Consider the following 55992-nt stretch of genomic DNA (forward strand, 5'->3'; position numbering starts at 1 on the left):
TGTGCTCCTTTATTAACCGCCGGGGGTTAATAAAGGCCCACAGCAGGGGATCACATATGCGTGCCGCCGTCGATGCGGATTTCCGTTCCGGTGACAAACGAGCCGTCCTCGGAAGCGAGCATCGCGATCACACCGGCGACCGCGGACGGGGGCGCGAAACCCTCACCGATTGCCGGGGCCAGCTTGCCGAGCAGCGTGAAGTCGATGTCGGCCGGGAAGCCGGGATCGGACGTCATGCCCGACGCGATGCTGCCGGGTGCGACGGCCACGGCGCGAAGACCCTGCTTGCTGTACTCGAGAGCAAGTGCGTGCGTGAAGGATTGGATTCCACCCTTCGACGCCGCATATGCCGTCATGTACGGGTGGGCGAAGGTCGCCGAAGTGGAACTGAAGTTGACCACGACGCCTGCTCCACTTTCGAGCAGTGCCGGCAGGGACTCCCTCGTCATGAGGAACGTTCCGGTGAGGTTGACCCCGATGACGGTGTTCCAGAAATCGAGTGTCATCTCGTGGGTGTGCGCGGAGCGCAGAATGCCCGCCGCATTGACCAGCACGTCGAGCCCGCCCAGAGCCTTGATCGCAGCGCCGACCTGTTCGCGAACAGACTCTTCGCTGGAGATGTCGACCTTCACCGTGGTGAGGCGATCGGAGTGGCCGGCGTCTTTCGCGGCGTTCAGCGTCTGTTCGAGGCCGGTCTCGGAAATGTCGGCGGCGACGACGGTGCCTCCTTCTGCCAGGATGCGGGCAACGGTGGCCTGGCCGATTCCGGACCCTGCGCCGCTGATGAGGACGCGCTTGTCGTCGAATCGATTCACGAGAAAACTCCGGTCTGTGAGATGGACAGCTGTCTGGTGACCGATTCTGCGTGATCCAGCCGCATAAATCTGCGGTTCATTCCACTGACTGGGCAGCATCGGTGCTTGTTCGCCCGGGATTGCGAGCGAACAAGCACCGATGTGTCTTAGAGACCCGCGGCCTGAGCGAGGCTCGGCAGGTAGGTGCTCGGCTGTCCGAAGAGCTGAGCGCTGCCGTGTGCACGCTTGAAGTACAGCTGAGCGTCGTGCTCCCAGGTGATTGCGATTCCGCCGTGCAACTGAACTGCTTCGGAGGTGATCTGCTGCAAGGCTTCCGAGCAGTAGACCTTCGCCACTGCCGCGTCGTCCGCCGACTGCGTCGCCACGGCGGCGTACGTCATCGACCGCGCCGTCTCGACCAACGTGTACATGTCGGCCATCCGGTGCTTGAGGGCTTGGAAAGAACCGATCGCCCGACCGAACTGCTTGCGCGACTTGGTGTATTCCACGGTCTGTTCGACGATCGCTGCGGCCGCTCCGACCTGTTCAGCAGACAACGCGATCAGAACGACGGTTCGGATGCGATCGACCAGATCTTCGGACCACTCCAGTGGCCGACCACGAACACCGGAGAACGTGACCTCCGCCAGCGTTCGCGTCGGATCCATGGTGGGGACGCGTCGGCGGGAGACGCCCTCGGCCGCGGGATCCACTTCGTAGAAGCCGTCGGCCGTGAGAACGAGCAGGGTGTCCGCAATGTGTCCGTCGAGGACGTACGACGCCGTGCCGGTCAACGCATCCTCGGTTGCCTCGACGCCGAAGGTGCTCCAACCCGCAGCCCCTGCCCAGCACAGGGCGAGCGTGCTCTCGCCGGACGCGACACCGGGCAGCAGTCGTGAGCATGCGTCGTTGTCACCGGAAAGCAGCAGTGCCTGTGCGGCAAGAATCACCGAACCCAGCATCGGTGACGGGGCCAGCGTGCGGCCCAGTTCCTCCTGGACCACATGTACCTCGCCCAAACCTGCTCCGACGCCGTCGAACTCCTCCGGAATCGCCAGCGCGGCGACGCCGATCTGCTCGCACAGCTTGCTCCACAACGCGGCGTCGTAGCCGATCTCTGTGGTGATGGCAGCGCGGACGGCAGCGGAGTCGGAATGCTTGCTCAGGAGATCGCGTACCGACGCACGTAGTGCTGCCTGGTCTTCGGTGTCGATGCTCATGATGCAACCAGCGCTTCGACGACGCGCGCACGATGCTCGGACGGTGTGCCCCAGGCGGTGAGCAATGCTCGTACCTTGGTGAGCCACAGTGAGAGATCGTGTTCCATCGTGTAGCCGATGGCGCCGTGAACCTGGAGTCCGACGCGGGCGGCCTTGTAAGCAGCATCCCCGCACGCGACCTTGGCGGCAGAAATGTCACGCGAGGCGTCGGCCGACTGATCGCGAACCGACAGAGCGGCACCGTGGAGCAGGGGTCGAGCCATTTCGAGCGAAACGGCAACTTCTGCCAGGTGGTGCTTCATTGCCTGGAACTGTCCGATGACCTTGCCGAACTGCTTGCGCTGCTTCGCGTATTCGGTGGTGACCTCGAGCAGTGTCTGGCCGAGACCTTGCAACTGCGCGGCAGTGGCAAGAGCGCCCATGTCGAAGGCTGCGGAGAAGTCGGCGGAGCCCAGCGATTCGCCGGCGGAAACCTCGTAGAGCTTGCGGGAGAGATCCACCGATGCCTTGGCTTCGCCAGGGACGCCGAGTGAGACGGTGCCGTCCTGCGCGAGTAGAACCAGATCGACCGCATTGGCGTCGAGCGCGAACGGTGTGCGCGGGGGAGCGGCGACGGTTGCCAGCGAACCCTCGGCGAGAGCAGAGAGACGTTCCGGTGCAACGGAAGCCAGGAGCGTCGGTGCTACTGCGATGGTCTCGACGACCGGTCCGGGTACTGCGTGCCGACCGAGCTGTTCGAGTGCAACGACCAGGTCCACGGCGTCGGCGCCGAGTCCGTCGTGTTCTTCGGATATGACGAGGCCGTTGACGCCGGTCTCGGCAAGGCGCTGCCAGAGCTTCTTGCCCGGCTCGGTGTCACCGTCGTTCCACGAACGGATGACGGAGGGCATGTCGGACTTGGTCAGCAGTGCATCGATGCTTGCAGCGAAGTCCTGGTGGGAGGAGTCGAGCGCGAATCTCATCGGTCCGCCTTCGGTAGGCCGAGCAGACGCTCAGCGATGACGTTTTTCTGAATCTCGTTGGTGCCTGCGTAGATCGGGCCGGACAGGGAGAACAGGTATCCGTCCATCCAGTTGTCGGCCAGCTCGGCTTCAGGGCCCTGCAGTTCGAGAGCAGTCTCGTGAGTGGCGATATCCCACTCGGACCAGAAGACCTTGTTGATCGAGGACTCGGCGCCGAGTTGTCCACCGTCGGCGAGACGGGTGACGGTACCGAATGTGTTGAGCTGGTAGGCGCGAGCGCCGATCCAGGCGTCGGCAACCTGGTTACGCAGAGCGCTGTCGTCGGTTCGTCCGCTGGACTTGTACAGCTCGAGCAGTCGGTCGACGGTGGCGAGGAAGCGGCCGGGGCTGCGCAGCGAGAGACCACGCTCGTTGCTCGCGGTGCTCATCGCGACGCGCCAACCTTCGTTGACGTTGCCGATCACACCCGACTCACCAGGGTTGGCCGGGTCGTCCGGCACGAAGACGTCTTCGAGGAAGATCTCGGCGAAGCCGGGCTCGCCGTCGAGTTGATCGATCGGGCGAACGGTGACGCCCTTCGAGCGCAGGTCGAACATGAAATACGTGATGCCCTTGTGGCGCTGCGCATCCGGATCGGAGCGGAACAAGCCGAAGCCCCAGTCTGCGTAGCTTGCGCGTGAGCTCCACGTCTTCTGACCGTTGAGCAGCCAGCCCCCGTCGACCTTCTTCGCACTCGAACGCAGGCTAGCGAGGTCGGAACCGGATTCGGGCTCGGACCAGGCTTGGGCCCAGATGTCGTCGGCACGAGCCATGCGCGGCATGATCCGAGCCAACTGCTCGGCATTTGCATGCTCGAACAGTGTGGGAGCCAACAAGAAGATGCCGTTCTGGCTTACGCGCCCGGGCGCGCCCGAGCGGTAGTACTCCTCCTCGAAGATGACCCATTCGAGCAGGGACGCATCGCGTCCGCCGAGTTCCTTGGGCCAGGAGACGACGGCGTAGCCGGCGTCGGCGAGAGTGTGCTCCCACTGACGGTGCTCTTCGAAGCCTTCGGCGGTATCCATCGACTTCAGGGGAGTGGCGGGCACATTCGCCTCCAGGAACGAGCGAACCTCGTCACGGAATGCGGTTGTGGCGTCGTCGAATACGAGATCCACTAGTTTGTTCCTTCCTGCGGTGCGCGAGCACTGGCAGCCATGGCTTTGGCGTCGAGACCACCAAGCGAGTCTTTGCCGACCTCGGCGTTGTGAGCGTGAGCGAAGTGATGCAGACCGAAGACGGAGTCGATGCCGTTGCGCATCCCCATCTGATCCTCGCACTGGTTGACGGCCTTTTTGGTCAAAGCCAGTCCGAAGCGCGGCATCTCGGCGATACGCCCGGCGAGCTCGAACGTCTCCTTCTCGAGATCCTTGCGGGCGACGACGCGATTGACCATGCCGATTTCGTAGGCGCGTTGCGCGGTGAACCGATCGCCGGTGAAGAGCATTTCCTTCGCGAAACGTGAACCGACCATCCACGGGTGCGCGAAGTATTCGACGCCGGGGATGCCCATGCGGACAACGGGATCGGAGAAGAAGGCGTCGTCGGCTGCGACGATCATGTCGCAGACCCAGGCGAGCATGAGCCCACCGGCAATGCAGGCGCCTTGGACCATCGCGATGGTGGGCTTGGGGATCTCCCGCCAACGGCGGCACATGCCCAGGTAGACCTCCATTTCGCGGGCGAAACGCTGGTCACCGCCTGGCTTGTCGACGTGATCCCACCACATGGTGGCCTTGTTCTCGTACTCGACGTGATGGTCGCGTCCCGGAGTTCCCAGGTCGTGTCCGGCGCTGAAGTGAGGTCCGTTGCCTGCCAGGACGATCACCTTCACGTCGTCGTCCTCGACGGCGCGCTGGAATGCCGCGTCGAGGGCGTACGTGACCACCGAGTTCTGGGCGTTGCGGTAGTCGGGTCGATTCAAGGTCACGACGGCGACCGAGTCACGAACCTCGTAGGTCACGACGTCGGCTTCGAAGGGAACGGTCATGATTGTTCCTCGCGCAGAACCGTTTTGAGGACCTTGCCCGAAGGGTTACGGGGCAGGTGATCTACGAAGCGCACCTCGCGGGGCACCTTGAAGCCTGCGATCTTCTCCTTGAGGAAAGCGATCACCGACTCTTCGGTGAGGCCGGCACCGTCGAGCTGGGCGATGTAGACGCGGCCCACCTCTCCCATCCGGTGATCGGGGATGCCGATGGCAGCAGACTCGTGGACGCCGGGCAGGCGAGCCAACATGCCCTCGATCTCGGCGGGGTAGACGTTGAATCCGCCGCTGACGTACATGTCTTTCAGGCGGTCGGTGATGTCGAGATAGCCACGCTCGTCGAGGGTTCCGACGTCTCCGGTGTGCAACCAGCCGTCGGCGTCGATTGCCTTGGCGGTGGATTCGGGGTCGTCGAGGTATCCGAGCATGACGTTCGGTCCACGAAGCAGGATCTCACCCTGGTCGCCGATCTTGACCTCGAAATCGGCTGTCGCGCGGCCGGAACTGGTGGAGACGGTGACCGGGTCGTCGTCGGTGCGGCACATGGTCGCGACCACTGCCTCGGTCAGACCGTATGCCGTGAGGACGGCGTCGAAAAGCTCTGCCTGCATGCGCTCGACGAGAGCAACCGGCACGGGTGCTGCGCCGGTGATCGCGATGCGGAGCGAGGACAGGTCGTATTCGCTGCGGCGGGGGTGATCGAGAATGGTCTGGTAGATCGTCGGGGCACCGGGCAGGATGCTGATCTTTTCGCTGTTGACCAGCGCGAGGGTGTCGTCGATGTTGAAGACGGATACCGGCACGATCGTCGCGCCGTTCAGCAGGCAGACCAGGATTCCGGCCTTGTACCCGAAGGTGTGGAAGAACGGGCTGATGATGAGGAAGTTGTCGTCGGCGGTGACCTCGGCGCATTCACCCCACGACTTGGCGACAGCGATGGACTGACGATGCGCGGTGATCGCACCCTTGCTGCGTCCTGTGGTGCCGGAGGTGAAGAGGATGTCGCTGACGTCGTCTGGCTGCACCTTCGCAGCACGCGCATCGGCTTCGGTGCGGGCGGCGTCGGTGGCGAGCGCGAGGAAGTCCTCGAACTCGATGACGCCGTCACGGTCGTCGTCCCCGTCGATCGGTACCTGGATGACGGTCGGGATCGACAGGTCCGGGTTGGCGTCGAGCAACTGCTGATAGCGATCGGCCTTGAGGAACGTGCCGACGACCACCAAGGCCGCGGCGTCGACGCGCTCGATGATGTCGAGAGCTTCGGTGCCGGTGTATCGAGTGTTGATCGGGATGATGGCCGCGCCGGCATATTGAGCGCCGAGCAGGGCGATCACCCAGTGGTACGTGTTGGGCGACCAGATGACGACGCGATCGCCTGCCTTCACCCCACGGTTGATCAGCGCGCCGGCGAAATCGCGGACACGTTGATGTAGCTGTGCGAAGGTCAGTCGGGTGTCGCCATCGGCGATAGCCGCGCGCTCACCGAACTCCTCGGCGGCCCGGATGAGGGCTGATGGGATGGTTCTCGGTTGTTCGGTCACTGGACTCCTACCTGACACGCTACCTAGCAAGTGCTTGGTAGGTTATCTTACATATGTGGACCAGAGCGAGAGCCCGGACGGGCAGATGACGGACGACGAGTTTGCGGCCACGGTCGCGCAGTGGTTGGCCGAGAACTTGACGGGAAAATTTGCCCAGCTCAAGGGTAAGGGCGGCCCCGGCAGTGAGCACGAGTTCTTCGAGCAACGCCTCGAGTGGGACAAGCACCTCGCAGCCGCAGGGTGGACGTGCCTCGGGTGGCCGAAGGAGTTCGGCGGGCGGGGAGCAAGCATCTCTCAGCAGGTCATCTTCCATCAGGAGTACGCGAAGGCCGGTGCGCCCGCTCGCGTCAGCCACATCGGTGAAGAGCTGCTCGGCCCGACGCTGATCGCGTACGGAACCGACGAGCAGAAGCGCCGATTCCTTCCTGGCATCAACACGGTCAGCGAACTGTGGTCGCAGGGCTACTCCGAGCCCGGCGCCGGTTCAGACCTCGCGAACGTCTCCACGACCGCACGCCTCGAAGACGGCAAGTGGATCATCAACGGCCAGAAGGTGTGGACCTCACTGGCTCACGTCGCGCAGTGGTGCTTCGTGGTCTGCCGCACCGAGGTGGGCTCCAAGCGTCATCAGGGCTTGAGCTTCCTGCTGGTCCCGTTGGATCAGCCTGGTGTGACAGTTCGGCCCATCCAGCAGCTCACCGGTACGTCGGAGTTCAACGAGGTCTTCTTCGACGACGCCGTCACCGACGCCGATCTGGTGGTGGGGGAACCTGGCGAGGGCTGGAAGATCGCGATGGGGCTGCTCACCTTCGAGCGCGGGGTATCGACGCTCGGACAGCAGATCGGATTCGCTCGCGAGCTCCAGGGCGTCGTCGACCTGGCGAAGGCCAATGGCAGTGACCAGGATCCGCACATTCGCGAGAAGATCGCTCGTGCCTGGGTCGGACTGCGTGTGATGCGCGCCCACGCGATGCGTACTCTCGACGCGGTCGACGCCGGAACCGGTGGCGGCGAAGCGTCCGTCGCAAAACTGTTGTGGGCCAACTGGCATCGTGACCTGGGACAGCTGGCGATGGACGTGCAGGGTGCGTCGTCGTTGGTTGCACCGTGGGCGGATTCCGAAGGCAATGCCTCGGACATCACCGATCCCGAGCATCTCGAACTCGACGAGTGGCAGCGCCTCTTCCTCTTCACCCGCGCCGACACGATTTACGGCGGCTCCAACGAAATTCAGCGCAACATCATTTCCGAGCGCGTGCTCGGTCTTCCCCGAGAGGCTCGTTAATGTCTGACACCAAAGCCGCGTCCCCGCTTTCCGTTGCGCCCGAGGAAACCCCGGGCCACGGACTGCTCGCGGGCAAGAAGGCGATCATCACCGCCGCAGCCGGAACCGGCATCGGCTTCTCTACCGCGCGCCGGGTGCTTCTCGAGGGCGGCGACGTTCTCGTCTCCGACTTCCACGAGCGTCGGCTCGGCGAGACGGTGGAGAAGCTGAAGGCCGAGTTTCCCGGCCAGCAGGTCGAGTCCATCATCTGCGACGTCTCCAGCACCGAGCAGGTCGACGCGTTGTTCGTCGGCGCGGCCGAGAAGTTGGGACGCATCGACATCGTCGTCAACAACGCGGGCCTGGGCGGCGAGACACCCGTCGTCGACATGACGGACGATCAGTGGGATCGCGTTCTCGACATCACCCTCAACAGCACCTTCCGTTCGACGCGTGCCGCGCTGCGGTACTTCAAGAGCGTTCCCCACGGCGGTGTTCTGGTGAACAACGCGTCCGTTCTCGGTTGGCGGGCGCAGCATTCCCAGGCTCACTACGCCGCAGCCAAGGCGGGCGTCATGGCACTGACTCGGTGCAGCGCTATCGAAGCCGCGGAGTACGGGGTCCGTATCAACGCGGTCTCGCCCTCCATCGCGCGTCACGCGTTTTTGGCGAAGGTCACCAGTGAGGAACTGCTCGACCAGTTGGCTTCCGGCGAGGCCTACGGCCGCGCCGCGGAGGTCTGGGAGATCGCAACGGTCATCGCGATGCTCGCCAGCGATTACTCCACCTACATGACCGGCGAGATCGTCTCCGTTTCTTCGCAGAGGGCCTAGCGTCCCCGTGCGCGGTTAAGGAGTCCCCGGACTCGCTGACCGCGCACAGGGGAAGGCCCTGGATAGGATTGAATACATGACGCCACCTCGAAATTCCGACGAATCAAACGGCAAGTCCGGGCGCCGCGACGAGCTGCTCGAGATCGCGGCGGGGCTGTTCGCCGATCGCGGAGTGCGCGCGACGACCGTCCGCGACATCGCCGACGCCGCCGGGATACTGTCCGGCAGCTTGTATCACCATTTCGATTCCAAAGAGTCGATGGTCGACGAGATCCTGCACCAGTTCCTCGACGAACTCTTCGGAAAATACCGCGAGATCGTCGCGGCGGGGTTGGACAGTCGCGCGACGCTCGAAGCGCTGGTGGTGACCTCCTACGAGGCCATCGACGCCTCACATTCGGCTGTGGCGATCTACCAGGACGAGGTCAAGCACCTCGTCGGGAACGAGCGCTTCGCTTACCTGGCCGAGCGCAACACCGAATTCCGGGACCTGTGGGTCGGCGTCCTCGAAGCCGGCGTCGCGGACGGGACCTTCCGTTCCGACATCGACGTCGAGTTGGTCTTCCGATTCATGCGAGACACCGTGTGGGTCGCGGTTCGCTGGTACCGCCCGGGTGGATCCCTCTCGGCTCACGCCGTCGCGGCTCAATATCTCGCGATCGTGCTCGACGGGCTCTCCGATCCGGCTACAACTTCAGAAGCTATTGCTGAATCAACTTCAAGAACTATTGCTGCACAACGAAACTAGGAGCTAACGCTATGTCCGAGGTTTACATCGTCGACGCCATTCGCACACCGATCGGCAAGAGGGGTGGCGCGCTGTCCGGCGTGCACCCCATCGATCTCGGTGCGCACGTCGTCAAGGCACTGGTCGAGCGCACCGGTATCGACCCCAGTGACGTCGACGACGTGATCTTCGGTTGCGTCGACGCCATCGGCGGCCAGGCCGGCAACATCGCCCGTATGTCCTGGCTCGCAGCGGGATTCCCGGAGCACGTTCCCGGGGTGACCGTTGACCGTCAGTGTGGTTCGAGCCAGCAGGCAGTGCACTTCGGCGCTCAGGCAATCCTGTCGGGCACCGCGGATCTGATCGTTGCCGGCGGCGTTCAGAACATGAGCCAGATTCCGATCTCGGCAGCGATGATCGTCGGTCAGCAGTACGGATTCGACACGCCGACTTCGGGTTCGGTCGGTTGGACCGAGCGTTACGGTGACCAGGAAGTCTCGCAGTTCAAGGGCGCCGAAATGATCGCCGAGAAGTGGGACATCAGCCGCGAAGAGCTCGAGAAGTGGGCCCTGCAGAGCCATGAGCGCGCCAAGGCTGCAATCGCCGCGGGTCGCTTCGACAACGAGATCGTCGCCATGGGTGACGCGACCGTCGACGAAGGACCCCGCGAGACCAGCCTCGAAAAGATGGCGACGCTCAAGGTTCTCGTCGAAGACGGCCGCATGACCGCAGCGGTGGCCAGCCAGATCTCCGACGGTGCGAGTGCGCTGCTGCTGGCGTCGGCGGAAGCGGTGGAGAAGTACAACCTCAAGCCCCGCGCCCGGATTCATCACCTCAGCGCCCGCGGCGACGACCCGATCTTCATGCTCAGTGCGCCGATCCCGGCCACGAAGCATGCTCTCGCGAAGGCCGGTCTGAGCATCGAGGACATCGACATCGTCGAGATCAACGAAGCTTTTGCCCCGGTCGTCCTGGCCTGGATCAAGGAAATCGGCGCAGATCCGGCCAAGGTCAACGTCAACGGCGGCGCGATCGCACTCGGTCACCCGCTCGGCGCCACCGGCACCAAGCTGATGGCGACCCTGCTCAACGAACTCGAGCGCACCGGCGGTCGTTACGGCCTGCTGACCATCTGTGAAGGTGGCGGCACCGCAAACGCGACGATTATCGAGCGGCTCTGACGCCTTTTTGCCCCCCTTTATTAACCGCCGGCGGTGAAGAAAGGCCCACAGCAGTTAGTTGTTCGGCGCATCCGCAACCTTGATGTCGAAGTTCGCACTTTCACCGTCAACGCTGGTCACGGTAGCTGTGACGTCGTATTCGGTGCCCTGCTCGGTCAGGATGCACGTGATCGATGCGCCGACTTCTGCGTCGAGGTTCTCCGGACACGTCACGTCGTCAGGTGGCTCGCCGATCTTCTCGGCGAGTTGAGTGGAGATCTGACTTGCGACTTCGGACTTGTCCACTTGCGGCGTCCCGACGCTTGCCGAGCACGCTCCCGTGGCCAATGCCGCCGAGAGCAAGACGATTCCAACTGCAGGCCTCTTTGTCATGTGAACTCCCAGGGTTCGCCGGTGCTCGCTGCTGCCACCCCAGGGATTACCGCATTCGGGACTGTTCAACCGACTTACTCGACGCGGTTTGCCGAGCTCAGCGTCGGCGGACCGTCAAGTTGAAGCCTTCGGGCATCAGGGTGAGCCGTTCGGCCACCTTCAACTCGTAGTCCGGATCGGCTTCGATCGTGTATTTCTGCAAGATGGTGCCCAACACGAGGACCGCTTCGTGAATGGCGAATTGTCTTCCGATGCAGGCGCGTTCACCTGTTCCGAACGGCTTGTACACGTGCGCCGGCCTGGCCTTGATGTTGGCAGGCAGGAAGCGATCCGGATCGAAAGCCTCGGGATCGTTGCCCCACACGGGATCGCGATGAAGTGACGGGATGAGCACGAGCATCCAATCGCCCTTCTTCATCGGATACTTGCCGACGAGCGTGGTGTCTTCGAGCGCCGCACGGCCGTAGGCGGGAGCGGTCGGCCACAGACGCAATGATTCGTCGAGGACGCGTCGTACGTATCGAAGTTTCGCGATCTTCTCGAAGGCGGGCTCCTCGCCCTCCCAGACCTTGTCGACCTCGGCTTGCGCCTTGGCCAGCACGTCAGGGTTTCGTGACAGGTAGTACAGCGCGAACGATAATGCGCCGGAGGTGGTTTCGTGTCCCGCGACGAGGAAGGTCACGACCTGATGGCGGATGTTCAATTCGTCGATACGGTTGGGATCGTTTTCGCGTGCCGCCCGCAGCATCAGTTCGAGAAGATCTTCCGGCCCCGGTTCGGTACTTGTCCGCCGGGCACGGATCACCTCGTCCACAACCTCGGCCATGTACGCCTTGCGGACCTCGTCACGTTGATCGGCGCGACGTGCGAGGACTCGTCCCAGGGCAGTCGACTTCAAGAACGTCGTGCGTTGTGAATGGGAGAGAGCGCCGACCATCGCCTTGACGAACGGGTGCTGCTCGTCCCGCTCGAAAGAGTCGAACGAGTAGCTGAATCCAGTGCGTCCGATGGTCTCCAACGTCAGCTTGGTCATGTCTGCGGAGATGTCGACGGGGGAGTCGCTGTCACGACTGTCCCAATGGTCGACCAGCTCGCCGGCCACATCGAGCATGGTGCGGTGGTACGAGCGCATCGCAGTCTGGCTGAACGCCGGGGCCAGAAGATTGTGCGCCTTGCCCCAGTTGGGTTCGTGGTTGTACGCAGTGAACAGTCCGTCGCCGCCGATTCCGCGGAGTGCTTTGACTCCAGGCGCAAGGTGCTTCGCGAACCGGGACTCGTCGGACAGTTCTGCCACCATGTCCGCGCCCGAGGCGAAGACGAAGCGATTTCCCAGGACATTTCTCTCGAAGATCGGGCCGAGTTCGCGCCCGATGCTCACGGAGTTCTGCAGCGGCGTCCGGATATTGATCCCGAGGACGTCCCCGAGGACTGGCAGGCGCCATGCCGGATGCGGGATCCGAGCATCGGTCGTCGCCTCTGGAGTGGTGTCGACGCTCATGGTGTGTCCCCCGGGTGAGATCGCTTACTGAATTGGTGTCTAGTACGCAAAGTACGCCTTACTGAATCGGTGTCAAGTAGTAATCTGACTTGTCTATGGTCGCACCACGAAAACGCCTGGACCGAGAGCAGCGGCGCACGCAGTTGCTCGACATCGGCGCGCAACTTTTTGCCGATCGTTCGTACGAGGACGTCTGGATCGAAGAGGTCGCCGAGATTGCGGGCGTCTCGCGCGGGTTGATGTACCACTACTTTCCAACCAAGCGAGACTTCTTCGCCGCAATCGTCGAGCGCGAATCGCAGCACCTGCTCGAGGTGACCGCACCGGACGCGACGCTACCGGTGCGCGAACAGGTGGCGGCCGGGTTGGACGCCTACTTCGCGTACGTGAAGTCGCACAGCAGGGGAGTACGCGCCATCAACGTGGGGACGCTCTCCGCCGAGGCCGGTATCCGAGCGATCGTCGAACGCGAACTCGAACAGCAGCAGATTCGAATCCTCGACGCACTGGAATTCGAGGGTGAAAGAAGACAGATCGCTGCCGTCGCAGTTCGGGGATGGATCGCATTCGTCCGGGCTGTCTGCCTCGACTGGCTCGATCAACCTTCCATACCGCAGGAAGAGTTGAGAGTGATTTGTCTGCGGACCCTCTCCGGAGCGTTGGGCATCGACCTCGAAACGTGAAATGCCGACCGCGTGGGAGCGGCCGGCATTTCCACGGACAAGTCTGATCAGTCGAGCGTCGAATAGAGATCGTCCCAGCCCTTGGCTACGTACATGGTGGTGTAGATGGATCCGTAGTACGTACTGCCGCGCAGAACGGTGACGTTCCCGGCCTGCACAGCCGGAAGTCGTTGCCACAACTTGTTGTCCGAGAGCTGATCGAAGGTGGTGTCGCTGCTGTCGGTGACGGATACCATGAACGCGTCGCAATCGCGAAGGCGATCCATCTCCTCGATGCTCAGTCGCCCCTGATTGTCGAAACCGGTTGTGTTCAATGTTCTTCCACCGATGTCAGCGAGCGTCATGTCGGTGGGTTGGCGATTCTTCTTACCGGTTTCCTCCGACACGGGCAGGCTGTCGATGTAGATCGTGGCCTTGTCCGGACTGTAGGACAAACTCGCGACGGTCTTTCCCGCGATCGCCGAAGCGTGTCGAGAGCGGATGTCGGTGATCAGAGCGTCATAGTCGGTGATCAGGCGATCCATGGTGGGGGTTCGGCCCAACCAATCGGAGAGTCGGGTGAGATTTTCTCGCCACGTCTGCTTCGATTCGGTCGTCAGGACAGGAGCGATGGTTTGGAGTTTTGCAGCGGGCCAGTACTCGTTGTCGGCGTTGACGCAGATGATGAGATCGGGTGCGAGTCCGAGGATCTGCTCCAGATTGGGCTTGTCGCTGAGGTATTCGGCCGAGCCGTCGACGGGAACCCACTCGGTGGCGGGCGAGATGTTGTATCCGAAGACCGGTAGTTCCAGGGCAATGGCGAGCTCGAGGTCGGTGCGGGCGTCGACGGCCAAGACCCGCTTGGGGTTGGTCGGTATGTCGTAAGTTCCCAACGGTGTGGTGACGGTGCGCATTTGAGTGTCGTCAGATGTACCCGAACCGTCACTGGAACTGCAGGACGACAGAATTGTTGCTACTGCTGCCATCCCGGCTCCGATGCCGAATTGGCGACGGGTCAGTGCGTCGACTAGCTCTTGCCAGGTGCGTTCGTCCAGCACGGTAGGTGTGGTGGTCAGCATTTTTCGATACCCTTCGGTCTGAGTCCGTATCGATCGTAGGGTCGGCGATACCAGATCACCTATATCGAAAACCGCCTGATATTAGTCGATTTCGGCCATTGTCCGTGACTTGCGGGTGATCGTTGCGCCGAAGGCGGCGGCGAGCGGGAACATGAGAACGCCGTACACCGCAGCCGGCACTGCCAATTGCACGTTGCCGAGGAGGCTGACGGCGATGGTGATCGCCAACGTGCTGTTGTGGATGCCGATTTCCATGGAACTGGCGATTGCCTGACGATCCTCGATGCCGAATATCCGGGGAACGACGTAACCGATCGAGAGGCTCAGTAGGCAGAACAAGGCAGCGACGACGCCGATGTCGACGAGATAGTCCGCGATGTTCTCGCGCTCGGAAACAACCGTTCCGACGATCACCAGTGCCAGAACCACCGCGGATCCGATGCGGACGGGCTTGTCCATCCGCTCGGCAAAGGCGCTCGAGCGCAACCGAACCCACATTCCGAGGGCGACAGGAATCAATACGACGGCAAAGACCTGAAGCACCTTCGTGAACTGAAGCCCGAGGGTGCCGTCCGCGTCCTCGGGTTCGAAGTAACCCAACGCGAAGTTGGTGATCAGGGGGAGAGTGACCACCGCTATCACCGAATTGACCGCAGTCAGTGTCACATTGAGAGCAACATCGCCGCGGAACAGATGGCTGAACAGGTTTGCCGTCGTGCCGCCCGGTGATGCGGCGAGGAGCATCATGCCGACCGCGAGCAGTGGGTCGAGGTCGAACAACGTGACCAATCCGAAGGCCGCGGCCGGGAGCAACAACAACTGACAGATCAGGGCGATCGAAACGGCCTTCGGCGCTTTTGCCACGCGGGCGAAATCTCCGACCGTCAGGGAAAGCCCGAGGCCGAACATGATGATGGCGAGTGCGGCGGGTAGGCCGACGGAGGTGAGTGCAGAGTCCATGAGTTAGTGGCTACTTCCAGTCACTGGGGAATTTCACTGAAACTACCGTGATGCCCGGATCTGCGTGGCAGTTTGGATACATTGGTGTATCGAACCGTGACGGCGTCGGTGAGCAGGGTTATCGTCGAATTATGTGCCGAAACATCACTGAACTTCGTGGACTCGAGCCCGCTGCTACGCCCGAGGAGATCGAGGCCGCCTCTCGCCAATACGTACGTAAGGTGAGTGGAATAGCCAAGGTGTCCGACGCGAACCGAGACGCCTTCGAACAGGCGGTGCGTGAGGTGACCGAAACGACGACGCGCCTGCTCAGCGCATTGCCGCCTCGCAGACAGCCACCTCAGACCGTCCCGCCGTTGCGTCGTCCGGAAGTACAGGCGCGGATCGCTGCTCGTTCGTCCTGACCCGAGTGGATCTCACAGATATCGACGTATGGGACGTCGAACCGTTGGATCAGCTGTCAGCTGGGCTGGAGGGCGTTCTGGTCGCTGATCGTGTCCGCGACATCCGGCGACGGCTGGATACGCTGCGCAAAGAGGCCGTCGCCGACGACTTGCATATTCGTCAGGACGGAACCGTTTCTGCCGTTGCGCCCATCGCCGACGGTCACCCGCTCCACGTGCATGCCCAGTTGCTCGAGGTCGCGGTGCGAGAACTGATCGGTGAGGCACTGCTGGTCAGCGCGGATCTTCATCATGCGTTGTCTCTGCGGTCTCAGGTCGGCACCGACCTCCGTGACAAAGCTGTGCGTGTGGGGGAGGAGTGGCTAGCGTTCAGCCCCGATCGGCAGCGTCAGATGTTGCGTCATGCACCCGGCCTGATCGCCAACCTCGACGGAATTCCTTCTGCGGTTCGTAGTCCGGCCAATCTCGATCGAATTCAATCGGAACGAGCACGGCTGCAAGATGATTCAGTCCGAATCTCGCAAGAACTCCACCGTGAGTTCTTCGGCGGCAGGCTGAGTAACACAGGGGCGGGCCAGTGGTACGCCGAACGCAAACTCGAGGATCTGGACGCGCTCGACGAGTTGTTTCGCGCCGAACCTTGTCGACGGTTACTGCTCATGGACATGCGCTCGGGTGAACGCGGCTTCGCGGCAATCGCGATCGGTGATCCGGACACAGCGGATCACATCTCCGTGACGATTCCCGGATTGAACACCAACGTCAAGGACTCGATGCGCGGAATGGTCGGCGAGGCAACACGATTACGAGCCGAGGCGATGCGCCAACTCGAGCTGGCCGGCCGAAAGGAGAGCGTGGCCACCATCGCCTGGATCGGATACGACGCGCCACAGGTGATCGGGCCGGGAAAGTTCGACATCGGTCGGGCCAGCTTCGACGTAAGTCGATCGTCCAAGGCAGGCATAGCCGCCGACGCATTGGGTAGCTTCTTTCACGGTCTTCGTGCTGCGTCGGTCAACGACGGAGTCCATATCACCGCGTTGGGTCACTCCTACGGATCGCTCGCGACTTCTCTTGCGCTGCAACGCGGGGCAAGCGCAGCGGTCGACGACGTGGTGTTCTACGGTTCACCCGGCGTGCGGGCCAAGGTGGAGTCGGACCTCGGTATCGCCGACCGCCACGTCTACGTCATGAAAGCGGAAGGCGACAGTATCGCGGGGTTCGGCCGTTTCGGTGGCGATCCGACACGCACCGAGTTCCACCGATTGTCCACGGCCGAGGGGATCACCCTGGACGGTGTCAAGCACGAGCGGGCTTTCGGTCATGCGGAGTACGCGAGAACCGGGGACAACGGAGAACTGCGGATGTCGGGTTACAACCTCGCGGTTGTGGTTGCCGGACTGCCGGAGTTGGCCGTTGTGGCCTGACCTGCTGACTTACAGTGGCACTCATGCGTCTGAGGCATTCGGCCAGGGGGTTGGTCGTTGACGACCAGTCTCGTCTTCTGCTCTACCGATACATCGCACCCGGGGGCGGGCTGACGGTCTGGTGTCCTCCGGGCGGAGGCTTGGAAGGAGACGAAACCCCGCCCGAGGCGCTCGCGCGCGAATTGGACGAGGAGATCGGCTTGCGTGACTGCGGCGCCGCCACCCATGTGTGGCATGAGGAGATCCATGATCCGACGATATTGCCGGGTTGGGACGGTGCGATCAACGACTACTTCCTCGTGCCGGTGGCGGCCGCATTCGAGCCCTGTGGGTCGTTGGGGCGCGAAGCGCTGGCCGCCGAGCTGGTCGAGCACTTCGAGTGGTGGAGCGTTGACCGCCTTCTGTCACACAATGGTCGAGAAGTGTTCGGGCCACGCGATTTACCCGACCGGTTTGTACGCCTGGTCAAGGATGGGCCGTCGGGTGCGCCGGATCGATTTGTTCGGTCGCCGTGAGGGATGCGAGGTAGTGATTGAAATCGAACATTTCGGCATCGAAACACGGCTACGCTGGGGTTATGGAGCACTACGTGCGCAAGGAGCCCATCCCGTACGCGTCTACGGCTGCGCCGGTCAGTTCTCGCAACCGGTTCAGAAGGATGCTCCAAAGGTTGTCGATAATTCTTCGCGGGATGATGGGGGATCGGAAGGCGAGTCGATATACCTCGCTCGCACCGCGTCATCCCGACGGATCACGCACCGCTGTAACATCTTTCAACAGTAGTGGTGGTGGGAAATAGGTATCGGTGTACAACACTGCCCGGCGGCCGTCGAATTCTCGACGAACACCGGGCAGTGACGCACTACTTGGGCTGGGGTCAGCGGAGGTACTGTCCGCAAACCGGCCACGCGCCGGCACCTTGACCGGCAAGGACGTTTTCCGCGACGCGGACCTGTTCTGCCTGGCTGGCGTTGGCGGCACTGCCGGCTCCGCCGTAGGCTTCCCACGTGCTCTGGCTGAACTGGAGCCCGCCGTAGTAGCCGTTTCCGGTGTTCGCGGCCCAGTTGCCCGAAGATTCGCATTCTGCGACACCCGACCAGTCGTGGGTGGCTGCGGACGCGGTGCCGGCGCTCAGTCCGAGGGCTCCGGCTGCGAGGGCTCCGGCTGCGGCGACAGAGGCAAGGGCACGGGTAACGGTGGTCTTGGTCATTTTTGGTAAATCCTCTCGAGTCCCGCCGACGGAGGACGGTGACCGTCTCAGCTCCGCTCCCACCACTAGGAATGTTGTCGAGTCCGAACCGCGGGGTGGGACGGGCGGTGGCGATTCGGTAATGCCCGGTTGATCGGGCTGTCACCAACCATAAGAGATGATTACGGATTGGTCACGGGTCGGCGTGTCGACGCATGTTTGTGCAACAGAAATGCATCAAAGAGTGTTTTCCCAGGTCGCGTGGCGATATGCCACCTCGCTCGGCGTTACATAATCGAGATAAAGTGTGATGCAAGTCACTGGAAAAGCGTCTTGATGGCGTCGGTATGTGGCGCTCGATCGGCCGGTTTTGTCGATTTTCCGGCCCCAGTTCTGGTCACACAGGAGGCTGTGTCGAACCGCGATTTGTTGTCGACCGACCGCCCCGATTTACCTGTGGGGCAGCAGAATTGAAAACGAATTACGCGCTGCTGGCTCAGACGAGATTCTTGCTCGCCTTGATCCGACGACGGATGTCGCGCATCTGAATGGTGTTGCCGGCCTGACGAACGGAGCGTGGAATGAACCTGTTGACGAACGACACGAAAATGAAGAGGTGTTCGAACCGGCGGCGGTCGTCTTCGGTCCACTCGAGGTCGAGTTGGTCGCGGTAGATCGGTGGAAGGAATCCGACCGTCAGGAACCGCAACAAGTTTCGGAACACCAAGCGTATCGGCCAAGCGATCATCTGTAGATTGACCAGGTCGATCAGATACTGCTTGGTGCGTTCGTCGATGACGACGCGTTCGCAACCGAGGTTCCAGTAGCGCTCGAAATCTGCGCGTGTGGCCGGCCACATCTCTTCGGTGACCTGCAGTGTCGTTCCCAAAGTTGATGCGGACTGATAGAACGACTCCGCCTGTTCTTCCGACATCTTGCCGTGCAACAACTGATGACTGTCTTCGAAACCGATGAACAGGCAAGCAGCAACCCATAATTGGAGTTCGCGATTGAAGGCGTTGTACTTGACCGGGCTGTTCGCATCCGACTTCACATGTCGGTGTACCGAATTCACAGCCTCGCGGTAGGCCTTTCGCTCTTCCTCGTTGCCCAGGATCGCGACCGTCAGGTACTGCGTTGTGGTTCGTGCGCGCTTCCACGGATGCGCTGTCAGAGCACCAGATTCGACCTTGCTCTCCATGACGCCGTACGCCACCTCGGGCCAACCGAGTTGCAGGATGACGTTGGCAGCGGCTCCGGCGAACGACCAGAAATCGAGTGCGTCGGTGATGTGTGCGGGTTTACGTGCCCACCGCCTACGCTCCGCCGTGATGGTGATGCGTGTCTGATCGGTCCGAAGAGACGACTCGGACTTTTCCGAATCCAGGTAGTGAGTGGGCATGGATCTTCCTCCGCGCGTGGTGAGTTACTTGGTCTCGACGTTGCTCACGAGCCACCGGTCGTCCGAGCGGACCAGGGACACGACCATGCGGTACTTCTGTGTGTTTCCCTCTGGCGCTGCGACATTCTTCGCTTGTTGGTCGACGAACACGAGCACCTTGGCCGACGAATTGTCCAGCGATTCGATGCCGACGTCTGTCGCCGTTGCGCTCGCCTGGCCTTGCCCCCCGGCGACGACTTCGCGCAGTGAATCGACCATCGTTCGGTAGGTGCCGGCAAACTCGTCGGTCGACATCGAGGCGATGCTGTCTCTGTTGGCATCGAGGTTCTGATAGTCGAAGGAGGACATGATGGTCGAGTAATCCCGCGCGGTGTCCAAAGCCTCCTGCCGCAGCGTGTCTTCCTGATTCGCCGAGTACATCTGGAATCCGAGCACCACCAATGCTGCGACCAGCGCTACCGCTATGAGTGAGATCAGTGCGTTGCGTGGCTCCTTGAGGCGGCGAAGTAGCGACGGAGAAGTCGGATGTTCGGCCACCTCGGCTTCAGCCTCGTCGAGTAGTGCGTTGTCACCGTGTGCCATTTCCCAGTCCTTCCAACATCAATCTCCAGTAGTTCAGGGCTTCGACTCCGGTCGGGACGAGAATCGGATCTGCGACGATGGGCGGTCCGATCGGCGTACCGGGGACCGTCGAGTTCTGCAATCCGAGGTCGTTCGGGCGGGGAGCATTCTGTGCTCCGCGTTGGACGAGGTCGTCGGCGGGGGGACAGTACATCGCCAGACTTGGACTGGTGGGCGACAGATCGCCGACCTCACGCCGAGGGGTGTCGTAGTTACAGACCGGCCCCTGTGTGGCAACCAATGCAAAGTCGGCGCGATCGCCTTTGACGATGGATGCCAGTTTGGCGAGACCTTCAGGAATCGTGACAAGTCCGGTTTCGAGGGCGTCTGTGCGGTCGGAGATGATCGGTGCGACAGTGACGAGATTGGCCAGGACCGCTCCGAAAGTGTTGTGGTACTTGTCGAACAACTGTTGAGCGCTGTTCAGGGCGGCGGGCGAATGATCGGTGAGGTAGATCAGTACCGGAGCGTTGGATTCGAGTTGTTCGGTGAAGTTCTTGGCAGCTGCCATTCCTCGGACGAACGAATCCGATTGTGTCGCCATGGAGTCCACCAACGTGGAGGTTCGCGACAGCAGCGCGGCGAGTTCGGCCGACTGGTCGTTCAACTGCGCGGACATGGTCCCACCGTTGTCGATCATCGTCGCCAAGCTCGGGCCGAGCCCGTTGAACGAATTTCCCAGTTCGGTCCCGATGTCGCTGATCGCTTGCGGATCAATCCCTTCCAGGACACCGGACGCCTGAAGCATCAACTGGCTCATCTGGACCGGTTGCTGATCCGCGGGCATGGCGATTTCGTCGCCGTCCCGAAGATACGGGCCGTGGTCTGTGTTGGGATAGATGTCGACATTCTGAATTCCGGCTGCGGTCCCCATCGTCACCTTGGCGACGCTGTCGGTAGGTATCTCGGTGTTGTCGTTGAGTGAGAGTTCCACCCGAGCCGAGCGGGTGCCTGCGTCGAGTTCGACTTCACTCACTTTCCCCACCTGTACGCCGCGATACGTGACGACCGTGCCCTTGGTCAGCCCGAAGGCGTCGGACATGTTGGCGTGCAGCCGGATTTGGCCACCGAAACCCTGAGGGCCGACCACGTAGACGATTCCGAAAGGGATTACCACAGCAGCGATCAGAGCGAACAGGACAAGTTGAACAAGCGCAAGGCGACTCAACGCAGACCTCCCTGAAGTAGATCGGTGAGAGTTCCCGCCGGTGCGATCGATTGACCGGCCATCCCGCCGCTCCAGAGCTTGTCGATCGTTCCCGGAATATCCAGGGCGCCGTCGAAAACGAGGTAGTCACCTTGGACTGCACTGGTGAAGTTCTCGAGCAATCCGTTCATATTCGCCAGTGTCTGACCGATCTCTGAGTTGAACGAATCCAGAGTCCCGACAACGGTCGACGCATCGTGCAGCATCGCGTCGAGGCCGTCGGGTGACGAGTCGAGGATGGTGTTTGCGTTGGTGGCGAGCTGAACGGTCGAGTTCAACAGGCTTGCAATCTGATCCTTCTGTCCCACGAGAATCGACACCACCTGTGGAACGGAATCGAGGTAGTTGTCGACAACTACGCGTTGGCCGGCCAGTTGGGAGGAGACCCGGGCAGCGAGGTCGACGGCCTCGTCGAACTCGCTGCGGTGACTGCTTGCCTCTGCCATGAGCGAGGTCAGGGTGTCGGTCAGGGAACGAACTTCACCGGAGCGCCCGGAAAACGCGGTGTTCAGCTCGCGCACCACGGTATCGAGTTGATCGATGCCGCTTCCGGTCAGAACCGTACCGAGCGTGGCAAGCGCACTTTCGACTTGCGGACCGATCTCGGTGCGAGACTCCGGAATTGTGTCGCCGTCGCTGAGCATCGAGCCGGACGGAACCTCCGGCACCAATAGTCTGATGAACGGGTTGCCCAGTGCGGACGGGAGTTCGACGGATGCTTTGACGTTGTCCGGCAACGGCGTCGCGGCGTCCAGACTCAGCGTCACATCGGCTCCGACGACGTCGGCGGACAGCGCGGATACTCGGCCGATGACTTTCTGGCCGCTGCGGACGTCTGCCCCCAACACCAGGCCGTCGGCGCCGGCCAGCTGCAGCGCCACGTTGTACGCATCACCGTCGGCCGAACGACCCAGGGGTAGGTCTTGAATGCCTGCGCTACAGCCGCCGAAGGCGAACACGGCCACAGAACCCACGCCGATGATCACGATACCGGCGACTATTCGAACCGATTGCCGCGTCAATTGCCACCACCGGGGACGGCTCCGCCGGAAATCGCGGAGGCGATTCCGAGCGGATCAGAAGTGCTGAGGGGGAAGGAAATCGGATTCGTGAACCCGGCTCCGGTACAGATCGGCAACTTGTAGGTGTCGCACAGCGGTTTCGCAACCGCGAACTGAGTCAATGCAGTCGAGACGTTGAGCCGAATGCGCCCGCGCTGATCAGGACCGATTGTCTGGGAGAGGTTCTGCATCATCAACGGCACCAGGTCCATGAACTCAGCGAGGCCGGGTTCTTTGGCAGCCAGAGTGTCACCGAGAACTCGCACGTTGTCGGCTATGGCACCGACATCATCGCCGTGAGTTGTCATGAAACTGTTCAACTGGTCGAAGACCACCTGCAGATCCTGCAGAGGCTGTGAGATGTCCATGTTCTGGTTCGCCCACTGATCGCCCAATGTGCCGAGGTCACCGACAAGTTCGTCGAGGCTGACCTGCCGTGCGTCCAGAGCATTCATCAAGGTGTTGAGATTGTCGACAAGGGCACCGATGTCTTCCGACCGAGCGCCGACAACTCCGGTTGCCGTGCTGAGGTTGCGAATTGCGGTGTTGAATTGATCGCCCTGGCCCTGCCATCCGGCAGCGCCGCGGCTCACGAGATCGCCGAGATTGCCCCCATCCCCGGCAAATGCGTCGGCCAAAGTGCTGACGCTTCCCATCAAGCCGTCGAAATCTATGGGGGAGTGGGCACGTTCGATCGGAATCTGGTCGCCGTCTTTCAGCGTCTCTCCGCTGGTGTAAGCCGGGCCGAGTTCGATGTGGCGATCGCTGATCACCGATGGATTGAGGACATAGGCCGAGGCGTCGGCGGGCAGGTCCACGGAGTTGGGCATCGACATCGCTACTCGAACAGAAGTTCCGCGAGGTTCCACCGACGTGACCGTCCCGACGCCGACTCCGAGGACGGTGACCTTGCTTCCCTCGTAGATTCCGCCGACGTAGCTGAAATCGGCGTAGACGGTCTTGGACTGATCCGTTCGTCCGAAGATGTACCAACCGGGGAGTGCAATCGCCAGGGTCACGACCAGCATGGCCGTGACGGCTTTTCGTGTATTCACTTGCAGCCCTCCATGATGCCGAGCGCGCAGAGCAGATTGTCCGGGATCACGGCGGCCGGCGCGTTGACGTCGGTCCAATTGCCGGTGCCGGCGGAATCGGTGACCGAACGCAGCGCGGAAGGAAGACGAGTCAACAGCAGGTCGATCTGATCTGCATTGTTCTTCAGCGTGGTGGTGACCTCGACGAGGTTGTCGGTCATGGCTCCGAACTCGTCCTGACGATCGACGAAAGTGGTGGAGAGCTTCGAGATGATGATTGTCAGGTTGTCGACCAGCTGAGTCAGTGCGTCCTTGCGCATCGCAAGAGTACGAACGATCGTCTGAGCATTGGCCGCAGTACCGACTATCGAATCGGTTTGTGCCGCAGCCATGTCCGACAGCTCGCGGGACATGATGAGAATCTGGTCGATCTGTTCACTGTTCTGCGCGAAAGCCGCCGAGGCGCCGCTGATTCCGGCCAGAGCCCGGCCCACCTGATCGGAATCAGTTGGAATCACCTGCGAAAGGGTGTTCATCATGGACTCCATCGCCTGTAGGTCGATGCCGGTGGCCGCAGTGGTGGCATCACTGCTGACGTCGTCGAGGCTGTACGGCACGGTTGTGCGGGAGAGCGGGATGACCCGTGCATCGGACTCGTCGACCACTCCGGCCGGCACGATCTCCAGGTAGCGCTTGCCAAGGACCGTCTTGAGCCTGACAGTCGCCGTGCTCTGGTTTCCCAAAGGCTGGTCCTTGTCCAAGCGGAAGTTGACGACGACGTGGTCGCCGGCAAGGTCGATCGAATCCACTCGGCCCGCGGGAACCCCGGCCACGTAAACCGGATCGGTGTCGGAAAGCCCGCTGGCATTGGCCAACTCCGCTGTGTATGCCGACGTGCGTACGTTGTACCAGAGCTTCGGAATGCCCAAGGCGGCGCCGAGTCCCACCACCAGAACGAAGATTCCGAGACTACCCAGGGCGAGAGCGGTGCCGCTACCGCTGCGACGGCGATCCCCTTTGAACAGGAAGAGCATGATGCCGACGAACACGTCGATCAGCTTGACCAGGAACATCATGAGCACACCGGCGAATGTGTCGGACCGAAGATGTTGGCTTCCATGTCGCCTGCCTTCAGAGTGAAATTGCACAGATACAGGCTGATGAAACTTCCGTAACTTCCGATCCGGTTGGCGGCGTCGGCGAACTGGGGAAGGTTGGCGAGAAGTCTGTTGAACTCGTCGGTGCTCGCAACCCAACTCCCGGTGACACTTTCGAGTTGTTGCACGGTCTGACCGAATGCGCCGTTCGACCCGGCCATGATCTGAGCCAACGACGAGACAGTTCGGTTTCCCTGATCCAAGAGCGAGACCAGTTGATCGTTCTGCCCGACGACGGAAGTACTCAGATCGTTCAAACCGTCCAGCAGACCGACCAATTCGGGTTGACGTTCGTCGACGGAGGTGAGAAGAGTGTTCATGTTCGTGAGTAGTTGTGCGAAGACGTCCTGACGGTCGACAAGGCCGGAGCTCATGGTCGCGATCTGGTCGAGGAGGGTGGTCATCGCCTGGCCCTGGCCGTTGAAGGTTTCGACAAAACTTCGCGTGAGCGTGTTCACCTGCTCGGGCTGCAGCGCGGCGAACAACGGTTTGAACCCGTTCATCAGTGCCGTCAAGTTGATCGGCGGTGTTGTCTGCGCCAGCGGTATCGTGTCACCTGGTTCGAGCTGTCGTGCGGATACCGTTGTCGCGCTGTCGTCCTGCGTCAGTGCCAGATATCGAGCACCGAGCATGTCGCCGTAGCGCACGGCGGCACGGACATCCGACTCGAGGGAATATTGCGACTCGATTTCGACGTCGACGATCGCCTTGCTCGTGCCGCCGCCGTTGTCGGCAAACGCAACTGAGTCCACGCGGCCGATACGCACACCGGACATCGTGACCGGGTTACCCGGGTTGAGGCCTTCGACATCGGTGAACTCGAACGAATACGAATCGGTGCTTCCGCGAACCGGGACCGACAACGTGTTCGCCACGAACGACGCACAAGCGACGCCGGTGAGACAGAAGAGTGACAACCGAATTACCTGGCCAGGACGGACCTTCACGGGACGGTCACCTCATTGCCTCTGACCATCGGCCCCAACATCAGTGTTGTTGCCGTATTTGGGGTGTCCGAGCGTTCCGGCGATCCGCCCAGTAGCTGATCTTCGAGGTAGCGCAGCGTGGCCGCTTCGGCTTCGCCGCCCACGACCGGGGCACTGACGGGTTGTGCAGGCGTCAGGTTGGAGCCTGAACACTGCGCGCCGCGCGAGTCCCCGTACTGCGGGCAGTCATCGCCCGTGTATGGGAGCGGTTCGGCGAACGTGGCAACTGCTGTGATGTCGAACTTACCGGTGGCGAAGACCCGCGCGCCCGCGGCGCCGAACGTACTGGCATTGGCGAGGGTGGAACGCAGTCCTCCGGGATTGGCCGCGGTGGTTGCGAGTATCTTTCCGGCGGAATCGATCACAGTGATGATGTTTCGGTTGTTCTCCACGACAAAATCGTCGACGGTAGCGGCGAAGACTGCGGCCGCGCCGATCGAGGACTCGAGATTCGCTCTGTTGGCGACCATGTTGTTCGAGACGGTTGTGGCGGCTGCCAAGGTATCGAGAATGTCGGGGGTCGCGCGGTCCAACGCGTCGACGACCGACTTGAATTCGGGTGTCGATTCGAGGAATTGGTGTGCGGCGGGTGTCAGTACGCCGGACGCGGCACTGAGATTGTCTATCGTGGTACCGATCTCGGCTCCGTTTCCGTCGAGTGCCTGGCCCAGCGCAGTCAGGGCTGTCTGCAGCTTCTCGGGCTGCATGGCGGTGAGGACGCCCACCAACTTGGTGTACACGTCGTAGAGCGCAACGGCTTCGGGACCGTCGTCCATGTGGATCTCGTCTCCGTCCGACAGAGTCGTCTGGCCCTGCTCATTCGGACTGTCCACGAGCTGCATGTAGATGTCGCCGAAGAACGTTCGCGGAACGACGCGGGCCACCACGTCGGCGGGAATCTTCGACGCGTCATCGGTCTGAATCTGCAACTGCACAACGGATTCGGCCGTGCCTGATTCGATTTCGCCGATTCGGCCGACGTTGACGCCGTGGTACCGCACCGGAGCTTCACCGCTGATGAGACCGGCTGTGGCTGGAACAGCGACGAAGATGTCGGTGCTCTGCTCGAGGTTTCCAGAACCGCGTAAAACCATTGTCACAGCGGCGGCGACGGCTACCACTATGGCGATTGCGCCGCGAAGGGCGTACACGATCTTTGTGTGTGTAGTGAGTCTGTCCACGGCTCAGACCCCCATTCCCGGGATCTGGGGCACGAGGCCCCACAGCGCGAAAGTCATCAGTACGTCGAGGATTCCGATCGCGAGGATCGCAGTCCGAAGCGCGCGCCCGGCAGCCTGCCCGACGCCGGCCGGACCACCGGAGGCATAGTAGCCGTACGCGCAGTGAACCAGCGCGACAACAGCGGCGAACACCACGGCCTTGAGGCCCGAGTACAGGAGATCCTGCGGCGAGATCGCCAGATGGAAGAAGTAGTCGTAAGTACCTGCCGATGCACCGTTGAAGAACACGACGACCAGTCGGGTCGACAGGTAACTGGCGAGCAGCCCGATCATGTAGATCGGGATGACGCAGATCATGGCAGCGATCACCCGCGTACCCGCGAGGAAGGGGATGGATCTGATCGCCATCGAGTCGAGGGCGTCGATCTCGTCCGAGATGCGCATAGCCCCGATCTGGGCAGTGAAACCCGTTCCGACCTTGGCAGCCAACGCGATAGCGACGACAACAGGGGCAAGCTCACGGGTGTTCGCGACCGCAGACAGCATGCCCGAGAGCGAGGTCATCCCGACGAGTTCGAGGCCCCGGTGAGTCTCGACGCCCAACATCATTGCCGCGGCGAGCGACATCGCGAAGACGATCCCGATGGTGCCGCCGCCGGACAGCAAGGAGCTCGTGCCGAAGCTGACCTCGCTGATCTGACCGAGTACGTGCTTGCGGTACTTGGTGAGCGCAAAAGGGATCGATGCGATGGTGCGGACGTAGAAAGTGACGTGCTGACCGAGGGAGACGAGGCCGTCACCTGCGGTTCGCAGGGGTCTGCTCGCTTGACGGGCTCGAACACGGAGATCGACGAGCGACATCAGAATTCACCGACTGCCGGGACGATTACGGTGTACAACGCGGACAACACTGTGTTCACGATGAAGACGAGCGCGAACGCAATGACGACGGCCTCGTTGACTGCGTCGGCAACGCCGCGGGGGCCGCCTTTTGCATGGAGACCTTTGAAAGTGGCCACCAAAGTCGAAGCGAGGCCGAAGATCGCGGCTTTCACCAAAGCCATGACGAAGTCGGACGATCGACCGTATTGGCTGAACGTTGCCATGAACGTTCCGGCCGGAAGATGCTGCACGTAGATGTGGTACAGATAGCACGCGATCACTCCGCCGAAGGTCACCATCGAGCACAGTGCGAGGGAGACAATCACTGCCGCAACCAATCTCGGAGCTACCAGGCGTTCGATCACATCGATGCCCATCACTTCCATGGCATCGATCTCTTCGCGAATCTTTCGCGAACCAAGATCGGTGCAGATCGCCGACCCGGCAACACCGGCCATCATCAACGCGCACACCAGTGCTGCGGCCTGTCCGACGATGATGAATGCCACGACGGCGCCCGAGTAGCCACCGGCACCGATGCGGCCGGCCAGTTCGCCGACCGACACCGCGATGAAGACACCGATCGGAATCATGAGGAGCAGCGACGGACCAGTGCTGACGCGACCGATGAAGAGCGTCTGAGTGACCGTCTCGTGCAACGAGAGTCGCCTGCGGAGGATTGCCGTGAACAGGCCGAACAGTGCCTGCACCGAGAATCCGATCAGATAGCCCCCCTGCAACGCTACGTCTCGCACCGGGCCTTTCGGGGCTGGTAGCTCGTACGTCATCTAATTGAATTCCTTTGCAGATCAACATGGTTCAGCACGAAAGTCGAACTGTTCGGACGCTGGCGGTCGAGCGAACTGCTTGTGAAGCATCTCACACATATATGTGACGTGGCAAGCATTATGTGAACGAAAATTCTCGGGTGAGTTTTCGGTGTAACTGCGACGGTCAGCGCGTTGACGTGGCAATATGAGTTCTGTCGGGTGGTGTCCTCGGCTTAAGTTCATCGAAATTCCGGAAGCCGTCGTCCGATGTCCCGATCGGGGAGGGAGGGGCCGCTTCGAGCGGTGACCCTACCCCTGGTTTCGACCACAGGGCAAGGCTTTGTTAACGAGAATTCTCTCGAGCTTCAGCATCGATGGTCGGGGCGATGCAGTTGATGGCAACCTAAAGTTAGGGCAGCTAGCAGCGTATATAGAACGTGGATACAGTGGAATCTCGAAAGTTTCCGATGGCGCGCAGCGATTATGATTATGCTCATTCGCAAAAGGATCGGTTTGGTGTCTGGTGGGGCTGAGAGAGGGGGTGCGCGAGTGAGCCCGAGACAGCAGTCTGTCGATGCGCAGACAGTTGACGAACAGACCTCGCGTGTAATCCTTCGAGCGGCGGGATCGGAGTCGGTCAAGCGACGTCCGAAGGACCGCAAGGCGAAGATCGCCGCTGCGGCTGCAATTGCGTTCAGCGAACGGGGATATCCTGCCGTAGGCGTCGAGGATATTGCGTCGTCCGTCGGTATTTCGGGTTCGGCACTCTATCGGCATTTTCCGAACAAGTATGCGATGTTCCGCCACGCGGCACTGGAATTGACCGACGCGCTCGAGAGTGCACTCGATGCGGTCTCCGTCGCCGCCGATGCAACTGACCGGGAGCGCCTACGCGAGGATTTGCTCGCTGTGATCCGAACGACGGTGCGTAATCGGCGCACAGCCGGGATCTACCGGTGGGAGAGTCGGTTTCTCGACGCTGCCGATCGGAAATCGGTCCGAGCTCAGGCAGCTGCTGTCAATCACCGAGTTGCACTGCATCTTTCACGCTCCGAACCGCCGGCGAGTGCTCGTGCCGAAACCATCCTCACCTCAGCGATGTTCAGCGTGATCGGCAGCATCACCGCTCACAATCTGATACTGCCCCAACGTCGGATGGAGCAAGTTCTTCTCGACGCTTGTCTGTCGATCGAACACGGTGGGAGTGCAATTACATCGCGGCGGTCGGAGCAAACTGTGTCGACGCGACCGGTGACGACGAACAAGCGTGAACGTCTGCTACAGGAAGCCGTGCGGCTCTTCGATTCTCGCGGTTACCACGACGTCAGTATCGAAGAGATCGCAGCCGCTGCGGGTTTGAACGCTTCCGGGATGTACCGCTACTTTCCGAGCAAAGCGGAACTTCTCGGGGCGGTGTTCTATCGAGCGGCGGACCGTCTGGACCTTGCGACGGCAGCAGTATTCGAGTCTGCGACGTCGCCGGAGGAAGCGCTGCGCGCACTGTCGGCGATGTACGTGGAGTTGTCGTTTGCACAACATGAATTGATGTCGGTCTATTTTTCCGAGATGAACAACCTTCTGCCGGGACATCGAAGCGATCTGAAGAATCGCCAGAAGCTGTACGTGGTCGAGTGGGCGCGGATACTTCGCGAAATTCGTCCGGACCTTTCGGCGATAGAGGCGAAGTTCCTGGTTCACGCTGCTTTGAACCTCGTCCCCGACATCGGACGCTTGATGAAGTTCGATGTTGCAGCAGAAAACGCCTCCACACTTCAGACGTTCATGTCAGCAGTTCTCTTCGGCCGCCCGGCTCCGGCGCCCTGAACTTCTCGCCGCCCTGAACTTCTCGCCGCCCTGAAACTTGTCGGACGGCGTGCGTAGTGTGGTCGGCTATGAGCGAAGTCGTGTCTCTGGCAGCTGCCCGCCGAATAGCGCTCGCCGCTCAAGGGTTCGGCAAATCACACCCGGCAACGGTGACGCGGCGCAATCTGGTCAGCGTGATGGACCGGCTGCAGGTCTTGCAGATCGACTCGGTCAACGTTTTCGAACGCAGCCACTACCTGCCCGTTTATGCGCGACTGGGCGCCTACGACAAGTCCAGGCTTGATCAGCTGACCTTCTCCCCGGAGTCGGGGTACCTCGAATACTGGGGACACGAAGCGACGTTCCTGCCGGTGGACATGTGGCCACTCTTTCGTTGGCGCATGGACCAGTTTCGTGACAAAGCTTTGAGCGACAAGAACGGATGGGCGTCTGATCGGCGCGACTTCCTCGACTGGTTGCGCAACGAACTGCGTGCAAACGGTCCGATGGCGGCGAGCGAAGTCGAGCATGAAGCGAATACACGCCGCGGCCCGTGGTGGGGGTGGTCGGACGTGAAAGTCGGGCTGGAGACTCTGTTCCGATGGGGCGAAGTGGTATCGGCGGGTCGCGCAGGATTCGAACGTCGATACGGCCTTGCCGAACACATGCTCGCGCCCGAGATCCTCGATGCGAGGATCGATCGATCGGACGCGATCCGTGAGCTGGTGCTGCGTGGTGTGAAGGCCCACGGACTCGGTACGCTCGACGATATCGCCGACTACTTTCGGCTGCCGAGCGCTGAGGCACGAATTGCCTTGCGTGAGCTCGAAGACGCCGGCAATGTACGCAGTGTTTCCGTCGAGGGCTGGGAGCGTCGTGGCAAGCCTCGCGAGGTATGGATTGATCCACAGGCAAAGCGTCCAAGGTCGATCCGAACCGAGGCTCTGTTGTCGCCCTTCGATCCGGTAGTGTGGGCGCGCGATCGAGCGTTGCGGCTCTTCGACTTTCACTACCGGATCGAGATCTATACTCCCGCACACAAGCGGGTTCACGGCTACTATGTGCTCCCCGTGTTGATCGACGACAATATCTGCGCGCGAGTCGATCTCAAGAACGACCGACAGAGCCGTCGGCTACTCGTGCGCGCTGCTTGGGCCGAGCCCACCGCCGATGCCGACACTGCACCGCGTCTGGCTGAGCTCCTTCGTAGAACCGCAATGTGGCAAGGCTGCGACACCGTAGTCGTGGAGAACAATGGAACATTGGCATCAGAGCTGGCCGCTGTGATGGCCGGCGACGAGGTGGATGCGGTGGGCGCGCGCTAGGTCAATCTGGAACGGTGAGTCTCCCGTCGACTGCAGCTCGGTTGATGGAATCTCTTAATGCCGAACAAGTTCCGGTGCGAATTTTCGGCGACGCCTTGTCTTCGCGATACTCCGAACACACGTTGTGCGGATCCGATCGCCATTGAGTCGAGGTATGGTGCCAGCTGTTCTTCTCGACGAGGACATATGTTCCACACCTCTCGCAGTCCACTGGTTCCATGGTCACTGCGCTGCTCCTGCACGGCGTGCGAGGTTGTCTGCAACCTCCTGTTTCCACACCTCGATGGGTTTGCTTGTGTCCATCTCGAATTCGAAGCGATCGATCATCTCGGGCGTGACGTCGGCGACGTCGACGTAGAACTGTTCGTACCACCGCCTCAGTTGGTAGACCGGACCGTCCTCGGTGCAGAGTAGTGGGTTGTCGATGCGGGTCTTGTTCTTCCAGATCTCGATGTCCTGCTCGAATCCGACGCCGATGTAACCGATCATCGCGTCAACGGTTTGGTCCGCTATCCCGGCGGGAAGTTCCTCGGTCTTCTTGACGGTGATGCCGTACATCAGGACAAACTTGTTCGGGCTGACCGGATAGTGGCAGTTGATCAAAACCGAATCCACCTTGAACGTTTCGTACTGGTACACCAGATCGTCGATCATGAACGACGGTCCGTGATAGGCGGCCACCGAGAAGTTCGAGACCAACTTCGGCACGTCGGGATCCGTCCAGGTCACGATGTCGTCGCGGTTGATACCGCTCTGCTCCTGGATGGCGACATGCCCCTCGAAGACGTTCTTGAAGTAAGTGGGAAACGAAAAGTGCACGTAGAAGAAGTGCGCCATGTCCACGACGTTGTCGACGATTTCTCGACAGTTGGTGTCGATGACGATTGACTTCCATACCCAATCGGTCCATTCGTGGTCCGGAGTCTTGATTATCGGTATGGCGACTTCGGCCGGAGGCGGATTGCCTTCGGGGTCGTGCCAGACGAAGAGCAGTCCGTCTTGTTCGAGGGTGGTCCAGGCGCGGGTTTTGGCAAGCGGTGGAACGCGGCGTGCATAGGGGATCGCGGTGCATTTGCCGTTGCCGCCCCAACGCCAGTCGTGGAAGGGGCAGGCGACTGAATCGCCCTTGACCGTGCCCTGACTGAGGTCGCCGCCCATGTGACGGCAGTAGGCATCGAGGACCTTCAATTCGCCCTGGCTGTCGGCAAATACGACAAGCTTGGTGCCGAAGGCCTCGATCGGATGTGGGTTCCCGTCGTGGAAATCCGTTGCAAGTCCGAGGCAGTGCCATCCGCGGGCAAAACGTTCGGGAGCAGCGCCCTCGTCGATCATGCGGATCTCGTCGACTTCGCCGAGGTCCGTTGTGGTCGTCACGTCTGTAGTCAACTCGTCGTCCTTTGTTCAGTGATCTGTGTTGGCCACTGTGGTGAGGAGTTGGTCCAGGTTCAACGGGGGTAACCGGTGATCGGTATAGCTGCAGGTGGAGTGGCCAGGCAGGTTTGTCTCCCGCACGGTGGGAAACACCCTGGCGGTTCGTCCGGTGAAGGCCCAGATTTGCAGTCAGCAGAGCACGCCCAGCGCTGTCCTCTCGACGGGCGGATCACCGAAACGGAGACGCCATGTCGGTCGGACCGATCACAGAAGAGCCCATCCCTATGTCAACCCTCGACAGGTTGGCGATGGTGGTGGATTGCTTTCGTGACACGCCGCGGTTGACGCTGGGCGAGGTGGCCCGTCGAACCGGGATTCCGCGATCGTCCGTGCACAGGATGCTTCTGAAGCTAGTGAGGATGGATTGGCTTCGCAGAGAAGGCCTCGAGTACGAAATCGGCGACAAACTCGGCGATCTTGGGGCAATCTCGTTGTATCGAAACAAGTTCGAGAGGGTGGTGGTGCCGTTGTTGTACAACCTGCACCTCGTCACCAATCAGGCCGTACATCTCGGGGTCCTCGAGGGAAGCAACGTGCGATACCTTCAGAAGATCGGCAGCCAGGCGATACCTGACCTTCAGACAGGCGTTGGCTCTCGCATCCCGGCGCGATCCTCGGCAATCGGCAAGGCACTCTTGGCAGCGGGCCGCCGTTCGACGGTCGCGCAACATTCCGCAATAGCCAACCATCGGTACGGCGTCGTATTCGGTACGTGTACTTCGGGTCTCGGCTGCATCGGTGTGAGGGTGGGTGCGCTGGGCGAAGCGGAAGTCGGTCTGTCGATCAGCGGCCCACTCGTTCGAGGCAAGATCGACGATCGACACGTTGCACCGGTACAGATGGCCGCGGTGGCAATCTCCCAGTATTTCGAGGTGCCGGGTGGTCGTCACCAGCAGACCGGTTAGCTCGGCAATGCGCAGAGTGCGCCTCCTCCGACTCCGCGTAAAGCGCAGTGGGGGAGACGCACTCGGATGAATCTGCGTCAGCGAAGAGCCGCAAGCGCGTCGATACGCTTGGCCGCGTCCTCCATGATGTTCTCGATCAGTTCCTTGCAGCTGGGCAGATCGTTGATCATTCCGACAACCTGACCCGAGGCAAGCACGCCGGCTTCCGTATTGCCCTCGACCAGACCGGCCTTGAGCAACATCGGGGTATTCGCCGCCATGATGATTTGCATCAGCGTGCGGTCACCCGAGCGCTTCATCGCGAGGCCGTCCTTGGCGAGCGTCGACCACTTCATACCTGTCATTGCCTTGAACTTGGTGGCGTTCTTGGCAGCAGCGATCAAACCGGTTGCATAGCTGGAACCTTCGAGGCTGTTGACCAGGTCGGTGTTGAGCACACGATGAGGCATGCCGTCGACCTTGCGTGAGACCGTCGTATCCGTCAGTCCTCGCTTGAGGTATTCCTGCTTGACGGAGTCCGGCACCGAAGAGTCACTGGTGAGCAAGAAACGCGTCCCCATGGCGACACCGGCAGCGCCGTACGCCAACGCTGCGGCCAGCCCGCGGCCGTCGAAGAATCCGCCACCGGCGATGACCGGAATATCGACCGCGTCGAGAACCGAGGGGAGAAGCAATGTCGTTGCCACACCGCCGGTGTGACCACCACCTTCGCCGCCCTGGACGATGACGGCGTCCGCGCCCCAAGATGCAACCTTGACCGCATGCTTCGCGGCACCGATCGACGGTACGACGACGATGCCGTGGTCCTTGAGCTTGGCGATCAGTTCCTTCTTGGGAGCCAAGGCAAACGACGCGACCTTGACGCCCTCACGGATCAGCAGGTCCGCGCGCTGCGGCGCGTCGGTGGCGTCGGCACGCATGTTGACGCCGAACGGCTTGTCCGTGAGCTGCTTCGTCTTCTTGATCGCGTGCTCGAGCTCGTCGTAGGTCATCGTGGCCGAAGCCAGGATGCCGAGACCGCCCGCGTTGGCCGTCGCCGACGTCAGCGCGGGCCCGGAAACCCAGCCCATGCCTGTCTGCACGATCGGGTACTCGACACCGACCAGTTCGGTCAGTGCTGTCTTCAGAGTGGGGGTCATGCCGAGACCTCACGGTCCCGGAGGTTGCGCGGATCGAGGGTCTCGCGAATGAGGTGGAGTTCTTCGGCGGTGGGGTCACGGGTGATACCGGCCTCAGCGAGTCCGGCTACCTCGAACGAGGTGTTCTCGGCTACCTCTTCGGCGGTGACGCCGGGATGGAGGCTCAACGCGCGGAAGGTGTTTCCCGGTCCACCGAAGTCGAAGACGCCGAGGTTGGTGACAACGCGGGGGATGTTCAGGTACTTGTATGCCGGGTTCTCGGGATCGATCTGGTCGTAGCCGACACCGCACACCACGTCGACCTTGTCGACGAACACTCGCTTGGAGTGCTTGGGGACGAAGTAGCTCGTCGCGTGGTTGATGGTGTTACCCGGGGCGCCGCGCACACCGAACATCTGACGCGTCGGCTGCTGAAGCGGGCCGAAGGCGGAGAGGTTCTGGTTGCCGTGGCGATCGAGCTGATTGGCGCCCATGACTACGTGGCGACGGCCCGAAGCGACGACGTCGAACACCTTGCGGAAAGGCATCCATCCTTCGATGGGACCCTTCGTTCCGACGGCCGGAGTGTCCTCGAGGATGAGGGCTTCACCATCGGTGATCAGCAGGTCGGGTTCGGTGGTGAGCCGAGCCAGGCGAGCGCCGATGGTGGACGACGTCGACATCGGGCTGGCCATGATTTCGCCTGCACCGGAGAAGATTTCAGCGCACGCGAGAACAACGTACTCTGCGCGGGTGACGGTGGATTCGCTCATTTTGCCTGCTCCCCTGCCTTTGATGAATCGGCAAACTTCTTTACTGCGGCTTGGTAGTCCTCTTCGCTGCCGGAGAGGAAGGTGTCGACGAACGTCTGCCACGACTCGGGGGTCTTGGCGGCCTCGGCGTAGTGACGCTGGAACTTCTCGTCGCGGCCGTAGCTTTCGCCGGCCAACGTGAAGTGGGCACCGTTCGGGGCCTCGACGACGGCGTCGACCATCATGCGGTTGAGCAGAAGATTCTGCAGTGGAACGGATTTGACCAGTTCCTCGGTCTCGACAATGCGTTCGACGGAGACGTAACGCTTTTCGGCGGCCATGCAGTACAGGTCGTCGAAGTACGGGTCGACACCGTTGTACGCGGCATTGCCGTGCTTGTCACCGAGATTGAGGTGAACGAACGACGCATCGAGGTTGAGTGCAGGCATCGCGATCAAGGTCTCGGAACGGCCGTCGGCCTCGGGGTACGGGGAGGTGACGGTCTTGAGTTCGTCGCCCCAGAAGTTGCGAACGTCCGAACCCAGGCCCGCGCGGATCGGGAGGAAAGGGAGGCGAGCGGCAGCGGCTTCGAGGCCGCACTTGACCATTCCCTCGTCCATCTCGCGGACTTCGATCTCACCGGCGGTGCGCGCCTTGGCAAACCACGGATCGTAGAACGGTGCGGAGTCCAGGGACACGAAACCGTAGTACGCCTTCTTGACCTTGCCGGCCGAGCACAGCAGCCCGAGATCCGGTCCGCCGTAAGTGACCACGGTCAGGTCCTTGATGTCCGAACGCAGAATCGCACGCACGAAGGCCATCGGCTTGCGGCGAGATCCCCAGCCGCCCAAGCCGATCGTCATTCCGCTGCGGAGCTCGCCGACTACCTCGTCGAGCGACTTCGTCTTGTCACGCTTGCTAGCCATGTTTGTCTCAGCCTTCCTTCTGGGTTGCGTTCTCGCGCGGCTTGCCGGTGGCGACGAACTCGTCGCGGTGTTCGTCGGACACACCGAGGAGGTTGAGTTCGAAGGTGTAGCCCTGCTCGAGGCGGTAGCTGCCCTTGACGTCGACCGGGTCGATGCCGTTGATGGCTTCCTTGGCGCACCGGATGATGCGGGTGTCCTTCGCGGCGATCTTCGCGGCGATCTCGCGAGCGCACTCGTCGAGCTTCTCGCGCGGGACCACGTCGTAGACGCTGCCGAACTGTTTGAGTGTGTGGGCGTCGACGCTCTGTGCGGTGTAGTAGAGCGTGCGCATCATGTGTTGCGGCACCAGACGTGAGAGGTGCGTGGCAGCGCCGAGTGCGCCGCGGTCGACCTCGGGGAGGGAGAAGATCGCGTCGTCGGAAGCGACGATCACGTCCGCGTTGCCGACCAGTCCGATGCCACCGCCGACACAGAATCCGTTGACGGCCACGACGACGGGTACAGCGCAGTCGTAGACGGCTGCGAAGGCCGCGGCGCAACCGCGGTTGGCGGCGACCAGTGCGTCGAATCCCTCGGTCGCCTGCATCTCCTTGATGTCGACGCCGGCGTTGAATCCGCGTCCCTCGGCTCGCAGGATCACCACGTGAGTGTTGAGATCCTTGCCCGCGTCGAGGATGGCGTCGGCAAGCTCGAACCATCCCTTGGACGGGATTGCATTGACCGGCGCGTAGTCGATGGTGACCGTGGTGATACCGGTTCCGTCGGAGGAGGTGCTGATGCCCATATCGGGATTCCTTACGTCTGTGTACCAAACCAAGCGATTGCTTGGTAAGTTAGCACACAAGCGGAGCCGACAAGCCCGAGCAGAGTGCATTAGGAGACAAATATGAGTGGATTGGTCGACGGACGCGTAGTCATCATCACCGGGGCTGGTCGCGGGATCGGGCGTGCGCATGCATTGGCGTTTGCTGCCGAGGGCGCCAAGGTCGTCGTCAACGACATCGGTGCGGGTGCCGACGGTTCCGAGACCGGTGAGAGTCCGGCCGAGCAGGTTGTCGCGGAGATCATCGCCGCCGGTGGCCAAGCAGTGGTCAACGGAGACGACGTCGCCGACTGGGCGGGCGCCGAGAATCTGATCAAGACCGCGATCGACACCTTCGGTGGCCTGGACGTACTCGTGAACAACGCGGGCTTCCTGCGGGACCGCATGCTGGTCGGCATGAGCGAAGGCGAATGGGACGCGGTGATTCGCGTGCACCTCAAGGGGCACTTCGCGCCGCTGCGTCACGCTGCTGCCTACTGGCGCGCTGAGGCCAAGGCGGGCAAGACCGTCGACGCACGCATCATCAACACCAGTTCGGGTGCAGGACTGCAAGGTTCGATCGGCCAGGGTAACTACGCTGCCGCGAAGGCCGGTATCGCCGAGATGACCATCCAGGCCGCAGCCGAGCTCAAGAATTACGGCGTCAGTGTCAACGCGATCGCGCCTGCTGCGCGCACGCGCATGACCGTCGGCGCGGGTGGGGCGATGGCCGAGTCGATGGCAGCTCCCGAAGAGGGCTTCGATGCCATGGCGCCCGAGAACATCTCGCCGCTGGTCGTCTGGCTCGGTAGCGCCGAGTCCAAGGACGTCACGGGGCGGGTGTTCGAGGTCGAGGGCGGAAAGATCACCGTCGCGGAGGGCTGGCGTCACGGCCCGAGCGAGGACAAGGGTGACCGTTGGGACCCGAAGGAGATCGGGCCCGTCGTGGCAACGCTGTTGGAGAAGGCGGAGATTCCGACGCCGGTGTACGGGGCGTAGGGCCTCCGGCCCCGTGAGTGGTTAAGGAGTGCAGGGACTCCTTAACCACTCACAGGTGGTGTGCCGCCTACGCAGGCGCCCGAACCACCAACACGGTGCCGGGGAACTCTGCGGCGAGCTCGCGCCGCGAATGCTTCACGCAGGCTGTGCCGTAGCCCTTCTTGCGAGATTCCGGCGCGATCCAGATCGCCACGTTGACCTCTTGGCCGTCGAGTTCGCCGAATACCAGGCCGACGCTCTTCGAGCCGTCACCGGAGACGTCCTCGGCGACGAACCAGGCAGCGGTCTCGTCGTCGATCCGGCCGAGGCCACCGACGCGCTCAGCTTCGATCCGATCCTCGCTCCACGGCTTGCCGTCTTCGCCGAGCTGCTCGCCCGAACGAATCGTGAACAGCGACTTGTCTTCTGCGCTGTCGCTGAACGGACGCAGGGTGAAGTTCTGCCCGCTGCTCGCGGGACGATCGAGCGTCGTCCATTCGAGAGTGGCGTCGAGATTCTCCAGCTCGCCCTGGATGCGATCGCGCGCAGCCTTGGTGAGCGCACTGAACTTGAGGCTCAGAACTGCTTCGGCATTTGCTTCCGACGTGCCGAGCAGTTCCGCGACGGTGGTCAGTGCCTCCTGGTGGTCCTTGCTGTCGACCACTGCGTCCAGCACCTCGTGGCGACGCTCCAGCGCACGCACGAGGGCTGAGGTGATCTCGCGTCGGTCCAGGATTTGATCTTGAATGTGCGTCGTCATATATGCGACTCCTTGCTGTGTTCGAGGCTCTGTCGAAACGCCGTGCGGACCGTACGAGTCAATAGTGCTCCAACTCGCTCGTTATGGCACGTGTTCAGCCTCCGGTGCGGCGAACGAGCCTTTCGTAGCGCTGGCGGGCAGCTTGAGTGCTGCCGAGCCCGAGTCCGAAGGCAATATCTTGCCAGGTCATGCCCCGTTCGCGGGCAATTCCGAGGAACAGCGCTTCCAGCTGTTCCATTTCGGCTCGGGCCTTGGGAATCAGAGTCAACGCAGCCATGACATCGGCGTCGTCGACCTCGGGTTCGTTCGCCTGCGGTGTGTCGGTGCCGCCGGCAAGACGAGCCACGACGCGCACCGCGCCGTAGGGCTCGAGCATCTCCGGATGAGATTGCCGCGCGCGCTGGCTTTGGGTCGCGCCGTGGCGCTCGCTGATCCGAAAGAGTCCGGCGTACTCGCGATGTGCGCGTTCGCGGCCGGAATCGATCGGTCTGAACTGGTCATCGGTCATGAACCCAGGCTGGCACGAACCCGGGCCGATGTAAACGTTTTGTTGTAAACAGTCCGTTTATTTCTTCAGCGGCTCGCACACGATGACGGGAATGACCCGGTCGGTCCAGGCCTGATAGTTGTCGAAATCCGGATACATCGCCGTCAACATCGGCCACAGCCGAGCGCGCTCGTCCTCGGTGGAGACGCGGGCTTTCATCGATCGGATCCGAGACTTGATCTGCACCGTCACCACCGGGTCCGCCTTGATGTTGAGGTACCACATCGGGTTCTTCGGAAGACCTCCTTGCGACGCCACCAGAATCACGTTCTCGCCGTCCTCGAGGAACAGCAACGGACTGATCCGCTCCTCGCCGGATTTGCGACCGGTGGTGGTGAGCAGGCAGATCGGCAGCCCGCGTGGGAACGCGCTGCCGACCCGCCACTTGCTACCCAGCCGCCCGTCGGTGGCGCGATACATGGCGACGTTTGCCTTCGACATCCACTTGATGATCTTGACCGTCGCCGGAGCGTCGAGTCCCTTGGGTTTAGCTGGGGGAGTAGTCATCTCAGATACGCTCGATGATGGTTCCGGTGGCCAGCGCGCCGCCGGCGCACATCGTGATTAGAGCCGTCGAGCCGTTGCGACGCTCCAATTCGTGCAGTGCGGTGGTGATCAGTCGAGAGCCCGTGCTGCCGACCGGATGGCCGAGAGCGAGCGCGCCGCCGTTGACATTGACGTTGTCGAAGTCAGGTTCGTGAACCTGAGCCCAGGACAGTGCGACGGATGCGAATGCTTCGTTGATCTCGAACAGATCGAGGTCGCCGATCTTCATTCCGCTCTTCTCCAGGACACGGCTGGTTGCCTGCACCGGTCCGTCGAGGTGGAATTCCGGTTCCGAGCCGACCAGTGCCTGGGCGATGATGCGGGCTCGCGGCTTCAAGCCGAGTGCGCGGGCCTTGTCCTCGTCCATGAGCAGGACTGCGGCCGCGCCGTCGGATATCTGGGAAGACGTTCCTGCCGTGTGAATCCCGCCTTCGAGGACGGGCTTCAAGCGCGCTAGGGACTCGGCCGTCGTATCGCGCAGGCCCTGATCGCGATTGACGAGCTTGGTCTCGCCCGTGAGGTTTCCTTCCTTGTCGACCTGGGGCGCCGAAAGTTCGAGAACCTCGCGGTCGAAACGCCCTTCCTCCCAGGCCTGCTTGGCCAGCGCCTGCGAGCGGACGCCGAGGGCTTCGATGTCGTCACGGGTCAGTCCGCGTCGACGCGCGATGCGTTCCGCTGCTTCGAACTGGTTGGGCATGTCGATGTCCCACGTCGCAGGCCGACGCGGTCCGGCCTGATCGCCGACGTTTGCGCCGAGGGGAACCTGGCTCATGGCTTCGATGCCGCAGGCGATGCCGGCGTCGATGGCGCCGGTGGCGATCAGACCGGCGATCAGATGGTTCGCCTGCTGGGCCGAACCGCACTGGCAGTCCACGGTGGTTGCGCCGGTCTGCCACGGAAGTCCGGCGTGCAGCCAAGCCGTGCGCGTGATGTTGTTGGATTGAGCGCCGGCCTGGGTGACGCAGCCGCCGATCACCTGCTCGATCAGCAACGGGTCGATTCCCGACCGGTCGAGAACGCCCTTTTGTGCCGCTCCGAGGATCTCGGCGGCGTGCAGACCGGCGAGCCAACCTCCGCGCTTGCCGATCGGTGTACGGACAGCCTCGACGATTACTGGTGTGCCCACAGCGGGCTCCTTTCCTTGTAATGAAAAAGTAGAACAGGTTCTCTGCGGGAAGCAAGACCTGTCGACGTTTCCTTTCCTAGTAAGCAGGCTTGTGTTTCAATGAGAGTAGAACGTGTTACACATCACGGATCCCCATCACCCCTGTGATGAAAAGGCTTAGGGCAGGAGACATCAGTGGCACAGCCCGCATTCCCCGAGGGAATCGACTTCACGGACCCCGACATCTACGCGGAACGCATGCCGTTCGAGGAGTTCGCCGAACTCCGGAAGACGGCCCCCGTGTGGTGGAATCCGCAGCCCCCGGAAATCGGTGGATTCCAGGACGAGGGCTTCTGGGTGGTCACCCGTCATGAAGAGGTCAAGGAGGTCTCGCAGCGAAGCGACATCTTCTCGACCCACGAGAACACTGCGATTCCTCGCTTCGCCGACGACATCCCGCGCGAGAACGTCGAGATGCAGCGATTCATCCTCATCAACAAGGACGCTCCGGAGCACACCAAGCTTCGCAAGCTGGTTTCGCGTGGATTCACCCCGCGAGCCATCAACAGCCTGCGCGAAGAACTGACCGAGCGCGCCGAAAAGATCGTCAAGACTGCGGCTGCCGGTGGTGCCGGAGACTTCGTGGTTCAGGTCGCGTCCGAACTTCCGCTGCAGGCAATCGCCGAGCTTCTCGGTGTGCCGCAGGAAGATCGAATGAAGCTCTTCGACTGGTCCAACCAGATGACGTCCTACGACGACCCCGAGTTCGACATCGATCCGCAGGCAGCGTCGATGGAGATTCTGGGATACGCGTACCAGATGGCGGATCAGCGCAAGAAGTGTCCCGCCGATGACATCGTCACCAAGCTCATCGAAGCTGACATCGACGGAAATGAGCTCTCCCCAGAGGAATTCGGCTTCTTCGTGATTCTGCTTGCGGTCGCGGGTAACGAGACCACTCGCAATGCCATCACACACGGCATGGTTGCCTTCCTCGACAATCCCGACCAGTGGGAGCTGTACAAGAAGGAACGCCCGAAGACTGCGGCCGACGAGATCGTTCGTTGGGCCACCCCGGTGACCTCTTTCCAGCGCACCGCGCTCGAAGACACCGAACTCGGGGGACAGAAGATCAAGAAGGGCGATCGCGTCGTGATGATGTACGCGTCGGCCAACTTCGACGAAGACGTCTTCGAGAATCCCACGAAGTTCGACATCATGCGTGACCCCAATCCGCACCTCGGATTCGGCGGCACGGGTGCGCACTTCTGCATCGGCGCCAACTTGGCTCGTCTCGAAATCGATCTGATCTTCAACGCGATCGCCGATCACCTACCCGACATCACCAGGCTCGGCGATCCCCGTCGCCTGCGCTCGGGCTGGCTCAACGGCATCAAAGAGTTTCAGGTTGATTACAAGACATCGGGCTGCCCGGTCAAACACTGATCCGGACATATACTGACCTGGTAACCGGCGAGTAGGTTCTGTGTAGGTTTTCGGGAGTTGCCTCTGCACTCTCGAACACGCAGAACTACAGTAGACGTTCCGGGGGGCCACTAGTTGGCAACCTGGAACTGCGGCGGCGTCTGCGGGATCCCTCATCTCCCGTAGGCGCCGCCGTTTGTAGTTCAATCTCTAATTCAGCCGCCGTATGGCTTGGTGATCGCTTCCAGGAAATGTCCCGACGGGTCGAGGAAGTAGACCCCACGCCCACCGTCGTTGGTGTTGAAGCCGGTACTCGACTGGCGCGGATCGGCCCAGTGATCAAGTTTCAACGCCTGTATCCGCTGGTAGATGCCGTCGAAGTCATCTTCGGAGACGAGGAAAGCGTAGTGCTGAGACGCAACCTCGGCGCCCTCTTCCACCTGTGCGAAGTCCAGTGTCACCCCGTGCTCGAGTTCGACGCCGAGAAAGTAGCCGGCCTCGACCGGGCCTGGCAGACCGAACATGTGAGTGAAGAACCACGCAGACTCTTGTCGGTCTTTTGCGGCGATGATGGTGTGGTTGAACGAAATGGTCATGAGTGACCCCTTGCAGTACGACGCCTCCATGCCTGACGCAGTCCGTCATCGACACGCGACGTTGGCAACCAGGAAACCATTTCGAGGTTCTCGGTGCAAGTACGACAGGCTGATTCGAATACGACGAGAGCGGCCCCGGTCGATGACCGGGGCCGCTCTCGTACTGTGGGTTCTCAGGCTTTGCGTGCCGTCTTCATCGCACGGTCCACTTCCCAGAATGCTCGAAGTGACGCGATCTTGCCTGCGTCGTTCACGCGATAGACGAACACGCCCTCGGCGTCGATGATCGAGCCGCCGATGGTGGTCCGGATCTTGCCGATGTTGACGTTCTCGTTGCCGCACACCAGTGAATCGTCGATCAGAAACTCGAGCTTGTCCGCGGTCGCGATCGTCATGTCGTAGAACTTGGAGATCGCTTCGCGTCCGTGATGGCCTTTGCCTTCGGGATCGAATCCCGACGGCCCGACCGGATCCTCCACCCAACCGTCCTCGGCGAAGAGGTCCAGCCAGGCTTCCTTGTTCTTGCCACTCGCTGCGGCGCGCGAAGCGTTACCCGCGACGCGGGCGGGGTGTTCGTCAGTCATCGCGACTCCTCAGTTGATGTACTGCTCGGCGAACTTACGCATCGAATCCTGCTTAGCCTCCAGCGGGGCATCGAAGCCGATTCCGTCGAAAACCCAAGGTACGGTGATGATGTCCGTGACGCCGGCATCTTCGAGTTCTGCGTAACCGTCCTTGCCGAAACGGTCGATGCACACCGTCTGGATTTCGAACGGCTCGTTCTCGCGGCCGTACTCGGCGCGCAGTTCGCGTAGTCGTGCGATCACACCCACCAGGTCGTCGAACTTGATCATCGCCGAGGTCCAACCGTCGCCGACTCGCGCAGCACGCTTGAGCGCCACCTCGGTGTGGCCGCCGACGTAGAACGGAACCGGCTTGGTGGGAGCCGGACTCATCTGCAGGCGATCGAAATCGAAGAACTCGCCGTGATACTCGACCATCCCGCCGCCGAGAATAAGTTTGAGAACGTCGATCATCTCGTCCACTCGGGCGCCGCGACGCTTGTACGGAGCGCCGCACCACTCGAACTCTTCAGGAGCCCAACCGATTCCGACACCGAAGCCGAAACGGTTGTTCGTCAATGCCGCTACCGATCCGACCTGCCGCGCGAGCAGGACCGGATTGCGGCTACCCAGCTTGAGCACCTGGGTGTAGAACTCGATCTTCTCGGTCACCGCGCCCATTGCAGCTGCGGCGATCAGCGGATCGACCCAGGGGGTCTCGGCATTCCACATCCGAGACCCGTCCGGGGTGTACGGGTAATCCGCCGCCTGCGTTTCCATGAAGAACAGTGAATCGGGGAGAGCGATCGACGAAAAGCCGCATTCTTCGGCCGTTTTGGCGATACCGGCTAACTGGTCCAAGGGGTTCATGGCAACCCCGACGGTGTACTTCATCTTCGGCCTCTTCCTGATCGGCGTGTGTGCTGCTGTTACGTGGTGGGACGTTCGGAGCCGACGACCCACATCGAGAAGTACTGCGAGCCACCGCCGTAGGCATGGCCGAGAGCCTTGCGCGCGTCGGCCACCTGGTGATCGCCGGCGCGGTGCATGACCTGCATCGCCGACTCGGCAAAACGGATCATGCCCGAGGCGCCGATCGGGTTGGAAGAGAGAACACCGCCCGAGGCATTGACCGGGAGCTTGCCGCCGATCGCGGTTTCGCCGGCCTCGGTCAGCTTCCATCCCTGGCCTTCCTCCGCGAAACCGAGGTTCTCGAGCCACATCGGCTCGAACCACGAGAACGGGACATAGATTTCGGCGCAGTCGATTTCGTTGAGCGGATCGGTGATTCCCGCGGACTTCCACAGCGCGGCCGCGGCGTCACGGCCGGCCTGCGGATTGACCTGATCGCGTCCGGCATAGAAGGTCGGCTCGGTGCGCATGGCGGTTGCGTGGATCCACGCGACCGAACGACCCTCGGCCTCGACCTGTGCGGCCGCTTCCTCGTTGCCGATCACCAGAGCGCACGCGCCGTCCGAGGACGGGCAGGTCTCGTCGTAGCGGATCGGATCCCAGAGCATCTGAGATGCCTGCACCGATTCGAAGGTGATGTCCGGCTGCCGCAGGTGCGCATACGGATTGAGGCTGCCGTTGAGTCGATCTTTCACCGCGACGAGGTAGCCGATGTGCTCCGGTGCGCCCGATCGACGAATGTACGAACGGACGTGCGGGGCGAAGTATCCACCGGCGCCGGCGCCGACAGGCATGTTGAACGGTACCGGTGTGGACAGCGCCCACATGGCGTTCGACTCGGACTGCTTCTCCCAGGAAACCGTCAGAACCCGCTTGTGGACACCGGATTTGACCAGGCTGGAGGCGACGATAGCCGTCGAACCACCCACCGAGCCGGCAGTGTGAACACGCAGCAACGGCTTTCCGTTGGCGCCAAGAGCATCCGACATGGCGAGTTCGGGCATCATCGAACCCTCGAACAGGTCGGGGGCCTTTCCGATGACGACGGCGTCGATGTCGTCCCAGCCGACGTTGGCGTCGAGCATCGCGGCGTCGATGGCTTCACGAACCAAGCCCGCCATCGAGACATCATGACGCTTTGCGACGTAGTGAGTTTGGCCGGTGCCGAGCACGGCCGCGAGTTGAGGCGTTCCGGCCATCAGTTCCGTCCCTCCAAGACTGCTACCAGGTTCTGCTGCAGCACAGGGCCGCTTGTTGCATGGGCCAGAGCGCGATTCGCCTGGCCGTCGAAGATTGCCTTGGCGGCGTGGCCGATTCGTTCCAGACCACCGGCGAACAGTGGGTTGCCGCTGAGCGGACCGCCGGACGGATTGATCGTGGTGGCGTCGGTCAGGCCGATCGCTTCCTTCAAGATCAATTCCTGGTGAGTGAACGGCGCGTGCAGTTCGGCGACGTCGATGTTGCCGATCTCGCCGCCTGTTGCCGCCTTGGCTGCCGACGTAGTGGACGGCGACGTGGTCAGGTCACGTGCACCCAGGTTGGGGGAGTCGATGCGATGCTCGAGTCCGGTGATCCACGCCGGCCGCTCGCAGAGATCGCGGGCGCGGTTACCCGAGGCCAGGACGATTGCTGCCGCACCATCGGTGATGGGCGCACAATCGTGTGCGCGCAACGGATCTGCGAGGAACGGACTGGCGAGTAGTGCCTCGATGTCGACCTCGCCTGCGAGCTGAGCCTTCGGATTACTCAGCGCGTGACGACGGCTACGAGCGGCAACCTCCGCCATGTCCTCTTGCGTCCACTTACCCGCGTCGAGTCCGAGTCGGGCTTGAAGTCCGGCGATCGAGACGGAGTCCGGCCACAGCGGAGTGACGAGGTACGGATCGAGCTGCATGGACAGGATCTTGCGCAGGTGCCCGGCGGAGGATTTGCCGAAGCCGTACACCAGCGCGGTCTCGACCTCGCCGGTCAAGATCTTGATCCACGCTTCGTAGAAGGCCCACGCAGCATCCATCTCGACGTGAGATTCGTTGATCGGCGGGACCGCTCCGATGGAGTCGATGGCCGAGATGAAGGAGAACGCTCGTCCGGCCAGGTAATCGGAAGATCCGGAGCACCAGAAGCCGATGTCGGACTTGGTGATTCCCAGATCGCTGTAGAGCTGCTGGAAGCACGGGACGAGCATCTCGACGCCGTTGGTGGTGCCGTTGGTTTCGCGGACGTGGGGTGCCTGAGCAAAGCCCACGACTGCGATGTCTGCAGAAGTCATTTCAGGAGCCTCACAGGTGGTGTTGGAAGGTGGAGTACTCGGCGTCGGGTTCACCTGTCGGCCGGAAGTATTCGATGTTCTCGAGGGTGTAACCCCACTCTTCGCGAGGCTTCCACTTGGCTTCGACGCGCATGCCCATGCGTACGTCCGCGGCATCACATTCGAGGATCAAGTGCAGGAACGGAATGTCGGCTCCGTCGAGAAGCACGTAGGCGGCCACGTAGGGCGGTTTGATTCGCTGCCCGAGGAACGGGACGTTGACGATGCAGAAGGTGGTGACAATTCCCTTGTCGGGCAGTTCGATCTGCTCGCTCGTCGGCTTCCCGTTGGTGGGATTCGCGCCGCGCGGTGGGATGTAGATCTTGTCTTCGGGTCCGCTGCGACCACCGATCAGTTTGCCTTCTGCGAGACCACGGAGGTAGAAACTCTCCTCGGCCGAAGCGGAATGCATGAAGTGCAGGTCGACAGGCGTCGTGATCATGGTGACAGGATCGGCGGTGGAATCGACTGTCGCGATTCCATTTTCGCTCTCACCTGGTTCGAAGCACTCGATGTCCTTGATCTGCCCGATCCGCTCCGACGCCCAGCGAGCACGAACCCGCAGGCCGGTGCTGATGTCGTCGGGGGAGTCGACGTCGACCGCGTGGAGCATGGACGTGTCCGCGCCGTCGAGCTTGATCAGGGCCCACGCGAAAGGCTTCGTCAGGGGTTGACCCTCGATGGGTTCGGGCATCCACGTCCAACTCACGACCGTTCCGCCGTCGGAGACTCCGACGAAGTCGGTCAGTGGTTCGGCCGTATCCGGATCGAATTCCGGTGGCGGCACGAAGACACGACCGTCCGACCCACGTGCGCCGATCACCTTGCGATCACGCAGGGCAGTCACGAACGCGCCGATGGTCGGTCCCGTCGATCTGGTGTAGTCGAAATGGAGATTCAATGGTGCGCTCAGGGGCTTGTCGGCCACCCCGCTCTTTCCGATGGTCACAAGATCGAGTAGAACAGGTTCTAGAGATTGTGGCAAGAGTCACTTCTGATCACCGGCAATGTGGAGGCCTGCGATGAAGCTTGGGTTGCAACTCGGATACTGGGGCGCACAGCCGCCGGCAAACGCCCCGGAACTGATCGAGGCCGCGGAAGGCGCGGGATTCGACGCGGTCTTCGCGGCGGAGTCGTGGGGCTCGGACGCCTTCACCCCGCTCGCCTGGTGGGGATCTCGGACCGAAAACGTCCGTCTCGGCACCTCCGTCGTACAGATTTCGGCGCGAACACCGACCAGCTGTGCCATGCACGCGCTCACTCTCGATCACCTCAACGGTGGGCGAACGATCCTCGGGCTCGGCGTATCCGGACCGCAGGTCGTCGAAGGTTGGTACGGCCAGCCATTCGAGAAGCCGCTCGCGCGCACCCGCGAATACGTCTCGATCGTGCGCCAGGTCCTCGCCCGTGAAGCGCCCGTCACCAGCCCCGGCCCCCACTACCCTCTGCCGTATGCGGGACCGGGCAGTTCGGGACTTGGCAAGCCGCTCAAGCCCATTACGCACCCGCTGCGTGCGGACATCCCGATCTGGCTCGGCGCCGAAGGGCCGAAGAACGTCGCGCTCGCCGGTGAAATCGCCGACGGGTGGCTGGCGATCTACTACACCCCGCGCCTGGCGCCGATGTACAACAAGTGGCTCGACGAAGGCTTCGCTCGCGCCGGGGCCCGTCGTAGCCGCGAAGACTTCGAGGTGGCCGCCACGTGCCAGGTCATCGTGACCGACGATCGTGCCGCGGCCATCGCCGCTCTCAAGCCGATGACCGCCCTCTACGTCGGCGGAATGGGCGCCCCGGAGTTGAACTTTCACGCACAGGTCTACAAGCGGATGGGCTACGAGAAGGAGGTCGACGAGATCGGTCGCCTCTTCATGTCGGGCCGCAAGGACGAAGCTGCTGCCGTCGTCCCCGACGAGATGGTCACCGAGACCATGATCATCGGCAACGTCGACGAGGTGCGCGCGGACGTGAAGCGTTGGGAGGAAGCCGGAGTCACGATGCTGCTGGTGACCTGCCGCGACGCCGACCATGTGCGAGAGCTCGCGGCCGCGGTGGGTGGTTGAGCGGGGCACCCCCTTTTTTCGAGCGGGACCCCCCTTTTTTCGAGCGAACGGCACGTTCAGCGCATCTGAGGCGCTCAACGCGCCTTTCGCTCGCCGAAAGTTATCCACAGGGCCGCCAAAACCCCAGGTCGCCGCCGGGGCCCGCGGTGCTACTCGAGTCATGCTGCGACCATGCGGCGTGGAATGTGGGGCGATGATCTGGACGCGATCTACCGCGTCAGTCGAAGCGGAGTGATCCGAACGGCCGAGTTGGCGCGATTGGGCGTCTCCAACTCCGCCGTGCACACCCGGTGTCGAGTGGGTGGACCCTGGCAGCGCATATTGCCAGGAGTGATCCTGCTCCGAAATGGTCAACCGACGCCGCGTCAACGATCGATCGCTGCGCTCATGTTGAGCGGTGACGAGTCTCTACTGACCGGTCGATCTGCCATGTCGGAGTTCGGATATCGGATGCATTCTGGGGATGTGCAGGTGCTCATCCCCATCGACCGTCGTGTTCAATCGGTTGGGTTCGTCACGGTAGAGCGCACTGTTCGACTGCCTGAGCCGGAGATTCGCAACGGTCTGCGCTGTGCGCCGCTGCCGAGGGCACTACTCGACGCTGCGAGGCGGTGCAGGGCCCTCGATCCCACACGGGCACTCATTGCCGAGGTCGTTCAGCGTGGCGACGTCTCGGTGCGCGAACTTGCGAAGGAACTCGAGGCGGGTAGCAGTCGGGGTTCCGCGCTACCTCGGGTCGTGTTGCGCGAAGTGAACGCGAACGTCCACTCGGTTCCGGAGGTTCACGCGCGAAAACTGTGGCAGCGGAGCGGGCTGCCGGAAATGTTGTTCAACCATGAGATCCGGGATGCCGACGGAGACTTCATCGCAATTCCGGACGGATGGATCGATTCGGTTGCCTTCGCGTGGGACATCGACTCCTTGGAATGGCATGCCGCGCCGACGGACTACAAGCGCACGGTGGAACGTCGGACGCGTATGCAGAATGCGGGAATCATCGTGTTGCCGACGGTGCCCAGTGCACTGCGAACGGACCCTGATCGTGTGATCGAGGACCTGCGTGCGCACTACAGATTGGCGCAGTCACGTCCCCGGCCACAGGTGTTCGCGAGGTCGAGGTGGGTCAAATTGGACGAAACCGGCTGAGCGAAAGTGCCTTTCGGCGCACTGAAGGCGCCGAAAGGTACGTTCGCTCGAAAAGGGGGGTGGGTGGGACCGAGAGCGGACGGGAAAGGGGGGTGGCTCAGACAGGGGTGGGACAGGCAACCCTGACTCAGATGCCCTTGAACTGGGGCGCCCGCTTCTCACCGAAGGCTCGCGGGCCCTCCTTGGCGTCCGCGCTCATGAACACCTTCATGCCCAGCTGCGCGTCGATCTGGAAGGCCTCTTCCTCGTGCATACCCTCGGTGTCGCGGATGGTCTTGAGAATCGCCTGCACGGCGAGGGGGCCGTTTGCACTGATCAGGTCCGCGAGCTCCAGCGCCTTGTCGAGGGCCTGACCGTCCGGGACGACGTGGCCGATAAGCCCGATCTCCTTGGCCTCCGGAGCCTTGATGTGACGACCGGTGAGCAGGATGTCGGCTGCGATCGTGTACGGAATCTGTCGAACGAGACGCACCGCGGAACCGCCGAGCGGGAAGAGCCCCCACTTGGCTTCGGAGACGCCGAACTTGGCGCTCTCGCCCGCGACGCGGATGTCGGTGCCCTGCAGGATTTCGGTTCCGCCGGCGATGGCTGCACCCTCGACCGCAGCGATCAGCGGCTTGGTCAACCGGCGACCCTTGAGTAGACCTTCGATCTTGGACATGTCGACGCCGCCGCCCGCGAAGGAATCTCCCGGAGGCTTGGCGGACATGTTCTTGAGGTCGGCGCCGGCGCAGAAGTCGCCGCCAGCTCCGGTGAGGATCGCGACGCGGATTTCGGGGTCGTTGTCGACCTGATCCCAGGCGTCGACCATGATCGCCATCATTTCGCCGGTGATGGCGTTCTTACGCTCGGGGCGATTCATGGTCACGATGAGAACGTGGCCGCGCTTCTCCACGAGGCAATGCGGCGCGGTTTCCGAAACGTCTGATTTTTCGGTCGTCGAAGTGGACACTGATGGCTCCTGGCGGGTCTGTGAGCTGGCTCTCAAATTGGGTCTTGCCAGAAACGGTAACACGTTCTACTTTGAACTCGTGGCCCTTAACATCGCAGACTTCGTAGAGCACGCAATCGACCTCGTTCCGGACCGCGTTGCGCTGGTCTCGGACAACCGCGAGATGACTTATGCGCAGTTGGAGGACCGAGCAAACCGCCTCGGTCACTACCTGCGTGAACATGGCGTTCAACCGGGTGACAAGGTCGGCATCTACTGCCGGAACGTCATCGAGGCGATCGAGGCCATGGTCGCCGTTTTCAAAATCCGGGCCGTGATGGTCAACATCAACTACCGGTACGTCGAGAACGAGTTGCAGTACATCTTCGACAACTCCGACATGGTTGCGCTCATTCACGAGCGCCGCTACTCGGACAAGGTCGCGAACGTCCTGCCGAACACCCCCAAGGTCAAGTCCGTCATCGTGGTCGAGGACGGCACCGATCTGGACTTCAGTGCTTTCGGCATCGGCTACGAGGACGCACTCGCGCAGAGTTCGGGTGAGCGTGATTTCGAAGAGCGCAGCAACGACGACATCTTCATGCTCTACACCGGCGGCACCACCGGAAGTCCCAAGGGCGTCATGTGGCGTCACGAGGACTGGTGGCGTGTTCTCGGCGGTGGCATCAACTTCGTGACCGGAGTTCCGGTCGAGGACGAGTACGAGATGGCGAAGGTCGGCGCAGCCAACCCGAGCATGATCCGCTACCCGATCCCCCCGATGATTCACGGTGGTTCGCAGTCTGCGGTGTTCCACAGCCTCTTCGGCGGCGGAACCTGTTTGATGCACCCGGAATTCGACGCCCACGAGGTGTGGCAGAACATCGACAAGCACAAGGTCAACCTGATCTTCATCACGGGTGACGCGATGGGCCGTCCGATGCTCGACGCACTGATCGCCGGCAATCCGAAGACGGGTGAGCCGTACGATCTTTCGACGCTCTACGTGATGGCCAGCAGTGCTGCACTCTTCTCGCCGAGCATCCAGGAGCAGTTCCTCGAACTGTTGCCCAACCGCCTGCTGACCGACTCCATCGGAGCATCCGAGACCGGCTTCGGCGGACTGGCCGTGCTGAGCAAGGGTCAGAAGCACACTGGCGGTCCGACGGTCAAGATCGACGCCTCCACAACGGTTCTCGACGACGACGGCAACGAGGTCGAACCCGGATCGGGCAAGCGCGGCATGCTCGCGCGCAAGGGCAACATCCCGCTCGGCTACTACAAGGACGAGGTCAAGACGGCCGAAACCTTCCGCACCATCAATGGCGTTCGCTACTCGATCCCCGGCGACTATGCGCAGGTCGAAGCCGACGGCACGGTCACGATGCTCGGCCGCGGTTCGGTGTCCATCAACAGCGGCGGCGAGAAGGTTTACCCGGAAGAGGTCGAGGGCGCGTTGAAGGCGCACCCGGACATCTTCGACGTGCTGGTGGTCGGTATCCCCGACGAGCGCTTCGGTCAGCGGGTTGCCGCAGTGGTTCAGGTACGCGAAGGCACGTCGCCGACGTTGCACGACATCGCCACCGCAGCGCGCAAAGAGATTGCCGGATACAAGGTTCCGCGCAGTGTGTGGTTCGTCGACCAGATCAAGCGCAATCCGGCCGGCAAGCCCGACTACCGCTGGGCGAAGGCCGAAACGGAATCGCGCGAGGCTGACGATCACAACGGAAACGGCGCTCCTGTGGCGTCCGCAAACGAAAGCGTGGAAGCCTGATGCGTTCGGATCTCGCCGACAAGTTCGGCATCGAATACCCGATCTTCGGATTCACTCCTTCCGAGCATGTCGCGGCCGCGATCAGCCGCGCGGGCGGTCTGGGCGTGCTCGGTTGTGTCCGGTTCAACGATCCGGAAGAGCTCGAAGCCGCACTGACGTGGATGGACGAGAACACAGACGGTAAGCCGTACGGCGTCGACATCGTCATGCCGGCCAAGGTGCCGACCGAGGGCGGCGCCGTCGATCTCGACAAGCTGATTCCGGAGGAGCACCGCGCCTTCGTCAACCGCACGCTCGACGAACTGGGTGTGCCGCCGCTTTCCGACGACGTCGAGCATGCGACCGGCGTACTGGGATGGCTTCACTCGGTGGCGCGATCTCACGTCGATGTTGCTCTGGGACACCGGATCGCGTTGATTGCGAATGCACTGGGATCACCGCCGAAGGACGTCATCGATCAAGCGCACGAGAAAGGCGTTCCGGTAGCAGCACTGGCCGGCGCCGTCGAGCACGCACGTCGTCACGTCGAGAACGGTGTCGACATCGTGATCGCGCAGGGCTACGAGGCCGGCGGTCACACCGGCGAAATTGCCTCGATGGTTCTCGTTCCGGAAATCGTTGATGCACTGGGCGATTCAGCTGCGGTACTGGCTGCCGGCGGTATCGGCAGCGGCCGTCAGGTGGCTGCTGCACTTGCACTCGGTGCGTCCGGAGTGTGGATGGGCTCGTACTGGCTCACCACATCCGAATACAAACTCGGCAGTGCGTCGGGCGAAGGCCCTTCCGCTATTCAGCGTGCACTGTTGGGCGCGACGTCGGCCGACACCGTACGTTCGCGCATCTACTCGGGTAAGCCCGCTCGGTTGCTCAAGACCAAGTGGACGGAAGCCTGGTCGAACCCGGGAGCACCGGCGCCCTTGCCGATGCCGCTGCAGAACCTACTGGTCAGCGACGCTCATCAGAGAATCGCTGCATCGGAGAACCCGGAAGTTGTGGCAATGCCCGTCGGTCAGATCGTGGGACGGATGAACGAGATCCGACCGGTCGCCGAGGTCATGGCAGAGCTGGTGTCGGGGTTCGAGGACGCGCGAACCCGACTGGATTCGATGAAGTAGTAGATGACACGTACGTATGCCCTCGGCCGAGTTTCGGCCGAGGGCATACGTCGTTTCAGCCGGCGAGGTCGTCCGGTCCGACGCTGTCCGACAACCATTCTCCGCGGCTGAGGGCGCCGTCGTCGCGGCGACGTGCGATCACGAAAATAACCAGGGCGGCAGCGAGGACAACTGCGAGAACGCGCGAAGGCGTCAGATTCGGGTTCTTCATACCCGTAATTTTGCCGGAAGAACGGGCGCGATGGTGAGACAGCGGAGCAAAATCACGCGTTTCGAAACTACTGCGCTTCGGAAGCATGAAGGCCGGCGATCCGCTCGCGCAGGCCACCGAAGTGCACATCGAGAGTGTGCGCCGCCTCGACGGCATCACCCGTACGGATCGCGTCGAGAATCGCACGATGCTTCGACGCGATGTCGATCAGTGGTGTATCCGAATGCCCGATAGCCTGCTGGATCTCGCTGTACACCTGCCAGAAGACGTCCATCAACTGAGCGAGGACCTGGTTGTCGAGCGGGGAGTACAGGCGGGAATGGAAGGTCGCGTCGATGTCGGAGAAGTTCTTCCCGGCGGCGGCACGGACCTCCATGCCGGTGACGAGTTCGTCGAGGTCGGCGTGGTCGGCCGACGTCATCTCGGCCATCGCCGCACCGATCAGTCCGGTCTCGAGTGCCTGACGAATGTCGACCAGTTCCATCGCCTCGTGCCCGGTGCCCTGCAACGACAACCGGCCACGGAAGGTCAGGCCGTCGGCGAGAGCGTCGAAGTTGCTCGGGGCGACGAACATTCCGAAACCGTGACGGATCTCGACGACGCCCAAGGCCTGCAGAACCTTGAGTGCCTCGCGGAGGGTGTTCCGGCCGATTCCCAACTCTTCGGACAGTTCGGCCTCGGTGGGCATCGGGTCGCCAGGGGAGAGTCTGCGTTCGAGGATCAAGTTCATGATGTCCGTCTGAAGTGCGCGCATGCGGTTTTGCGCGCTGAAACGAGCGCCCTGTGTGCCACTCCGGACAGACATCGATTCCCCTTTTCTGATACGAACGTCCTTCATCCTATGTCCGGTCATCCGCTCCATTGGTCAACCCACGTCAACGGTGCGTTGCAGGAGACTGGGCGCCGCGCCCAGCAGTTTGGCCGTGTACGCATCCGACGGGTTGTCGAATACTTCCTGGGCCGTTCCCTGCTCGACGATCCGCCCGGCGTTCATGACGACGATCGTGTCGGAGACATACCGCACCGTCTGGATGTCGTGCGAGATGAACACCATGCCGAGCCCCAACCGAGCCTTGATGTCGCTGAGCAGGTTCAGGATCTGCGCTCGCACCGAGACATCGAGAGCCGACGTCGGTTCGTCGGCCACGATGACGTCAGGCTCGAGCGCGAGCGCACGCGCGATCGCGACACGTTGACGCTGACCGCCGGAGATCTGGCTCGGGATGACTTCGAGCGCAGATTGGGGGAGTCCGACCAAACCGACCAGCTCGCGAACTCGGGCGGTTCGGCCCGCGCGGTTGCCGATGCCGTGGACGTCGAGCGGATCGGTGAGGATGTCGGCCACCGTCATTCGCGGATTGAGCGCGGTAGCCGGGTCCTGGAAGACGATCGAGATCGCCCGCCCGAACTCCTTGCGCACGCCCGCCGACCGGGTCAGAGCGCTTCGGCCGCGAAATACCACGTCGCCCGACGTCGGTTTCTGCAATCCGACCATGACTTTGGCCAGAGTGGA

At 62.0% G+C, this 55992-nt stretch carries 56 protein-coding genes and 1 pseudogene (1 of these 57 cut by a window edge); 17 read left to right on the forward strand and 40 right to left on the reverse strand.

Annotation, left to right across the window (positions count from 1 at the left end):
• Positions 1 to 50 precede the first annotated feature (50 nt).
• The 6 genes from AC3WQS_RS11565 to AC3WQS_RS11590 all read right to left on the reverse strand — a co-directional run bounded on the left by AC3WQS_RS11565 (position 51) and on the right by AC3WQS_RS11590 (position 6543).
• The gene (locus AC3WQS_RS11565; RefSeq protein ID WP_003945543.1) at positions 51 to 815 is read right to left on the reverse strand and encodes an SDR family NAD(P)-dependent oxidoreductase; all 765 of its coding nucleotides are present in this window, start codon (positions 813 to 815) and stop codon (positions 51 to 53) included.
• Between the two features lie 146 nt (positions 816 to 961).
• Positions 962 to 2014 (reverse strand): acyl-CoA dehydrogenase family protein, encoded by a 1053-nt coding sequence (locus tag AC3WQS_RS11570; RefSeq protein ID WP_492712737.1) that lies wholly within the window; start codon positions 2012 to 2014, stop codon positions 962 to 964.
• Positions 2011 to 2976, reverse strand: coding sequence for an acyl-CoA dehydrogenase family protein (locus tag AC3WQS_RS11575; protein ID WP_020906274.1), 966 nt, complete (start codon positions 2974 to 2976; stop codon positions 2011 to 2013). Before AC3WQS_RS11575 ends, AC3WQS_RS11570 begins: the two co-directional genes overlap by 4 nt.
• Complete coding sequence (locus AC3WQS_RS11580; protein WP_007734181.1) at positions 2973 to 4133, reverse strand: acyl-CoA dehydrogenase family protein; 1161 nt, start codon at positions 4131 to 4133, stop codon at positions 2973 to 2975. Before AC3WQS_RS11580 ends, AC3WQS_RS11575 begins: the two co-directional genes overlap by 4 nt.
• Positions 4133 to 5005 carry an enoyl-CoA hydratase gene (locus tag AC3WQS_RS11585; protein WP_019746945.1) on the reverse strand — a complete coding sequence of 291 codons (873 nt, stop codon included), beginning with the start codon at positions 5003 to 5005 and terminating at the stop codon, positions 4133 to 4135. The genes AC3WQS_RS11580 and AC3WQS_RS11585 overlap by 1 nt, the downstream gene beginning before the upstream one ends.
• Positions 5002 to 6543, reverse strand: a complete 1542-nt coding sequence (locus AC3WQS_RS11590) for a FadD3 family acyl-CoA ligase (RefSeq protein WP_019746946.1) — start codon at positions 6541 to 6543, stop codon at positions 5002 to 5004. The genes AC3WQS_RS11585 and AC3WQS_RS11590 overlap by 4 nt, the downstream gene beginning before the upstream one ends.
• A gap of 55 nt (positions 6544 to 6598) precedes the next feature.
• Here AC3WQS_RS11590 and AC3WQS_RS11595 point away from each other — a divergent pair, with 55 nt between their 5' ends.
• The 4 genes from AC3WQS_RS11595 (at position 6599) to AC3WQS_RS11610 (ending at position 10548) form a co-directional block, all read left to right on the forward strand.
• Positions 6599 to 7828, forward strand: coding sequence for an acyl-CoA dehydrogenase family protein (locus tag AC3WQS_RS11595; protein ID WP_019746947.1), 1230 nt, complete (start codon positions 6599 to 6601; stop codon positions 7826 to 7828).
• On the forward strand, positions 7828 to 8640 hold the full coding sequence (locus tag AC3WQS_RS11600) for an SDR family oxidoreductase (protein ID WP_003945582.1): 813 nt from the start codon (positions 7828 to 7830) through the stop codon (positions 8638 to 8640). Before AC3WQS_RS11595 ends, AC3WQS_RS11600 begins: the two co-directional genes overlap by 1 nt.
• Before the next feature lie 76 nt (positions 8641 to 8716).
• A complete protein-coding gene (locus tag AC3WQS_RS11605; RefSeq protein ID WP_020968472.1) occupies positions 8717 to 9388 on the forward strand; it encodes a TetR/AcrR family transcriptional regulator in 672 nt (223 codons plus the stop codon).
• Positions 9389 to 9399: 11 nt separating this feature from the next.
• Positions 9400 to 10548 (forward strand): acetyl-CoA C-acetyltransferase, encoded by a 1149-nt coding sequence (locus AC3WQS_RS11610; RefSeq protein ID WP_003945727.1) that lies wholly within the window; start codon positions 9400 to 9402, stop codon positions 10546 to 10548.
• Between the two features lie 54 nt (positions 10549 to 10602).
• Here the strand turns inward: AC3WQS_RS11610 and AC3WQS_RS11615 are convergent, their stop codons facing one another.
• Both AC3WQS_RS11615 and AC3WQS_RS11620 read right to left on the reverse strand, forming a co-directional pair.
• On the reverse strand, positions 10603 to 10920 hold the full coding sequence (locus tag AC3WQS_RS11615) for a DUF4333 domain-containing protein (RefSeq protein ID WP_073512010.1): 318 nt from the start codon (positions 10918 to 10920) through the stop codon (positions 10603 to 10605).
• A 97-nt stretch (positions 10921 to 11017) separates the two neighbouring features.
• Positions 11018 to 12418: a cytochrome P450 gene (locus AC3WQS_RS11620; protein WP_020968473.1), complete on the reverse strand. Its 1401-nt coding sequence runs from the start codon at positions 12416 to 12418 to the stop codon at positions 11018 to 11020.
• 95 nt (positions 12419 to 12513) lie between these two features.
• On the opposite strand from AC3WQS_RS11620, the gene AC3WQS_RS11625 reads away from it, so the two are divergent.
• On the forward strand, positions 12514 to 13101 hold the full coding sequence (locus AC3WQS_RS11625; protein WP_020906279.1) for a TetR/AcrR family transcriptional regulator: 588 nt from the start codon (positions 12514 to 12516) through the stop codon (positions 13099 to 13101).
• Between the two features lie 47 nt (positions 13102 to 13148).
• Here AC3WQS_RS11625 and AC3WQS_RS11630 read toward each other — a convergent pair whose 3' ends face one another.
• Together AC3WQS_RS11630 and AC3WQS_RS11635 are read right to left on the reverse strand one after the other, a co-directional pair.
• On the reverse strand, positions 13149 to 14159 hold the full coding sequence (locus tag AC3WQS_RS11630) for an ABC transporter substrate-binding protein (RefSeq protein WP_492712738.1): 1011 nt from the start codon (positions 14157 to 14159) through the stop codon (positions 13149 to 13151).
• Between the two features lie 81 nt (positions 14160 to 14240).
• Entirely contained in the window at positions 14241 to 15119 is an 879-nt protein-coding gene (locus AC3WQS_RS11635) for a bile acid:sodium symporter family protein (protein ID WP_029254492.1), read from the reverse strand.
• 131 nt (positions 15120 to 15250) lie between these two features.
• Between AC3WQS_RS11635 and AC3WQS_RS11640 the strand changes: the two genes are divergently transcribed.
• Genes AC3WQS_RS11640 through AC3WQS_RS11650 form a run of 3 tightly spaced genes read left to right on the forward strand, consistent with a single transcriptional unit; the run spans position 15251 to position 17465 of the window.
• Positions 15251 to 15523 (forward strand): DUF2277 domain-containing protein, encoded by a 273-nt coding sequence (locus tag AC3WQS_RS11640; RefSeq protein ID WP_003945457.1) that lies wholly within the window; start codon positions 15251 to 15253, stop codon positions 15521 to 15523.
• A gap of 5 nt (positions 15524 to 15528) precedes the next feature.
• Complete coding sequence (locus tag AC3WQS_RS11645; protein WP_492712739.1) at positions 15529 to 16950, forward strand: alpha/beta hydrolase; 1422 nt, start codon at positions 15529 to 15531, stop codon at positions 16948 to 16950.
• Positions 16951 to 16973: 23 nt separating this feature from the next.
• Complete coding sequence (locus AC3WQS_RS11650; protein ID WP_080712662.1) at positions 16974 to 17465, forward strand: NUDIX domain-containing protein; 492 nt, start codon at positions 16974 to 16976, stop codon at positions 17463 to 17465.
• A 368-nt stretch (positions 17466 to 17833) separates the two neighbouring features.
• Here AC3WQS_RS11650 and AC3WQS_RS11655 read toward each other — a convergent pair.
• From AC3WQS_RS11655 to AC3WQS_RS11705, 11 genes and pseudogenes are all read right to left on the reverse strand, one after another.
• A pseudogene (locus AC3WQS_RS11655) lies at positions 17834 to 18160 on the reverse strand (transglycosylase family protein); the annotation flags it as partial.
• A 475-nt stretch (positions 18161 to 18635) separates the two neighbouring features.
• Complete coding sequence (locus tag AC3WQS_RS11660) at positions 18636 to 19541, reverse strand: oxygenase MpaB family protein (RefSeq protein ID WP_020968478.1); 906 nt, start codon at positions 19539 to 19541, stop codon at positions 18636 to 18638.
• Positions 19542 to 19565: 24 nt separating this feature from the next.
• On the reverse strand, positions 19566 to 20123 hold the full coding sequence (locus AC3WQS_RS11665) for an Rv1363c family protein (RefSeq protein WP_492712740.1): 558 nt from the start codon (positions 20121 to 20123) through the stop codon (positions 19566 to 19568).
• Complete coding sequence (locus tag AC3WQS_RS11670; protein WP_019746958.1) at positions 20110 to 21330, reverse strand: MlaD family protein; 1221 nt, start codon at positions 21328 to 21330, stop codon at positions 20110 to 20112. Before AC3WQS_RS11670 ends, AC3WQS_RS11665 begins: the two co-directional genes overlap by 14 nt.
• Complete coding sequence (locus tag AC3WQS_RS11675) at positions 21327 to 22391, reverse strand: MCE family protein (RefSeq protein WP_492741469.1); 1065 nt, start codon at positions 22389 to 22391, stop codon at positions 21327 to 21329. Before AC3WQS_RS11675 ends, AC3WQS_RS11670 begins: the two co-directional genes overlap by 4 nt.
• Positions 22388 to 23485 carry an MCE family protein gene (locus tag AC3WQS_RS11680; protein ID WP_492712742.1) on the reverse strand — a complete coding sequence of 366 codons (1098 nt, stop codon included), beginning with the start codon at positions 23483 to 23485 and terminating at the stop codon, positions 22388 to 22390. Before AC3WQS_RS11680 ends, AC3WQS_RS11675 begins: the two co-directional genes overlap by 4 nt.
• Entirely contained in the window at positions 23482 to 24537 is a 1056-nt protein-coding gene (locus AC3WQS_RS11685) for an MCE family protein (RefSeq protein ID WP_492712748.1), read from the reverse strand. Before AC3WQS_RS11685 ends, AC3WQS_RS11680 begins: the two co-directional genes overlap by 4 nt.
• Positions 24537 to 25568, reverse strand: coding sequence for an MCE family protein (locus AC3WQS_RS11690; protein ID WP_462374476.1), 1032 nt, complete (start codon positions 25566 to 25568; stop codon positions 24537 to 24539). The genes AC3WQS_RS11685 and AC3WQS_RS11690 overlap by 1 nt, the downstream gene beginning before the upstream one ends.
• The gene (locus AC3WQS_RS11695) at positions 25565 to 26758 is read right to left on the reverse strand and encodes an MCE family protein (protein WP_317831365.1); all 1194 of its coding nucleotides are present in this window, start codon (positions 26756 to 26758) and stop codon (positions 25565 to 25567) included. Before AC3WQS_RS11695 ends, AC3WQS_RS11690 begins: the two co-directional genes overlap by 4 nt.
• 33 nt (positions 26759 to 26791) lie before the next feature.
• A complete protein-coding gene (locus AC3WQS_RS11700; RefSeq protein WP_029254503.1) occupies positions 26792 to 27649 on the reverse strand; it encodes an MlaE family ABC transporter permease in 858 nt (285 codons plus the stop codon).
• Positions 27649 to 28458 (reverse strand): MlaE family ABC transporter permease, encoded by an 810-nt coding sequence (locus tag AC3WQS_RS11705; RefSeq protein ID WP_019746964.1) that lies wholly within the window; start codon positions 28456 to 28458, stop codon positions 27649 to 27651. Before AC3WQS_RS11705 ends, AC3WQS_RS11700 begins: the two co-directional genes overlap by 1 nt.
• A 531-nt stretch (positions 28459 to 28989) precedes the next feature.
• On the opposite strand from AC3WQS_RS11705, the gene AC3WQS_RS11710 reads away from it, so the two are divergent.
• A complete protein-coding gene (locus tag AC3WQS_RS11710) occupies positions 28990 to 30264 on the forward strand; it encodes a TetR/AcrR family transcriptional regulator (RefSeq protein ID WP_020906292.1) in 1275 nt (424 codons plus the stop codon).
• A 68-nt stretch (positions 30265 to 30332) separates the two neighbouring features.
• Positions 30333 to 31568: a winged helix-turn-helix domain-containing protein gene (locus AC3WQS_RS11715; RefSeq protein WP_492712743.1), complete on the forward strand. Its 1236-nt coding sequence runs from the start codon at positions 30333 to 30335 to the stop codon at positions 31566 to 31568.
• Positions 31569 to 31790: 222 nt separating this feature from the next.
• Here the strand turns inward: AC3WQS_RS11715 and AC3WQS_RS11720 are convergent, their stop codons facing one another.
• Complete coding sequence (locus AC3WQS_RS11720; RefSeq protein ID WP_047889546.1) at positions 31791 to 32900, reverse strand: 3-ketosteroid-9-alpha-monooxygenase, oxygenase component; 1110 nt, start codon at positions 32898 to 32900, stop codon at positions 31791 to 31793.
• 323 nt (positions 32901 to 33223) lie between these two features.
• Between AC3WQS_RS11720 and AC3WQS_RS11725 the strand changes: the two genes are divergently transcribed.
• Positions 33224 to 33904 (forward strand): IclR family transcriptional regulator, encoded by a 681-nt coding sequence (locus AC3WQS_RS11725; protein ID WP_223257971.1) that lies wholly within the window; start codon positions 33224 to 33226, stop codon positions 33902 to 33904.
• A gap of 77 nt (positions 33905 to 33981) precedes the next feature.
• Here AC3WQS_RS11725 and AC3WQS_RS11730 read toward each other — a convergent pair whose 3' ends face one another.
• From AC3WQS_RS11730 to echA20, 4 genes are read right to left on the reverse strand one after another with little or no spacing between them, the layout of a single operon-like run.
• Positions 33982 to 35043, reverse strand: coding sequence for an NAD(P)H-dependent flavin oxidoreductase (locus tag AC3WQS_RS11730; RefSeq protein ID WP_019746967.1), 1062 nt, complete (start codon positions 35041 to 35043; stop codon positions 33982 to 33984).
• The gene (locus tag AC3WQS_RS11735) at positions 35040 to 35795 is read right to left on the reverse strand and encodes a CoA-transferase subunit beta (protein WP_019746968.1); all 756 of its coding nucleotides are present in this window, start codon (positions 35793 to 35795) and stop codon (positions 35040 to 35042) included. The genes AC3WQS_RS11730 and AC3WQS_RS11735 overlap by 4 nt, the downstream gene beginning before the upstream one ends.
• A complete protein-coding gene (gene ipdA, locus AC3WQS_RS11740; RefSeq protein WP_019746969.1) occupies positions 35792 to 36700 on the reverse strand; it encodes a cholesterol ring-cleaving hydrolase subunit IpdA in 909 nt (302 codons plus the stop codon). Before ipdA ends, AC3WQS_RS11735 begins: the two co-directional genes overlap by 4 nt.
• 7 nt (positions 36701 to 36707) lie before the next feature.
• Positions 36708 to 37484 (reverse strand): (7aS)-7a-methyl-1,5-dioxo-2,3,5,6,7,7a-hexahydro-1H-indene-carboxyl-CoA hydrolase, encoded by a 777-nt coding sequence (echA20, locus tag AC3WQS_RS11745; RefSeq protein ID WP_003945611.1) that lies wholly within the window; start codon positions 37482 to 37484, stop codon positions 36708 to 36710.
• 102 nt (positions 37485 to 37586) lie between these two features.
• Between echA20 and AC3WQS_RS11750 the strand changes: the two genes are divergently transcribed.
• Positions 37587 to 38501, forward strand: a complete 915-nt coding sequence (locus AC3WQS_RS11750) for an SDR family oxidoreductase (RefSeq protein ID WP_020906294.1) — start codon at positions 37587 to 37589, stop codon at positions 38499 to 38501.
• Positions 38502 to 38568: 67 nt separating this feature from the next.
• On the opposite strand, the gene AC3WQS_RS11755 is transcribed toward AC3WQS_RS11750, so the two are convergent.
• From AC3WQS_RS11755 to AC3WQS_RS11770, 4 genes are all read right to left on the reverse strand, one after another.
• Positions 38569 to 39240: a GNAT family N-acetyltransferase gene (locus AC3WQS_RS11755; RefSeq protein WP_019746972.1), complete on the reverse strand. Its 672-nt coding sequence runs from the start codon at positions 39238 to 39240 to the stop codon at positions 38569 to 38571.
• Between the two features lie 94 nt (positions 39241 to 39334).
• Positions 39335 to 39748, reverse strand: a complete 414-nt coding sequence (locus AC3WQS_RS11760; RefSeq protein ID WP_019746973.1) for a hypothetical protein — start codon at positions 39746 to 39748, stop codon at positions 39335 to 39337.
• Positions 39749 to 39805: 57 nt separating this feature from the next.
• Positions 39806 to 40294 carry a nitroreductase family deazaflavin-dependent oxidoreductase gene (locus AC3WQS_RS11765; protein WP_030534715.1) on the reverse strand — a complete coding sequence of 163 codons (489 nt, stop codon included), beginning with the start codon at positions 40292 to 40294 and terminating at the stop codon, positions 39806 to 39808.
• A gap of 1 nt (position 40295) precedes the next feature.
• A complete protein-coding gene (locus tag AC3WQS_RS11770; RefSeq protein WP_019746975.1) occupies positions 40296 to 41459 on the reverse strand; it encodes a steroid 3-ketoacyl-CoA thiolase in 1164 nt (387 codons plus the stop codon).
• Positions 41460 to 41633: 174 nt separating this feature from the next.
• Here AC3WQS_RS11770 and AC3WQS_RS11775 point away from each other — a divergent pair, with 174 nt between their 5' ends.
• Positions 41634 to 42884, forward strand: coding sequence for a cytochrome P450 (locus tag AC3WQS_RS11775; RefSeq protein ID WP_003945573.1), 1251 nt, complete (start codon positions 41634 to 41636; stop codon positions 42882 to 42884).
• Between the two features lie 194 nt (positions 42885 to 43078).
• On the opposite strand, the gene AC3WQS_RS11780 is transcribed toward AC3WQS_RS11775, so the two are convergent.
• From AC3WQS_RS11780 to AC3WQS_RS11805, 6 genes are all read right to left on the reverse strand, one after another.
• Entirely contained in the window at positions 43079 to 43459 is a 381-nt protein-coding gene (locus AC3WQS_RS11780; RefSeq protein ID WP_020906296.1) for a VOC family protein, read from the reverse strand.
• 173 nt (positions 43460 to 43632) lie between these two features.
• Positions 43633 to 44043 (reverse strand): nuclear transport factor 2 family protein, encoded by a 411-nt coding sequence (locus tag AC3WQS_RS11785; protein WP_019746977.1) that lies wholly within the window; start codon positions 44041 to 44043, stop codon positions 43633 to 43635.
• Positions 44044 to 44052: 9 nt separating this feature from the next.
• Positions 44053 to 44916, reverse strand: coding sequence for a TIGR03619 family F420-dependent LLM class oxidoreductase (locus AC3WQS_RS11790; protein WP_019746978.1), 864 nt, complete (start codon positions 44914 to 44916; stop codon positions 44053 to 44055).
• Positions 44917 to 44951: 35 nt separating this feature from the next.
• On the reverse strand, positions 44952 to 46133 hold the full coding sequence (locus tag AC3WQS_RS11795) for a thiolase family protein (RefSeq protein ID WP_003945946.1): 1182 nt from the start codon (positions 46131 to 46133) through the stop codon (positions 44952 to 44954).
• On the reverse strand, positions 46133 to 47203 hold the full coding sequence (locus AC3WQS_RS11800) for a thiolase family protein (RefSeq protein ID WP_492712744.1): 1071 nt from the start codon (positions 47201 to 47203) through the stop codon (positions 46133 to 46135). The genes AC3WQS_RS11795 and AC3WQS_RS11800 overlap by 1 nt, the downstream gene beginning before the upstream one ends.
• Before the next feature lie 10 nt (positions 47204 to 47213).
• Positions 47214 to 48191, reverse strand: a complete 978-nt coding sequence (locus AC3WQS_RS11805; protein WP_492712745.1) for a Zn-ribbon domain-containing OB-fold protein — start codon at positions 48189 to 48191, stop codon at positions 47214 to 47216.
• Between the two features lie 73 nt (positions 48192 to 48264).
• Between AC3WQS_RS11805 and AC3WQS_RS11810 the strand changes: the two genes are divergently transcribed.
• Complete coding sequence (locus tag AC3WQS_RS11810; RefSeq protein ID WP_019746980.1) at positions 48265 to 49302, forward strand: LLM class F420-dependent oxidoreductase; 1038 nt, start codon at positions 48265 to 48267, stop codon at positions 49300 to 49302.
• 171 nt (positions 49303 to 49473) lie between these two features.
• Complete coding sequence (locus tag AC3WQS_RS11815; protein WP_492712746.1) at positions 49474 to 50448, forward strand: hypothetical protein; 975 nt, start codon at positions 49474 to 49476, stop codon at positions 50446 to 50448.
• Between the two features lie 127 nt (positions 50449 to 50575).
• Here the strand turns inward: AC3WQS_RS11815 and AC3WQS_RS11820 are convergent, their stop codons facing one another.
• Positions 50576 to 51400 carry a crotonase/enoyl-CoA hydratase family protein gene (locus AC3WQS_RS11820; protein ID WP_492713451.1) on the reverse strand — a complete coding sequence of 275 codons (825 nt, stop codon included), beginning with the start codon at positions 51398 to 51400 and terminating at the stop codon, positions 50576 to 50578.
• A 79-nt stretch (positions 51401 to 51479) separates the two neighbouring features.
• Between AC3WQS_RS11820 and AC3WQS_RS11825 the strand changes: the two genes are divergently transcribed.
• Entirely contained in the window at positions 51480 to 53153 is a 1674-nt protein-coding gene (locus tag AC3WQS_RS11825; protein WP_029537562.1) for an acyl-CoA synthetase, read from the forward strand.
• Entirely contained in the window at positions 53153 to 54268 is a 1116-nt protein-coding gene (locus AC3WQS_RS11830) for an NAD(P)H-dependent flavin oxidoreductase (protein WP_003945863.1), read from the forward strand. Before AC3WQS_RS11825 ends, AC3WQS_RS11830 begins: the two co-directional genes overlap by 1 nt.
• Before the next feature lie 55 nt (positions 54269 to 54323).
• On the opposite strand, the gene AC3WQS_RS11835 is transcribed toward AC3WQS_RS11830, so the two are convergent.
• The 3 genes from AC3WQS_RS11835 to AC3WQS_RS11845 all read right to left on the reverse strand — a co-directional run.
• Positions 54324 to 54479 carry a hypothetical protein gene (locus AC3WQS_RS11835; protein ID WP_019746984.1) on the reverse strand — a complete coding sequence of 52 codons (156 nt, stop codon included), beginning with the start codon at positions 54477 to 54479 and terminating at the stop codon, positions 54324 to 54326.
• Between the two features lie 67 nt (positions 54480 to 54546).
• Positions 54547 to 55284: a FadR/GntR family transcriptional regulator gene (locus AC3WQS_RS11840; protein ID WP_024487763.1), complete on the reverse strand. Its 738-nt coding sequence runs from the start codon at positions 55282 to 55284 to the stop codon at positions 54547 to 54549.
• 60 nt (positions 55285 to 55344) lie between these two features.
• Positions 55345 to 55992 carry the 3' portion of an ABC transporter ATP-binding protein gene (locus AC3WQS_RS11845; RefSeq protein ID WP_060938397.1) on the reverse strand. It continues 171 nt past the right edge of the window, so only the last 648 of its 819 coding nucleotides appear in the window; its start codon lies beyond the right edge, outside the window; its stop codon occupies positions 55345 to 55347.

The sequence above is a fragment of the Rhodococcus sp. FW305-130 genome (assembly GCF_058788335.1).

Coding starts and splice junctions, on each gene's coding strand:
- AC3WQS_RS11570 (WP_492712737.1), bottom strand. CDS start 2,014: ATGAGCATCGACACCGAAGACCAGGCAGCACTACGTGCGTCGGTACGC.
- AC3WQS_RS11575 (WP_020906274.1), bottom strand. CDS start 2,976: ATGAGATTCGCGCTCGACTCCTCCCACCAGGACTTCGCTGCAAGCATC.
- AC3WQS_RS11585 (WP_019746945.1), bottom strand. CDS start 5,005: ATGACCGTTCCCTTCGAAGCCGACGTCGTGACCTACGAGGTTCGTGAC.
- AC3WQS_RS11600 (WP_003945582.1), top strand. CDS start 7,828: ATGTCTGACACCAAAGCCGCGTCCCCGCTTTCCGTTGCGCCCGAGGAA.
- AC3WQS_RS11605 (WP_020968472.1), top strand. CDS start 8,717: ATGACGCCACCTCGAAATTCCGACGAATCAAACGGCAAGTCCGGGCGC.
- AC3WQS_RS11610 (WP_003945727.1), top strand. CDS start 9,400: ATGTCCGAGGTTTACATCGTCGACGCCATTCGCACACCGATCGGCAAG.
- AC3WQS_RS11615 (WP_073512010.1), bottom strand. CDS start 10,920: ATGACAAAGAGGCCTGCAGTTGGAATCGTCTTGCTCTCGGCGGCATTG.
- AC3WQS_RS11620 (WP_020968473.1), bottom strand. CDS start 12,418: ATGAGCGTCGACACCACTCCAGAGGCGACGACCGATGCTCGGATCCCG.
- AC3WQS_RS11625 (WP_020906279.1), top strand. CDS start 12,514: ATGGTCGCACCACGAAAACGCCTGGACCGAGAGCAGCGGCGCACGCAG.
- AC3WQS_RS11630 (WP_492712738.1), bottom strand. CDS start 14,159: ATGCTGACCACCACACCTACCGTGCTGGACGAACGCACCTGGCAAGAG.
- AC3WQS_RS11635 (WP_029254492.1), bottom strand. CDS start 15,119: ATGGACTCTGCACTCACCTCCGTCGGCCTACCCGCCGCACTCGCCATC.
- AC3WQS_RS11640 (WP_003945457.1), top strand. CDS start 15,251: ATGTGCCGAAACATCACTGAACTTCGTGGACTCGAGCCCGCTGCTACG.
- AC3WQS_RS11650 (WP_080712662.1), top strand. CDS start 16,974: ATGCGTCTGAGGCATTCGGCCAGGGGGTTGGTCGTTGACGACCAGTCT.
- AC3WQS_RS11660 (WP_020968478.1), bottom strand. CDS start 19,541: ATGCCCACTCACTACCTGGATTCGGAAAAGTCCGAGTCGTCTCTTCGG.
- AC3WQS_RS11665 (WP_492712740.1), bottom strand. CDS start 20,123: ATGGCACACGGTGACAACGCACTACTCGACGAGGCTGAAGCCGAGGTG.
- AC3WQS_RS11685 (WP_492712748.1), bottom strand. CDS start 24,537: ATGTTCCTGGTCAAGCTGATCGACGTGTTCGTCGGCATCATGCTCTTC.
- AC3WQS_RS11700 (WP_029254503.1), bottom strand. CDS start 27,649: ATGTCGCTCGTCGATCTCCGTGTTCGAGCCCGTCAAGCGAGCAGACCC.
- AC3WQS_RS11705 (WP_019746964.1), bottom strand. CDS start 28,458: ATGACGTACGAGCTACCAGCCCCGAAAGGCCCGGTGCGAGACGTAGCG.
- AC3WQS_RS11715 (WP_492712743.1), top strand. CDS start 30,333: ATGAGCGAAGTCGTGTCTCTGGCAGCTGCCCGCCGAATAGCGCTCGCC.
- AC3WQS_RS11720 (WP_047889546.1), bottom strand. CDS start 32,900: ATGATCGACGAGGGCGCTGCTCCCGAACGTTTTGCCCGCGGATGGCAC.
- AC3WQS_RS11725 (WP_223257971.1), top strand. CDS start 33,224: ATGTCAACCCTCGACAGGTTGGCGATGGTGGTGGATTGCTTTCGTGAC.
- AC3WQS_RS11730 (WP_019746967.1), bottom strand. CDS start 35,043: ATGACCCCCACTCTGAAGACAGCACTGACCGAACTGGTCGGTGTCGAG.
- AC3WQS_RS11735 (WP_019746968.1), bottom strand. CDS start 35,795: ATGAGCGAATCCACCGTCACCCGCGCAGAGTACGTTGTTCTCGCGTGC.
- ipdA (WP_019746969.1), bottom strand. CDS start 36,700: ATGGCTAGCAAGCGTGACAAGACGAAGTCGCTCGACGAGGTAGTCGGC.
- echA20 (WP_003945611.1), bottom strand. CDS start 37,484: ATGGGCATCAGCACCTCCTCCGACGGAACCGGTATCACCACGGTCACC.
- AC3WQS_RS11750 (WP_020906294.1), top strand. CDS start 37,587: ATGAGTGGATTGGTCGACGGACGCGTAGTCATCATCACCGGGGCTGGT.
- AC3WQS_RS11755 (WP_019746972.1), bottom strand. CDS start 39,240: ATGACGACGCACATTCAAGATCAAATCCTGGACCGACGCGAGATCACC.
- AC3WQS_RS11760 (WP_019746973.1), bottom strand. CDS start 39,748: ATGACCGATGACCAGTTCAGACCGATCGATTCCGGCCGCGAACGCGCA.
- AC3WQS_RS11765 (WP_030534715.1), bottom strand. CDS start 40,294: ATGACTACTCCCCCAGCTAAACCCAAGGGACTCGACGCTCCGGCGACG.
- AC3WQS_RS11780 (WP_020906296.1), bottom strand. CDS start 43,459: ATGACCATTTCGTTCAACCACACCATCATCGCCGCAAAAGACCGACAA.
- AC3WQS_RS11785 (WP_019746977.1), bottom strand. CDS start 44,043: ATGACTGACGAACACCCCGCCCGCGTCGCGGGTAACGCTTCGCGCGCC.
- AC3WQS_RS11790 (WP_019746978.1), bottom strand. CDS start 44,916: ATGAAGTACACCGTCGGGGTTGCCATGAACCCCTTGGACCAGTTAGCC.
- AC3WQS_RS11795 (WP_003945946.1), bottom strand. CDS start 46,133: ATGGCCGGAACGCCTCAACTCGCGGCCGTGCTCGGCACCGGCCAAACT.
- AC3WQS_RS11800 (WP_492712744.1), bottom strand. CDS start 47,203: ATGACTTCTGCAGACATCGCAGTCGTGGGCTTTGCTCAGGCACCCCAC.
- AC3WQS_RS11810 (WP_019746980.1), top strand. CDS start 48,265: ATGAAGCTTGGGTTGCAACTCGGATACTGGGGCGCACAGCCGCCGGCA.
- AC3WQS_RS11815 (WP_492712746.1), top strand. CDS start 49,474: ATGCGGCGTGGAATGTGGGGCGATGATCTGGACGCGATCTACCGCGTC.
- AC3WQS_RS11830 (WP_003945863.1), top strand. CDS start 53,153: ATGCGTTCGGATCTCGCCGACAAGTTCGGCATCGAATACCCGATCTTC.
- AC3WQS_RS11835 (WP_019746984.1), bottom strand. CDS start 54,479: ATGAAGAACCCGAATCTGACGCCTTCGCGCGTTCTCGCAGTTGTCCTC.
- AC3WQS_RS11840 (WP_024487763.1), bottom strand. CDS start 55,284: ATGTCTGTCCGGAGTGGCACACAGGGCGCTCGTTTCAGCGCGCAAAAC.